General features: G+C 74.9%; 36 protein-coding genes and 1 tRNA gene. 18 read left to right on the top strand and 19 right to left on the bottom strand.

Features of this window, described 5'->3' with window-relative positions:
• Positions 1-199: 199 nt before the first annotated feature.
• The gene (locus AC07FY_RS31710) at positions 200-898 is read right to left on the bottom strand and encodes a 4'-phosphopantetheinyl transferase family protein (RefSeq protein ID WP_479013480.1); all 699 of its coding nucleotides are present in this window, start codon (positions 896-898) and stop codon (positions 200-202) included.
• Between the two features lie 240 nt (positions 899-1,138).
• On the opposite strand from AC07FY_RS31710, the gene AC07FY_RS31705 reads away from it, so the two are divergent.
• Positions 1,139-1,618 carry a phospholipase gene (locus tag AC07FY_RS31705; RefSeq protein ID WP_479013478.1) on the top strand — a complete coding sequence of 160 codons (480 nt, stop codon included), beginning with the start codon at positions 1,139-1,141 and terminating at the stop codon, positions 1,616-1,618.
• Between the two features lie 86 nt (positions 1,619-1,704).
• Positions 1,705-2,094, top strand: a complete 390-nt coding sequence (locus tag AC07FY_RS31700; protein ID WP_479013475.1) for an SHOCT domain-containing protein — start codon at positions 1,705-1,707, stop codon at positions 2,092-2,094.
• Positions 2,095-2,405: 311 nt separating this feature from the next.
• On the opposite strand, the gene AC07FY_RS31695 is transcribed toward AC07FY_RS31700, so the two are convergent.
• Positions 2,406-2,478 (bottom strand) — tRNA-Arg (locus AC07FY_RS31695).
• 333 nt (positions 2,479-2,811) lie between these two features.
• Between AC07FY_RS31695 and AC07FY_RS31690 the strand changes: the two genes are divergently transcribed.
• From AC07FY_RS31690 to AC07FY_RS31655, 8 genes are all read left to right on the top strand, one after another.
• Positions 2,812-4,416: a dynamin family protein gene (locus AC07FY_RS31690; protein WP_479013473.1), complete on the top strand. Its 1,605-nt coding sequence runs from the start codon at positions 2,812-2,814 to the stop codon at positions 4,414-4,416.
• A 4-nt stretch (positions 4,417-4,420) separates the two neighbouring features.
• Positions 4,421-6,271 carry a GTPase gene (locus AC07FY_RS31685; protein WP_479013471.1) on the top strand — a complete coding sequence of 617 codons (1,851 nt, stop codon included), beginning with the start codon at positions 4,421-4,423 and terminating at the stop codon, positions 6,269-6,271.
• A 98-nt stretch (positions 6,272-6,369) separates the two neighbouring features.
• Positions 6,370-6,777 (top strand): single-stranded DNA-binding protein, encoded by a 408-nt coding sequence (locus tag AC07FY_RS31680; RefSeq protein ID WP_479013468.1) that lies wholly within the window; start codon positions 6,370-6,372, stop codon positions 6,775-6,777.
• A gap of 215 nt (positions 6,778-6,992) precedes the next feature.
• Positions 6,993-8,141 (top strand): thioester domain-containing protein, encoded by a 1,149-nt coding sequence (locus AC07FY_RS31675; RefSeq protein WP_479013466.1) that lies wholly within the window; start codon positions 6,993-6,995, stop codon positions 8,139-8,141.
• A 176-nt stretch (positions 8,142-8,317) separates the two neighbouring features.
• Positions 8,318-9,823 carry a phosphatase PAP2 family protein gene (locus AC07FY_RS31670; protein WP_479013463.1) on the top strand — a complete coding sequence of 502 codons (1,506 nt, stop codon included), beginning with the start codon at positions 8,318-8,320 and terminating at the stop codon, positions 9,821-9,823.
• Between the two features lie 92 nt (positions 9,824-9,915).
• Positions 9,916-11,580, top strand: a complete 1,665-nt coding sequence (gene ettA, locus AC07FY_RS31665; RefSeq protein WP_479013461.1) for an energy-dependent translational throttle protein EttA — start codon at positions 9,916-9,918, stop codon at positions 11,578-11,580.
• A 10-nt stretch (positions 11,581-11,590) separates the two neighbouring features.
• A complete protein-coding gene (locus AC07FY_RS31660; RefSeq protein WP_479013458.1) occupies positions 11,591-12,058 on the top strand; it encodes an acyl-CoA thioesterase in 468 nt (155 codons plus the stop codon).
• Positions 12,055-12,798 (top strand): DUF8010 domain-containing protein, encoded by a 744-nt coding sequence (locus tag AC07FY_RS31655; protein WP_479013455.1) that lies wholly within the window; start codon positions 12,055-12,057, stop codon positions 12,796-12,798. Before AC07FY_RS31660 ends, AC07FY_RS31655 begins: the two co-directional genes overlap by 4 nt.
• A 26-nt stretch (positions 12,799-12,824) precedes the next feature.
• Here AC07FY_RS31655 and AC07FY_RS31650 read toward each other — a convergent pair whose 3' ends face one another.
• Positions 12,825-13,229: a globin gene (locus AC07FY_RS31650; RefSeq protein WP_479013452.1), complete on the bottom strand. Its 405-nt coding sequence runs from the start codon at positions 13,227-13,229 to the stop codon at positions 12,825-12,827.
• Between the two features lie 90 nt (positions 13,230-13,319).
• Between AC07FY_RS31650 and AC07FY_RS31645 the strand changes: the two genes are divergently transcribed.
• Complete coding sequence (locus tag AC07FY_RS31645) at positions 13,320-14,321, top strand: methyltransferase domain-containing protein (RefSeq protein ID WP_479013450.1); 1,002 nt, start codon at positions 13,320-13,322, stop codon at positions 14,319-14,321.
• A gap of 75 nt (positions 14,322-14,396) precedes the next feature.
• Here AC07FY_RS31645 and AC07FY_RS31640 read toward each other — a convergent pair whose 3' ends face one another.
• The 14 genes from AC07FY_RS31640 to AC07FY_RS31575 form a co-directional block, all read right to left on the bottom strand.
• Positions 14,397-15,440, bottom strand: coding sequence for an FHA domain-containing protein (locus AC07FY_RS31640; protein WP_479013448.1), 1,044 nt, complete (start codon positions 15,438-15,440; stop codon positions 14,397-14,399).
• A gap of 13 nt (positions 15,441-15,453) precedes the next feature.
• Positions 15,454-16,779, bottom strand: coding sequence for a vWA domain-containing protein (locus AC07FY_RS31635; RefSeq protein WP_479013446.1), 1,326 nt, complete (start codon positions 16,777-16,779; stop codon positions 15,454-15,456).
• A gap of 38 nt (positions 16,780-16,817) precedes the next feature.
• Positions 16,818-18,380 (bottom strand): PP2C family protein-serine/threonine phosphatase, encoded by a 1,563-nt coding sequence (locus AC07FY_RS31630; protein WP_479013443.1) that lies wholly within the window; start codon positions 18,378-18,380, stop codon positions 16,818-16,820.
• Positions 18,381-18,470: 90 nt separating this feature from the next.
• A complete protein-coding gene (locus AC07FY_RS31625) occupies positions 18,471-21,299 on the bottom strand; it encodes a serine/threonine-protein kinase (RefSeq protein WP_479013483.1) in 2,829 nt (942 codons plus the stop codon).
• Positions 21,300-21,304: 5 nt separating this feature from the next.
• Positions 21,305-22,555: a hypothetical protein gene (locus tag AC07FY_RS31620; protein WP_479013441.1), complete on the bottom strand. Its 1,251-nt coding sequence runs from the start codon at positions 22,553-22,555 to the stop codon at positions 21,305-21,307.
• 71 nt (positions 22,556-22,626) lie between these two features.
• Positions 22,627-23,697, bottom strand: coding sequence for a glutamate ABC transporter substrate-binding protein (locus AC07FY_RS31615; RefSeq protein ID WP_479013439.1), 1,071 nt, complete (start codon positions 23,695-23,697; stop codon positions 22,627-22,629).
• A gap of 5 nt (positions 23,698-23,702) precedes the next feature.
• Entirely contained in the window at positions 23,703-25,112 is a 1,410-nt protein-coding gene (locus AC07FY_RS31610) for a hypothetical protein (RefSeq protein ID WP_479013436.1), read from the bottom strand.
• Between the two features lie 174 nt (positions 25,113-25,286).
• Positions 25,287-26,285 (bottom strand): N-acetylglucosamine kinase, encoded by a 999-nt coding sequence (locus AC07FY_RS31605; RefSeq protein ID WP_479013433.1) that lies wholly within the window; start codon positions 26,283-26,285, stop codon positions 25,287-25,289.
• Positions 26,276-27,550, bottom strand: coding sequence for a 6-phospho-beta-glucosidase (locus tag AC07FY_RS31600; protein ID WP_479013431.1), 1,275 nt, complete (start codon positions 27,548-27,550; stop codon positions 26,276-26,278). The genes AC07FY_RS31605 and AC07FY_RS31600 overlap by 10 nt, the downstream gene beginning before the upstream one ends.
• 2 nt (positions 27,551-27,552) lie before the next feature.
• On the bottom strand, positions 27,553-28,395 hold the full coding sequence (locus AC07FY_RS31595) for a carbohydrate ABC transporter permease (protein ID WP_479013428.1): 843 nt from the start codon (positions 28,393-28,395) through the stop codon (positions 27,553-27,555).
• Positions 28,392-29,363, bottom strand: coding sequence for a carbohydrate ABC transporter permease (locus AC07FY_RS31590; protein ID WP_479013425.1), 972 nt, complete (start codon positions 29,361-29,363; stop codon positions 28,392-28,394). Before AC07FY_RS31590 ends, AC07FY_RS31595 begins: the two co-directional genes overlap by 4 nt.
• Before the next feature lie 5 nt (positions 29,364-29,368).
• On the bottom strand, positions 29,369-30,712 hold the full coding sequence (locus tag AC07FY_RS31585; protein ID WP_479013422.1) for an ABC transporter substrate-binding protein: 1,344 nt from the start codon (positions 30,710-30,712) through the stop codon (positions 29,369-29,371).
• Between the two features lie 243 nt (positions 30,713-30,955).
• Positions 30,956-32,173 carry an ROK family transcriptional regulator gene (locus tag AC07FY_RS31580; protein ID WP_479013419.1) on the bottom strand — a complete coding sequence of 406 codons (1,218 nt, stop codon included), beginning with the start codon at positions 32,171-32,173 and terminating at the stop codon, positions 30,956-30,958.
• A gap of 149 nt (positions 32,174-32,322) precedes the next feature.
• Entirely contained in the window at positions 32,323-33,402 is a 1,080-nt protein-coding gene (locus AC07FY_RS31575) for a mechanosensitive ion channel family protein (protein WP_479013416.1), read from the bottom strand.
• A 287-nt stretch (positions 33,403-33,689) separates the two neighbouring features.
• On the opposite strand from AC07FY_RS31575, the gene AC07FY_RS31570 reads away from it, so the two are divergent.
• On the top strand, positions 33,690-34,226 hold the full coding sequence (locus tag AC07FY_RS31570; protein WP_479013413.1) for an HNH endonuclease: 537 nt from the start codon (positions 33,690-33,692) through the stop codon (positions 34,224-34,226).
• 60 nt (positions 34,227-34,286) lie between these two features.
• On the opposite strand, the gene AC07FY_RS31565 is transcribed toward AC07FY_RS31570, so the two are convergent.
• On the bottom strand, positions 34,287-37,280 hold the full coding sequence (locus AC07FY_RS31565) for a beta-N-acetylglucosaminidase domain-containing protein (RefSeq protein WP_479013410.1): 2,994 nt from the start codon (positions 37,278-37,280) through the stop codon (positions 34,287-34,289).
• Between the two features lie 288 nt (positions 37,281-37,568).
• Between AC07FY_RS31565 and AC07FY_RS31560 the strand changes: the two genes are divergently transcribed.
• Both AC07FY_RS31560 and AC07FY_RS31555 read left to right on the top strand, forming a co-directional pair.
• Positions 37,569-39,578 (top strand): 4-alpha-glucanotransferase, encoded by a 2,010-nt coding sequence (locus tag AC07FY_RS31560; protein ID WP_479013408.1) that lies wholly within the window; start codon positions 37,569-37,571, stop codon positions 39,576-39,578.
• 56 nt (positions 39,579-39,634) lie between these two features.
• Positions 39,635-39,871: a hypothetical protein gene (locus AC07FY_RS31555; RefSeq protein ID WP_479013405.1), complete on the top strand. Its 237-nt coding sequence runs from the start codon at positions 39,635-39,637 to the stop codon at positions 39,869-39,871.
• A 109-nt stretch (positions 39,872-39,980) separates the two neighbouring features.
• Here AC07FY_RS31555 and AC07FY_RS31550 read toward each other — a convergent pair whose 3' ends face one another.
• Positions 39,981-40,481: a MarR family winged helix-turn-helix transcriptional regulator gene (locus AC07FY_RS31550; RefSeq protein WP_479013402.1), complete on the bottom strand. Its 501-nt coding sequence runs from the start codon at positions 40,479-40,481 to the stop codon at positions 39,981-39,983.
• A gap of 104 nt (positions 40,482-40,585) precedes the next feature.
• Here AC07FY_RS31550 and AC07FY_RS31545 point away from each other — a divergent pair, with 104 nt between their 5' ends.
• The 4 genes from AC07FY_RS31545 to AC07FY_RS31530 all read left to right on the top strand — a co-directional run bounded on the left by AC07FY_RS31545 (position 40,586) and on the right by AC07FY_RS31530 (position 44,762).
• Positions 40,586-41,899, top strand: coding sequence for an MFS transporter (locus tag AC07FY_RS31545; protein WP_479013399.1), 1,314 nt, complete (start codon positions 40,586-40,588; stop codon positions 41,897-41,899).
• 29 nt (positions 41,900-41,928) lie between these two features.
• Positions 41,929-42,864, top strand: a complete 936-nt coding sequence (locus AC07FY_RS31540) for an EamA family transporter (RefSeq protein ID WP_479013396.1) — start codon at positions 41,929-41,931, stop codon at positions 42,862-42,864.
• Positions 42,865-42,937: 73 nt separating this feature from the next.
• Positions 42,938-43,855: a DMT family transporter gene (locus tag AC07FY_RS31535; protein WP_479013393.1), complete on the top strand. Its 918-nt coding sequence runs from the start codon at positions 42,938-42,940 to the stop codon at positions 43,853-43,855.
• Positions 43,856-43,865: 10 nt separating this feature from the next.
• Positions 43,866-44,762: a LysR family transcriptional regulator gene (locus AC07FY_RS31530; RefSeq protein WP_479013390.1), complete on the top strand. Its 897-nt coding sequence runs from the start codon at positions 43,866-43,868 to the stop codon at positions 44,760-44,762.
• Positions 44,763-44,927: the final 165 nt, after the last annotated feature.

The raw sequence follows: 44,927 nt of genomic DNA, 5'->3' as shown, positions 1-44,927 counted from the left end.
CCCCCCCCCCCCCCCCCCCCCCCCCCCCCCCCCCCCCCCCCCCCCCCCCCCCCCCCCCCCCCCCCCCCCCCCCCCCCCCCCCCCCCCCCCCCACCTGCCGGCCGGGGGCTCCGTACGGGACTGGCTCGCCGGGATCCGGCCGGCCGTGACCGCGGCGGCGGCGGAGCGCGCCGGGCGCGCCTGACCGGGCCGGGCGGCCCTACGCCCGTACGGCCAGGGCCGCCGCGTAGGCCGCGGGGGCCCGCAGGTCCCGCAGGGTCCAGCCGGGAACGGAGGCCGGTGCGGGCGCGGAGCCGACGTACGGGTCGACCAGGCCGCGGGCCAGTCCCGTGCCCTCGGCCTTGAGGCACGCCTCCTTGCGGCACCAGACGCGGGCCAGCGCCGTCCGCCGGTCCGCGTCGGGCAGCGCGTTCAGCTCGGCGATCTCCGCCGGGTGCAGCAGCGGCAGTACGTCGGCCAGCGCCTCCGCGTCCGGTACCTCCTCCACGTCGATGCCGACCGGCACTCCGGCGAAGGCCAGGTAGGCCACGTCGCCGCTGTGCGACAGGGAGAAGTGCAGCGGAGCGCCGGCCACGGAGGGCCGGCCGTGCGGGCCGCCGCAGCACGGGCAGGTCTCCCGGACCAGGGCGACCTCCCGGGGAGGCAGCGCCAGGTAGCCGCCGAGCAGGACGCGCAGCGCGAGGTGCGCGGCGAGGTAGCGGTGGCGGTCGGCGGGCCGCAGGAACCGGGCGGCGCGCTCCTGCTCGGCCGCGTCGAGAACCGCTCCGGCCCCGGCGACCAGGTGTCCGGCGACGGACTCCCGCCGGGTGTCCAGGGTCCACACGGCCACGGCCGGGCCCTCGGGGGCGGGGCCGGTCCGGGGTGCGCCGTCGGCGAGCTCGTTCACGTGGTCGATCACCCGACCGAGGGTAGACGAGCCGGCCGCCGCGGCTCCGGGCCGGTGCGGGCGGGGCCCGGGCGCGGACAACGGCCTTGGCCCACTGGAGCGTTACCGCCTCACCGCGTCCCGCCGCCGCCGGTCCACATGCGGGGGCCCGGCCGCGCCGGGGAGGTGCCCGCGCAGTAACCATCCGGGAGCGGCGGGAGTTGGCCGGGCGCGACCAACCCCATCCGTCCACCCCCGGTCCCGAGGAATGCCATGCGCCGTCGTGCCGCCCGCCGTACCGTCCCCGCTCTCGCCTCGGCCGCCGCCGCCGTGCTCGCCCTCGCCTCGGCCGCCTCGGCCACTCCCTCGGCCCTCGCGGTCCCCGCCGACAAGCCGCAGGTGCTGAGCCGTTGGACCCAAGCGGACGCCGGCAGCTACGGGGCGTGGGCCGCCGCGCGCGAGAACCAGGCCCGCTGGGCCCCGTACGGCTTCGACTGGTCAACGGACTACTGCACGGGCTCCCCGGACAACCCCTTCGGCTTCGCCTTCCGGCCGGCCTGCGCGCGCCACGACTTCGGCTACCGCAACCACCGGGCGGCGGGCCTGTTCCCCGCCGCCAAGGCCCGCCTCGACGAGGCGTTCCACGCGGACCTCAAGCGCGCCTGCGCCGGGTACGCGGGGGCCCGCCGTGCATCCTGCGACAGCACGGCGTGGCTGTACTACCAGGCGGTTAGGATCCTGGAGATCTCCTAGCCGGGCGGCGGCCGTCCCTCCGACGTGCGGTCCCGGGGCACGCGGCGTAGTAATGAAAAGACCTACGCCGATGATCGGAGTCGGGCATGGACGACTATCCGCTGCTGAATCTGTTCTGGACGATGCTGTGGCTGTTCGTGTGGGTGATGTGGTTCTTCCTGCTCTTCAAGGTCATCACGGACATCTTCCGCGACCACAGCCTGAACGGCTGGGAGCGGGCCGCCTGGCTGGTCCTGGTGCTGCTGGTGCCCTACATCGGCGTGTTCATCTACCTCATCTTCCGGGGCCGCAGCATGGGCGAGCGCGAGGTGAGGCAGGTCAAGGAGCAGGAAGCGGCGTTCCAGAGCTACGTCCGCAAGGCGGCGGGCGGGGCGGCGAGTCCGGTCGACGAACTGCACAAGCTCTCGGCCCTGAAGGACAAGGGCGACATCAGCCAGGAGGAGTTCGACCGCGCGAAGCAGAAGCTCCTGGCCTGAGCCGGCAATCGGCTCCGCACTCCATGAAGGTCGACATGGCCGCACGCGACGCACATCCCAGTCCTGGCACGCGCCCACATCCGGTACCACCGTCCTGGCGGCCGCCCTGATGATGGTCGGCGAATGATGGCGATCTTCGAAGGGATCGCGTCGCCATCGCCGGCCTGGGCGCGATCGCCGACTTCCTGTGGCTGCCGTACTGCCCGCGGTGGTCTCCTCGGGCTTACGGCGGCGCTACGCCGACCGCGTTAAAGTTCCCCGATCTACACAAGAGCCCTTCCGGTGGGAGGGCTTGCGGTGTGGAGAAAAAGTGCCCCCGGCAGGACTCGAACCTGCGGCCAAGTGCTTAGAAGGCACCTGCTCTATCCACTGAGCTACGGGGGCCGGAAAGTGGCCCTGGCGGGCCTGGAGCCCCCGGTGGGGGTGGGACTGCGGTCCGTGCCGGGTCAAGGATAGGGCTCCGGTTGCCTTGTCCCGGTTGCTTCACTCGCGTGCCACGATGTGGAGGTTCGGTGAAGCGGTCCCGATAATCGCAGGCAGGTGCGATTCTCGCATCGCTTTTGCGCCGCGGCGCCCTGGGTGTTGTGCACTCGTTATGCCTGCGCCCCACTCGTCCGCCGTGTCCAAAAATGTCCCGCTGGAGTCGCGCTCGGCGCGCAGAGGACGTATAAGCTTCAAAAATGGTCCTAAATTGGGCATTCTTCACATGTGGTGACCTTGGATGTTCGGCCTCAGCTGCTCGATGCCCTGTCCGCCCTGCGCGACCGGGTCGCGTCCGTGCGTCTGCCGCTGCCCCTGCCCGGCGCTCCGCGCGCCCGCCAGACCAGAGCCGAGCTGCTCGCGCAGCTCGACGACTACCTCGTACCCCGGCTGAAGGCGCCCGAGGCGCCGATGCTCGCCGTCGTCGGCGGGTCCACCGGGGCCGGTAAGTCCACTCTGGTCAACTCCCTCGTCGGACGACAGGTCAGCGAGGCCGGGGTGCTGCGCCCCACGACGCGCACGCCGGTGCTCGTCTGCCATCCGGACGACCACCACTGGTTCGCCGGGATGCGGGTGCTGCCCGACCTGATGCGCGTCTGGGTGCCGCACGACGAGGACGAACCCGCCCCCAGGGGCCACGACCGCAGCCCCGGCCGCGGGCACACGACCCGCGAGATGCGGATCGAGACCGTCTCCACGCTGCCCCGCGGCCTCGCCCTCCTCGACGCCCCCGACATCGACTCCCTGGTGGTCGAGAACCGGACACTGGCCGCCGAACTCATCTGCGCCGCAGACGTGTGGGTGATGGTCACCACCGCCTCGCGCTACGCCGACGCCGTCCCCTGGCACCTGCTGCGCACCGCGAAGCAGTACAAGGCCACGCTCGTCACCGTCCTGGACCGGGTCCCGCACCAGGTGCTCGCCGAGGTCTCCCGCCAGTACGGCGCCCTGCTCACCCGGGCCGGGCTGGGCGACGTACCGCGCTTCACCGTGCCCGAACTCCCCGAGTCCGCGGGCGGCGGCGGGCTGCTGCCGGCCAGCGCCGTCGCACCGCTCCACGCCTGGCTCGCCCACCACGCGCAGGACCCGGCCGCCCGCCAGTACGCCGTCGGGCGCACCGCGCTCGGCGCGTTGGACTCACTCGGGCGCCGGATGCCCGAACTGGCCTCCGCCGTCTCCGCCCAGTACGCCGCCGCCGTACGCCTGACCTCGGCCGTCGAGGACGCGTTCCGGCAGGAGGGCAAGCGCGTGCGCAACCGCCTCGACCAGGGCGCCGTACTCGCCGGGGACGCGCTGACCCGCTGGCGCGGCTACCCCCTCGACACCAGCGCCGACGAACTCCTCGACTCGCTCGCCGAATCCCTCGCCGCCCTGCTCCAGTGCGCCGTCGCCGCCGCCGACGAGCGGATCGCCGCGGCCTGGCGGCGCGAGCCGGCCGCCGGCGCCGTGCCCCTGCCCACCCCCGACCGGGAGGCGGGCGAACGCATCGGGATGGCCGTGCGGCGCTGGCGGCGGGTACTGGAGGAACTCGCCGAGGAGGAGGTCGCCGCGCTCGACCGGCAGCCGGCACCCGACCCGGACGCGGTCGCGGCGCTGCTCGTCGCCGCCCTGCTCGGAGGCAGGCGGGCCCGCCCCGCCGGCGAGAAACTCGCCGAACGGATCGGGGCCCGGGCCGCACTGCGGCTGCGCGACCGGGGCGGGGAACTCGTCGGCGACCACCTCGACCAGGTGCTGCGCGCCGAACGCGACCGCCGGCTCGCCCCGTTGGAGGCCCTCGAAGTGACCCCCGAACCCCAGGCCGAACTCATCGCCGCGCTGTCCCTACTGCAGAAGGAGAGGTGACGCGGTGACTTCCCTGGCCGACCGCACCGACGACCGCTGGGACGACGGCTTCATCGCCCGCTCGCGCCCCGAGGCGGCCGAGGCCACGGCGGGTGACGGCGACGACGGCAGCGAGGGCGGCGAAGGCGACGAGGCGCTCGCCCGGGCCGTCTCCGGCGCCGGAAGCGACGGCGGCAAGTCGGCCGCGCCCCCGCTCAGCCCCGAGGGCCGGGCCCTGCGGGTGCGCCTGGACGCCCTGCGCCAGCTGGTCGGACTGTCCCGGACCCGCCTCGACGGCAAGACCCTCGCCGAGGCCGGCCGGGTGCTGGACGAGGCGGCCGCTCGGCGCGGACTGTCACCGCAGCACACGGTCGTCGCCATCGCCGGAGCCACCGGAAGCGGCAAGTCCACGCTCTTCAACTCCCTCGCCGGGGTGCAGATCTCGGAGACGGGACTGCGCCGCCCCACCACCGCCGCCCCCATCGCGTGCAGCTGGTCGGACGGCGCGGCCGGACTGCTGGACCGGCTGGAGATCCCCGGACGGCTGCGGCGCCGGCCCCGCGAGACCTCCGAGGCCGAGGCACTGCGGGGGATGGTGCTCGTCGACCTCCCCGACCTGGACTCGGCGGTCGGCGCGCACCGCGACCACGTGGACCGCGTACTGGCGCTGGTCGACGCGGTGGTGTGGGTGGTGGACCCGGAGAAGTACGCCGACGCGGTGCTGCACGAGCGCTACCTGCGCCCGCTGGCCGGCCACGCGGAGGTGACCTTCGTCGTGCTCAACCAGGTGGACCGGCTGCCCGGGGAGGCCGCCGACCTGGTCCTGGACGACCTGCGCCGGCTTCTCGACGAGGACGGCATCGCGCTCGGCGAGCACGACGAGCCCGGCGCCACCGTGCTGGGCCTGTCCGCCCTCACGGGCGAGGGCGTCGGTGAACTGCGCGAGCTGCTCGGGCAGTTCACCCAGGAGAGGGGCGCCGCGACCCGGCGGATCTCCGCCGACCTCGACCGCGCGGCCTCGCGCCTGCGCCCGCTGTACGTGGCCGACGGGCACCCGGGGCCGGAGATCGGGGAGGCGGCGCGGGCCGAGTTCGAGGACCGGCTGGCCGAGGCCGTCGGGGCGTACGCGGCCGGCCTCGCGGCCGAGCGGGCCTGGCGGCGCAACGCCGGCAAGGCGTGCGGAACCCCGTGGCTGCGGCTGTGGCGGTGGTACGAGGCGCGCCGCGCCCCGCGCACCCTGGCGGGGCTGGCCTCCCTCGGGGTGATCGGCGGCCGGGGTGCGGCGGTGCCCGAGACCCCCGTCGAAGAGGAGGTGACCGCGCGTCAGCGCGTGGAGCAGGCGGTGCGCGCGGTCGCCGACGAGGCGGTCGTCGGCCTGCCCGAGCCCTGGGCGCAGGCGGTACGGGAGACGGCCGTACGCGGCGCCGAACACCTCCCGGAGGCGCTGGACGAGATCGCGGTGACCCTCGGCGCGGCGGTCGCGGTGCCGGGGGCCAAGCCGCCGCGGCCCACCTGGTGGCCGGCGGCGGTGCTGGGGCAGGCGGCGATGACCCTGCTGCAGGTCTACGGCGGGCTGTGGCTGGTGGGGCAGATCGTCGGGGTCCTGGAGCCGCGGCTGACGCCGCCGGTGCTGCTCATGGTGGCGGGCATCATCGGCGGGCCGCTGGTGGAGTGGGCCTGCTCGATCGCGGCACGCGGCCCGGCGCGCCGGTACGGGCAGGACGCCGAGCGCAGGCTGCGGCAGGCGGCCGCCGGGTGCGGGCGGGCCCGGGTGCTGGAGCCGGTCGCGGCGGAACTGCTGCGCTACCGGGAGGTGCGCGAGCAGTACGCCGCCGTCGCCGCAGGGGGGACGAGGTTGTCCACAACCCGCCAGTAGTCCACAGGCTCCGGCGGGTGCCGGCGGCGGGCCCCAGCATGGTGCGTACCCCGTGCGGAGGGTCCGTACGGGCAGGCATCGCGGGAGAGGCGGCCGGGATGAACGACACCCAGGTGACGCTCGTGGGGTACGTGGCCACCCAGATCGACTACAAGGAGACGCCGAACGGGCCGTCGGCGAGGTTCCGCTTCGCCGTGACGCCGAGGTACTTCGACCGGCGCAAGGAGGCCTGGGCGGACGGGTCCACCAGCTTCTACACCGTGTGGGCGCGCCGGGCGCTTGCGGTGAACCTGGCGGGCTCCGTGGCGGTGGGCGAACCGCTGGTGGTGCACGGGCGGCTGCGGGTCCGGGAGGACCCGCCCGACGGGGAGGGGCGCCGGTGGGTGTCGGCGGAGATCGACGCGACGGCCATCGGGCACGACCTGAACCGCGGGACGGCCGCGTTCCGCCGGGTCGTCAAGATCGACGCGCCACTGATGACCACTCAGAAGGCGGCGGTGGTCTGAGTGTTCGAGGCGGTTAGGATTCCCCGGTACTCACGGGCACCTGGGTCTTTGGCCCGAAGGGGAAGACTGTGTCGATTGCCGTTCCCGCATCCTCCGCTCCCGATTCCACTCCTGCTCCTGCTCCTGCTCCTGCTGCTGCTGCCGCTGTCGCTGTCGCTGTCGCTGCCGCCGGGCTGTCCCCGGCCGTACGGGGCTCGGCGCGGCGCCCGCTGGCCGTGGCCCTGCTGGCGGCGGCCCTCACGGCCGCGCCCGGAGCGTCGGCGGCCGCCGACTCCGATCCGGCGGCGGCCCGGGCGTCGGAGGGCGCGAGCGCCGTGCTGGACGGGCTCAAGACGTACGGAGAGGCCGTCCTCCACTCCGGTGACGGAACGGTGCGGCACATCCCGGCCGGGCTCTACGAGATGCGGGTCGACGGGGGCGGGATGCTCCAGACGTACGGGGTCGGCGTCGAGGGCCACGCCCAGCCCCGGTCCCGCTACACGGAGAGCGGCTGGAGCGGCAGCCCTCTCGCCGGGAAGGGGGAGGCGGGCCGGATCCGCTGGGTCCTGGAGCACTCCTACCCGCAGCTGAACGACCTGGCGGGGCTCGCCGAGGCCGCCGGGGCCGGTTCGCTGACCGCGGAGAGCGCGGCGGCGGGCACCCAGGTGGCGATCTGGCGGCTGGCGGAAGGGGCGCGGGTGGAGGCCGCGGACCCGGCGGCGGAGAAGCTGGCCGACTACCTCCAGCGGGAGGCCGGGCAGCTGCCCGAGCCCCCGGCGTCGCTGGCGCTCGACCCGGGCGCGGTGCAGGGGGCCGTCGGCACCCGGCTGGGCCCGGTGACCGTGCGGACCGGGGCGCGCAGCGTGTCCGTCGTCCCGGACGCGGCGGCCGTCGCGATGGGAGTGCGGGTGGTGGACGCCGAGGGGCGGCCGCTGGACACCGCTGGCAACGGCACCCGGCTGTACTTCGAGGTGCCCCCGGGCACGCCCGACGGCACGGCCTCGGTCACCGTCCACGGCGCGACCAGGGTTCCCGTCGGGCGGGTCTTCACCAGCGGAGTGCCGGCGCAGGCACAGGTCGTGGCCGGGTCCAGCGAGTCCGCGGCGGCGGCCAGGGCGACGGCGCTCTGGCCGGAGCCGCCGGCGGTCCGGGCCGCCACCGCGGAGGGCGGCGGGCAGCCGGGTGCCATGCCCGCCGGCCAGAGCGGCCCGACCGTTCCCGGCACGCCGGACTCCCCGGCCGAGGAGCGGCTGGCCTCCAGCGGCAGTTCGGCGGCCACGCCGGTCATCGCCTCCCTGGCGGTGGGCCTGGTGGTCCTCGGCGGCGTGGTGGTCCTCCTCCTGCGCAAGCGCCCCCTGGACGAGGCGGACCACGGCCGCCACTGACCGCCCGGCGACACTGACCGTCCGGCGACACGTACAGCGGCCGACCGGACAGCCAGGCTCGTGCCAGCAGTCCGGTCGGGAGGGCCGGGCGGCGGCGGGCTGGTCCTTGCGGGCCGACCGGGGGGTGGCACCCGGTCGGGCGGGTTCCGGGGGCCCGCCCGGGGTATGCGCAGGCCATGGCCGATCAAGAGTTGACCTGGCGGGGCGCTGTCGTGCGGTGGGACCGGCAGTTGTTCGACGCCGTGGCCCGGCGGCACTGGCCGGGTGCCGACCGGGTGCTGCCCAGGCTCGGACGGACCGCCGACCACGGCGTGCTGTGGGGCGGGGTCGCCCTCGGGCTCGCCGCCTTCGGGTCGGCCCGCGCCCGCAAGGCCGCCGCCCGGGGGGCCGCCTCGCTGGCGCTCGCCTCGGCGACCATCAACACCGTCGGCAAATGGTCCGTGCGCCGACCGCGGCCGCTGCTCGACGGGGTGCCCGCCGTCCGGCAGCTGGCCACGCAGCCCCAGACCACCTCCTTCCCGTCCGGGCACTCCGCCTCGGCCTTCGCCTTCACCGCCGGCCTGGCGCTGGGGTCGCCGGGCTGGGGCGCCGTGCTGGCCCCCGTGGCCGCGTCCGTGGCCTTCTCCCGGGTGTACACGGGCGTCCACTACCCCTCCGACGTGGTCGCGGGCGCCGTGCTGGGCGTGGCCGCGGGCCTGGTCGTGGACCGGATCGCCCGCGGCGCCAAGGACGCCCGCGTCGTGCCGGGCGAGGAGCGGCGCGCCGCCGGCGCGCCCGCGCTGCCCGACGGCGCCGGGCTCGTCGTGGTGGTCAACACGGCGTCCGGCTCCGCCACGGCCGCCCGCCTCGGGGTACTGCGCGACCGGCTCCCCGAGGCCGAGGTGATCGAGTGCGCCGGCCCGGACGTCGCCGAGGCACTGGAGTCCGCGGCCTCCCGCGCCACCGTCCTCGGGGTCTGCGGCGGCGACGGCACCATCAACACGGCCGCCACCGCCGCCCTGCGCGCCGGGCTGCCGCTGGCCGTCTTCCCCGGCGGCAGCCTCAACCACTTCGCGATGGACCTCGGCCTCGCCGGGACGGAGGACACCTGCCGTGCGGTGGCCGAAGGCCATGCCGTCCACATCGGCGTCGGCCGCTTCACCCCCGGCCCGCAGGACGGCCGTCCCGGTTACTTCCTGAACAACTTCAGCATCGGCGCCTACCCGGAGCTGCTGCGCCACCGCCTGCGCTGGGCGCCGCGCATCGGCAGCGGCCCCGCGGCCCTGCTCGCGGCCTGGCGGGTGCTGAACGCCCAGCGCCCCGTGCCGCTGCGCCCGGCGGGACGGCCCGGGAGCGTCTGGCTGCTCTTCGCGGGCAACGGCACCTACCACGGGACCGGCCCCACCCCCCGCCGGCGCGACAACCTGGGCGAGGGGCTGCTCGATGTACGCCTCGTGCACGGCGGCGGCCGCCCCGGCCCCCGCCTGCTGGCCGCCGCCCTCGCCGGCCCGCTGACCCGCTCCCCGGTCCACGCCGCCACCCGGCTGCGCAGCCTGCGGATCGACGACATCCCGCCGGGCACCCCGTTCGCGTACGACGGGGAGTACGCGAAGGCGCCGTCCTCCCTGGTCCTGGACTCGCTCCCGGACGCCCTGACCGTCTACCGCCCGCACCCCGAGGAGCCCCTCGCGCCGGCCCCCTGACCCGATCTCCCACCTACCCGTTCGCCCCGGGGTATGGACGACTGGCAAGATGGGGTGTATCTGCCCACCATCGATCTGCCGGACGGTTTCTCTTGGCTGAGTTCATCTACACCATGCGCAAGACGCGCAAGGCGCACGGCGACAAGGTGATCCTCGACGACGTCTTCCTGAACTTCATGCCGGGGGCGAAGATCGGCGTGGTCGGCCCGAACGGCGCCGGCAAGTCGACCGTCCTGAAGATCATGGCGGGTATCGAGCAGCCGTCGAACGGCGATGCCTACCTGTCGCCCGGCTACTCCGTCGGCATCCTCATGCAGGAGCCGAAGCTCGACGAGTCCAAGACCGTCCTGGAGAACGTCGAGGACGGCGTCGGCCCGATCAAGCAGAAGCTCAACCGGTTCAACGCGATCGCCGAGGAAATGGCGACGAACTACACCGACGAGCTGATGGAGGAGATGGGCAAGCTCCAGGACGACCTGGACCACGCCAACGCGTGGGACCTCGACGCCCAGCTGGAGCAGGCCATGGACGCCCTGGGCTGCCCGCCCGGCGACTGGCCCGTCACCAACCTCTCCGGTGGCGAGAAGCGCCGCGTGGCCCTCTGCAAGCTGCTGCTCGAGGCCCCCGACCTGCTGCTCCTCGACGAGCCCACCAACCACCTCGACGCCGAGTCGGTGAACTGGCTGGAGCAGCACCTGGCCCAGTACAAGGGCGCCGTCGTGGCCGTCACCCACGACCGCTACTTCCTCGACAACGTCGCCGAGTGGATCCTCGAACTCGACCGCGGCCGCGCCCACCCCTACGAGGGCAACTACTCCACCTACCTGGAGAAGAAGGCCGAGCGCCTCAAGGTCGAGGGCAAGAAGGACGAGAAGCGCGCCAAGCGCCTCAAGGAAGAGCTGGAGTGGGTCCGCTCCAACGCCAAGGGCCGCCAGGTCAAGTCCAAGGCCCGCCTCGCCCGCTACGAGGAGATGGCGGCCGAGGCCGAGAAGATGCGCAAGCTCGACTTCGACGAGATCCAGATCCCGCCGGGCCCGCGTCTGGGCTCGATCGTGGTCGAGGTCAACAACCTCTCGAAGGCGTTCGGCGACAAGGTCCTCATCGACGACCTGTCCTTCACGCTGCCGCGCAACGGCATCGTCGGCATCATCGGCCCGAACGGCGCCGGCAAGACCACGCTCTTCAAGATGATCCAGGGCCTGGAGAAGCCGGACTCCGGCGAGATCAAGGTCGGCGAGACCGTCAAGATCTCCTACGTCGACCAGGGCCGCGCCAACATCGACCCCAAGAAGACCCTCTGGGCGGTCGTGTCGGACGAGCTGGACTACATCAACGTCGGCAACGTCGAGATGCCGTCGCGCGCCTACGTCAGCGCCTTCGGCTTCAAGGGCCCGGACCAGCAGAAGCCGGCCGGCGTGCTCTCCGGCGGTGAGCGCAACCGCCTGAACCTCGCGCTCACCCTCAAGCAGGGCGGCAACCTGCTCCTCCTCGACGAGCCCACCAACGACCTCGACGTCGAGACCCTGGGCTCGCTGGAGAACGCGCTGCTGGAGTTCCCCGGTGCGGCCGTGGTCGTCTCCCACGACCGCTGGTTCCTGGACCGCGTGGCCACGCACATCCTGGCCTACGAGGGCGACTCGAAGTGGTTCTGGTTCGAGGGCAACTTCGAGTCCTACGAGAAGAACAAGATCGAGCGGCTCGGCCCGGACGCCACGCGTCCGCACCGCGCCACCTACAAGAAGCTCACGCGAGGCTGAGACCGCCATCATGGCCAGACACCACTACCGGTGCCCCCTGCGCTGGTCGGACATGGATTCCTTCGGCCACGTGAACAACGTGGTCTTCCTCCGCTACCTGGAGGAGGCGAGGATCGACTTCATGTTCCGGCTGGCGCCGGGGGAGGGCAGCGAGTCCTTCACGGGGGGGTCCGTCGTGGCCCGCCACGAGATCGACTACAAGCTGCCGCTCGTGCACCGTCACGAGCCGGTGCTCATCGAGTCATGGGTCACCCGGATCGGCGCCGCGTCCCTGACCATCGGCTACGAGGTCAAGGACGAGGCGACCGAGGACGCGCCCGAGAAGGTCTACGTGCGCGCCTCGACCGTGGTCGTGCCCTACAACCTCGCCGAGGGGCGGCCCCGCCGCATCACGGCCGAGGAGAGGCACTTCCTGGAGAAGTACCTCGACGAGCCGGGCACCCCGGCGGCCCGTCCGGAAGGACGCCTCGCGGCATGAGCGAACGGCTGCACTTCGCCGACTCCGGGGAGGCGGCGGACCTCGCCGCCTTCCTGGGGCGGCTGGTGCACTACGACCGCGCCGCCGCCGTCCGGCTCCAGGCCGGCGGCGGCGCGCTCGCCGTGTTCGGCAGGCCGCCGTCCTTCGAGGTGCTGGCCGTGCGCACGGTGCGGCTCGCCGCGCCCCTCGCCGCACCGCTGGACCGGACGGTCTCCGCCGGGGAGTTGCTGGAGTCGGTGGAGGAGGCCGCGGCCGGGGCCACCGTGCCCGGGCCGGTCACCGGCCCGCCGTGGGCCGGCGTACTCCCGCCCCGCGGCGGCTGGCGGCAGCTGCCCGGGCTGCCCGGGCCCGAGGAGATGCGGGCGGCCGTGGCGGACGCCGTCGCCGAGTTCCGCGCCCGTGACGAGGCCCTGCCCGCGCATGCCCGGACCCGCTCCGAGCGCGACCGCATCGGCCGCGAGATCTGGTCGCGCACGCTGGGCGACACCGACCTCCCGCTGCGCGCCGTGCACGCCGCACAGTCGCTGGGTTTCCTGCGGCCCGTGCGGTCCACCGTGCCGGCGGCCGCTGCCGCCGCCCACGCCCCCGCGCCCCACGCCCCCGCGTCTCAGCACCCCGACCCGGTGGCCCTGCTCGCCGCCGGGAGCTGGCTGCGCCTGCGCACCCCGTACGGCTCGGTCGCCATGCGCCGCCCCGGAAACACCCCCGGTCTGGGCGCCCTCCAGGTCCGGCCGGTCTGACCCCCGCCGTCCGCCGACCCGTCCGCTTAGCCCGCCGTGTTGATCATCGACGCGGCGGCGTACGTCAGGTACTTCCACAGCTGGGCCTCGTGCTCGGGGGCCAGACCCAGCTCGTCCAACGCGACGCGCATGTGCCGCAGCCAGGCGTCGTGGGCCGCGGCGTCCACCTGGAACGGGGCGTGCCGCATCCGCAGGCGCGGGTGCCCGCGGTCCCGGCTGTACGTGGTGGGGCCGCCCCAGTACTGCATCAGGAACAGCGCGAACCGCTCCTCGGCCGGGCCCAGGTCCTCCTCCGGGTACATCGGGCGCAGCAGCGGGTCCTGCGCGACCCCCTGGTAGAAGCGCCGGACCAGGCGGCGGAAGGTCTCCTCGCCGCCCACCTGCTCGTAGAAGGTCTGCTCCTGAAGCGTGCCCCGCGGAATCTCATTCACCCGACCATCGTCTCAGACGCCCGGACGGAGGACCCGGGTCCTAGGACCTCCGCAGTCGCCCGGGGCGGCCGCGCGCAGGACAGTGGAGGCATGGGCGCACACACCGCACGCACCACCGGGGTCCGGGACCTGCGCGGGACCGCGCACGCCGCCCAGGTGCGGGAGCTGACGGCCGCCGGGGTACTGGACGACCCGGCCTGGCGGGCGGCCTTCGCCGCCGTGCCCCGGCACGTGTTCGTCCCGTACTTCTGGATCGGCCGCGGCGCCGGCCACGAGCGGCTCTGGGCGCAGGACCCCGACCCCGAGCAGCGGGCCCGCTGGCTGCGCGGGGTCTACACCGACACCCCCCTCGCGACCCGGCTGCGCGACGGCGAACTGGTCTCCTCCAGCAGCCAGCCCTCCCTGATGGCGAGGATGCTCCGGGCTTTGGAGGTGCGCGACGGCGACCACGTGCTGGAGATCGGCGCGGGCACCGGGTACAACGCGGCCCTGCTCTGCCACCGGCTCGGCGACGGCCACGTCACCACCGTGGACCTCGACGAGGAGATCACCGAGTCCGCGCGGGCGCACCTGGCCGAGCTCGGCTACCACCCGCTGGTGGTCACCGGCGACGGCGCGCGGGGCTGCCCCTCCCGGGCCCCGTTCGACCGGATCCTGGTGACCTGCACGCTGCCGAGGATTCCGCACGCCTGGACGGCACAGTGCCGGCCCGGGGCGCGGATCCTGGCCCCGCTGTCGACCGGGCTGATCGCCCTCACGGTCCGCGGACCCGACTTCGCCGAGGGCCGCTTCCTGCACACCCCGGCCTACTTCGTCCCGCTGCGCGGGGCCACGGCCGCTCCGCCGCGCGATCCGGCCGCGGGGGCGGCGCACGGGCTGCCCTACGAGCTGGTGGAGAACGAGCGCTTCCAGTTCATGCTCGTGCTGACCGAGGGCGTCCTGCACCCCCGCGAGGCCCTGGACCTGTGGCGCCGCGAGGACCGGCCGGCCCGCGAGCGCTTCGGGGTGACCGTCAGCGCCGAGGGGCAGTGGGCGTGGCTCGACGACCCCCAGGGCCCCTACGTGTGGCCGCTGGGGGAGACGGCCGGCTGACGACCCCGCCGGGCCGGCTGACGCCCCGACCCGAGCGGGGTCGGGTCTAGTGCTGTGACCGGAAAGGCCACAGCACTAGCCGCGCCGGATGGTGATGGTGGTCCAGGCGCCGACGTGCACGCGGTCGCCGTCGGAGAGCGGGACCGGCACGTAGGGCTGGATCGGCTCCTCGCCGCCGTTGATGGTGGTGCCGTTGGTGGAGTTCTGGTCCACCACCGCCCAGCTGCGGTCCGGCTGCTGGACGAGGACCGCGTGCTGGTGGGAGACGCCCGGGTCCTCCGGGGGCACCGACAGGTCGATGTCGGGGGACTCGCCCGTGGAGGCGCGGCGGCGGCCGATGGTGATCTGGCCGCCGGCGAGCGGCAGGTGCTGCTCGGGGGAGTAGGCGGGCAGGTTCAGCCCGGCCGCCTCGGGGCCACTGCGCTGCATCATCGCCATGAAGTACGAGCGGTCGGGACCGATCGTCGCGCTCCAGGACCCGCCCTGCGGAGGGAACGACTGCTGCTGCTGCGGCTGGTACTGGTGGGGCGTCTGGTGCTGCGGGGGCTGCTGAGGAGGCTGCTGCGAGGGCTGGTGCTGGTACTCCTGCTGGTACTCGCGCTGCGCCGGTGGCGGAGGCTGCTGCTGGTACTGCGGCTGCGGTTGCGGCTCGTGCGCGGGCGGCGGCAGCAGCCAGTCGTCCTCGCGCTGCAGCGGCTCGGCCGGCCGGTTGACCCGGGAGGGCCGGGAGCCCTGATACTCGAAGTGGTCCTGCGCGTACGTCACCGGCGGCGGAGGCGTGGAGGGGACGGAAGCGGCGGACGGCCCCGGCCTCTGGGCTCCGGCCTCGGACGCCGCCGGGGCGTACGGGGTCGCCGTGCGGCTGAGGAAGTGGTAGCGGCACTCCTCGCAGAACGGGGCCATGGCCTCGCGCGGGGTGCGGCACTGCGGGCAGAGCTCGGCCTGGGCGGTCGGCTCGCCGGTGGTCGGGGGGTAGCCGTAGCCGTAGGAGGGCGCCGCGGGGGAGCCTTCGGAGGCAGCCATGCGATGGCCGCAGACCTCGCACCAGTCGTCGGAGGCGGACTGGTGCCCGTTCGGGCAGGTCGGCATGGCGGCGCTTCCCCCTTCTGCCTGCGTCATCGCGTCAGGTCTCTCAGGACTTCTTCACTCGGACGGTCTGCGTCGACCGCGTCTCGAGGGTCATCTCGTCGGCGTCGGCGACCTTCGCCTTCAGCCGCACAGTACCCGCCGCCGCGTCCACGACATCCACCACCTTCGCCAGGAGCTTGGCTGTGTCGGCGTTTCCCGACGCGCTCGCCAGCTGCACGGCGCGGCCGAGCTTGGCCGTGGCCCCGTCCACATCGCCCAGTTTGCGGGCTTCGAGGCCCTGTTGGACAGCCTGCGCCAGTTCCGCCTGCCCGGTGTAGTGGGCGACCTGCGGGTTGATGGCCGTGGAGGCGGCCAGGTCGTCGGTCCACACGGCCCGTACCAGCCCCTGGGCGAGGACGGCGGCGGGCTCGCCCGCGGTTCCCGGCAGCACGAGCGAGGCGCGGGCGGCGAGCATCTCCTGGCCGACGCCCGCACTCGGCACCCGCACGCACACGTGGTACTCGCGGGACTCGTCGCCCCACGAGCCGGTCGGGTAGTCACCGGCCCGCGGGCCGGCCGCGGTGCGCCGGGCGGTCAGGTCCTGGACGGCGGGCGCCACCTGCTTGACGTAGCGGACCTCCGCGCCGACCGGGGTCCACAGGCGCAGCGCGACGTCCGCGACCTCCTTGCCCATGAGGTTCTCCATCATGCGCGTGAAGTCCTCGGCCAGGTGGGCGGGGTCGGCGACGATGTCGGCCGTGCCGAGCAGCGCGCTCGCGACGCCGGTGACCTCCTTGACCTCCCAGTCGGTGCCCACTCCCCGGGCGTCGCAGGTGAAGCGGCCGGCGCAGGCTTCCAGGGTGGCGCGCAGCTGGGCCGGTTCCTCGTGCTCGTTGCGGCCGTCGGTGAGCAGGATGCCGTGCCGTACGGCGGCCGCCGACTGCCGCAGCAGGCCGTCGGCCAGCCGCAGCCAGGTGCCGATGGCGGTGCCGCCCCCCGCGTCGAGCCCGCGCAGCGCCTCCTTGGCCTCGCGGCGGGTCACCGGGTCGGCGACGGCGAGGCGGCCCCGGCCGGGATACACCTCCTTGGCCACGTGCGTACCGGCGACCACGGCGAAGTGCGTGCCGTCGCGCAGGGTGTCGACGGCCGCGGCCGTGGCCTCGCGCGCGCCGCGCATCTTCTGCGGCGGGTACTCCATCGAACCCGAGCAGTCGACCATGATCACGACAGCGGCCGCGTCCCGGCCGGCGGCCGCGCGGGTGGCGGTGGCACCGCCGGTGGAGGTGACCGTGACGATGGCGTGGACGTCCTGCCCGCCCTGCGGGAGGAACTCGTTCTGGTACACCTCCACACGGAAGCGCGGGGCGCTGGGCTTGGCGAAGTTCGCCATCGGTGGGCTCCTTGGGCTCGGCGGGCGAGTCGGGCGGGTCAGGCCCGGGGAGGCGCTTCCGCTTGCGGCCGGGCTCCGGCGCGGGCACCCGGTTCCGGTTCGGCTTCCCGCCCGGTCCCCGGCCCCGGTTCCGCTTCGGGCCGCGCGGCGAACGGCACGACGGCGACGGTGACGTTGTCGTGGCCGCCGCCGTCCAAGGCGTGCCCCACCAGGACCTGGGCGCCGTGCAGGGGCCGGACCGCGGCGTCCGCGGGCAGCACCCGGGCCATGTCCCGGGCGGCCTCCGCGTAGTTCCACAGGCCGTCGGTGCAGACGACGACCACACCGGGGTGATCGGGCTTGAAGACGGCGGTGTGCGGTTCGAGGTCGTAGGCGTCGGCCCCGAGCCAGCCGGTGATGGCGTGGGCCCGGACGTCCGCGTAGGCCTCGGCCTCGCCCATCAGCCCGGCCGCGACCATCTGGGCGGCCCAGGAGTCGTCCTCGGTGAGCCGGCGGGCCAGGGCGGCCCGGTCGTCCGGGACCCAGTACACGCGGCTGTCGCCGACCCAGCCGATGGTGAGCAGGCCGCCGCTGACGACGGCCCCGACCAGGGTGCAGGCGGGCGCGTTCTGCGCGCCGGGAACCTCCGGGGCCAGGGCGTCGACCGCCGCGGCGGCGGCCAGGATCGCCTCGTGCATGGCCTCCTGGGGGTGGGCGCCGCGCGGGAGGGCGTCGAGCAGGGACTCGTTGGCGGCCGCCGCCGCGGCGGCCGACGCCTCGTCGGGCCGGCTCGCGGAGGAGACGCCGTCGCAGACGATGGCCACGGTGGCGGCGGAGCCGTCGGGCAGCGCGGTGGCCGCGACCGCGAAGGCGTCCTCGTTGCGGTGGTGGCGCAGCCCCCGGTCGCTGACGGCGGCCACGCTGCCGAGTTCCTCCTCCTGGTGGTCGCGCTCCCTGGGCTGGGCGTGCCCGCAGTGCTCGCAGTAGCCGTCGGTGTCCACGTTCCCGGCCCGGCAGGCGACGCAGGTCTTTCCGCCGCCGCTGCCGCCCTGCGGGGCCTCGGCGGGGGTGGCGGACGCCGGACCGGCGGCCTCGTACGGGGCTCCGGCCGTGCCCGGGCCGCCCGGCTCCGGCGGCGTTCCGGCGCCGCCGGGCGCGTCGTACCGGGCCGGCCGGTCGTCGGCCCCGGCGGTGTAGGGGTGCTCGGCCGCGCCCCAGGGGGTGCCCTCGGCGGGGGCGCCGGCGCCGTGCGGGTCGTCACCGGCCGCCGCCGCGTACGGGGCGGCGGGCGCCGGGCGCGCCGTGGGCTCGTGGGAGGGACGCGCCGGGGGCTCGTGCCCCGCCGGGTGGGTCTCGTGTCCGTTCCGCGGTTCCGGTGCGTTCCCCGGTTCCCGCTCCGGTTCCGGTTCCGCCGGGGTGAGCGCCCAGCCGCCCGGCTCGCCCACCAGCGTCGGCGCGGCCGAGGCGACGCTGCCCCAGCCGGGGGCGGGCTCGGGGGTGGCGGCGGCCGGGGCGCCGAAGCCGCCCCCGGCGGGCGGCGCGGGCGGCGCGCCCGGCGGCGACGGCGGAAGGGGGACGGTCGGATGGTCGGCGCCACGAGCCGCCGGGGGAGGGGCGGTCACGGCGTAGCCGCAGACACCGCAGAAACGGTCACCCTCCTCCAAGGGTTCCGCGCAACCGGGGCAGCCAGACGGCCGATGCATCGACATCACTCACACCCACGTCCGGGGACGGAAACGGTTTGCCCGCTCCACCAGTTCGATCCTCTCCTCGCCCCGCCGCGCCAGCCGTGCGAGGACGCGGTACGAGCGCTCCAGTCCGAAGCGCAGTCCCCGTTCGTCCAGTTGGCTGCCGAGCAGCGAGGTGCTTCCGGGAACGGAACCCCGGCTACCCGACAGTACCCAGTCGAGGGCCGCGCCCAGAACTTCCGTCGTGAGCCGCTCGTGGCGCTCCGGATCCAGCCCGAACCGCCGCAGCGCCTCCACCTGCCCGGCGGCGGCCGTCAGGTCGGCCAGCAGCGGCTCCTGCGGGGACCGCTCGCGCAGACGTGCCCGTACCGCGGCCACCCGCGCGGCGGTGTAGTGGATGGACGCCTCGGGCACGGACTCCAGCGCGTACACGGCTCCGGCCCGGTCGCCGGCGGCGAGCCGGACCCGCGCCAGCCCGAAGGCGGCGCTCACGAATCCCGGGTCGGTGGTCCAGACGAGGCGGTAGTACTCGGCGGCGTTGTCCAGCTGGCCGAGGACCTCCGCGCACAGCCCGAGCGCCAGCTTCGGCGCGGGCTCGCCGGGGAAGGCGTCGTAGATCGCGTCGAAGGACAGGGCCGCGATCTCGTCCTGCCCGCAGGCCAGGGAGGCGACGCCGCGAGCCCACACCACCCGCCAGTCGTCCGGGTACCGCTCCTCCAGCTCCCGGAGGGTGCCGGAGGCCGCGGCCGGTTCGCCCAGCTCCAGCCGGGCCCGCAGCTCCCGCAGCCGCAGCTCGGCCGAATCGGCCGGGGCCGAGCCGAGGGCGCCCAGGAGGTCCGCGGGCGCCGAAGCCAGCAGGCCGGTCAGGAAACCGGCGTTGGGGTCGGCCGGGTCCACCAGCGGCACCGGCAGCGCCAGCGCGAGGTCCCGCCGGGGCGCTCCCGCGGGAAAGGCCGGTGCCGGGGCGGGCGCCGGTCCTCCGCCGCCGGCGGGAGCCGCCGGCGGCGGAGGCGACGGGTGCCGGGGCGCGGGCACCGCGGCCACGTGCGTCGCGCTGCTCCCGATGCCCCCAGTGATCGGCGCGGCGCCGCCCGGTGGCGTCCCGGCCCCGAACGCCGCGGGACCGGGAGGGGTGCTTCCCGGCGGGGTGGGCGAGGGCATCGACGGCGCGGCCGTGCCGGCGGGCGAGAGCACCGGTCGGGGTGTCCGGGGCGGGGGGCCCGGGACGGCGGGAGCGGTTTCGGCGCGTCGGCGGCGCAGACCGCCCCGGGAGGCGGGCGGGCGCAGGCCGAGGCGGGAGACCACCGGGTCGGCCGTGTCCGTGAAGAGCCGGGTGTCCGGCACCCGCGTCTCCGGGCCGAACAGGGTGGACAGCTGCGGCCGCGGCCGGCCCGTCTGGAGGGCGACGACCTCCCGCAGCACGCCCGTCAGCTGGTCCGCCATCTCCTGCGCGGAGGCGAACCGCCGTCCGGGATCCGGATCGGTGGCACGGACGAGCAGCCGGTAGAAGGACTCGTACCGCCCGAACACCTCGATGTGCTCCGGGTCCGGCAGCGAGTCCGCGAAGACGTTGGTGTAGCCCTGGAAGTCGAAGGTCAGGACGGCCAGGGTGCGCGCCACCGTGTACAGGTCGGAGGCGACCGAGGGGCCCAGCTCGGCGACCTCGGGGGCCTGGTAGCCCACCGTGCCGTAGATGGCCGACTCCGCGTCGTCCATGCGCCGTACCGCACCCATGTCGATCAGCTTCAGCTGGTCCTGCTGCTGGATCGCGTTGTCGACCTTGAAGTCGCAGTAGAGGAGGTTCCGGCTGTGCAGGTGGCCGAGCGCCTCCAGCGCCTCGATCCCGTACGCGCAGGCCTGCTCCACCGGCAGCGGGTCCCGCCGGCCGTCCGGCCGGCGCCGGTCGTTCGCGATCTCCTTCAGCGATCTGCCGCCCACGTACTCCATGACGATGTAGCCGTCCAGCGAACCGGTCCGCTGGTCGAGGTGCTCCACGAAGTTGTAGATGCGCACGATGTTGGAGTGCTCGATCTCCGCGAGGAAGCGCCGCTCCGATATCGCGGCCGCCATCGCGTCCTCGTCGCCGGTGTCCAGCAGGCCCTTGAGCACCACCCAGCGGTCCGACACCGCCCGGTCCACCGCGAGGTACACCCAGCCGAGCCCGCCGTGCGCGAGGCAGCCCGCCACCTCGTACTGGCCGCGCACGACCTCGCCCGCGCGCAGCTTGGGCACGAAGGAGTAGGGGTGGCCGCACTTGGTGCAGAACCCTTCCGTCCTCCCGGGCCGCCCGCCCCGGGCCCGCCCCACCGGGGCGCCGCAGTCGGCGCGCGAGCAGAACCGCTTGCGCTCGGGCACCTCGGGGTTCTCCAGGACGGCCGCCGCGGGATCCGGACGGGGCACGGCCGGTACGTCGACCAGCCCGGCGCCGAGCCGCCCGCGCCCGGACGACGAGGGCGCCGAGCCCGAACTGCGCACCGACACCGACGGCACGGACCCGGGCCCGGACAGGGCGCGCGAGAGCCGCCCCGACACCGAGCGGCGGGACGCGGACGAACGCGCCGAGGCCGAGGAGCGCGCCGAACCGTGCGAGCCCCGCCCGCCCGCGGTCCCGGACCCGTCGGTTCCGTCGGAACCGGCGGACCAGGAGGAGCCGCCCGACCTGCCCGATCCGGCGGAGCCCCGCCCCGCGCCGCGCGCCGCGCTCGTCATCCCCGTCGGCGGCGACACCAGCTCCTGGGCCCCGGCCGCGACGGAGCCGGCCGGCGCCAGCCCGCAGGTGTCGCAGTACACCTCGCCGCCACCCATGTCCTCGTACGCCCCGGGGCAGCCGGGCCGCACGCAACGGGTTCCGATCAGGCTCACGCGCCCTCCATTCCCGGGGCCCCCGCGCCCCGCACCGCCTCGGCCGCCGCCTGCTGGTAGCGCAGGACGGCCTGCTCGGCGGCCCGCAGGTCGCAGGGCGCGCTCCACAGCATCCGCCGGGCCGCGTCATACCGCTCGATCAGCAGCGGGTCCTCCGCCAGCCCGTGCCGGGCCACCTTCGCCCGGTAGGCGTCGAGCCGCCCGCGCAGCTCGGCCCGCACCGCGAGGGGCGCCGTCACCGCCGTCAACGACTCCCGGGCGCGGCGCAGTTCCTCCCCGGCCCGCTCCTCCAGGGACTCCAGCAGCGGGGAGAGCCGGTGCCAGCGGGCCTGGCGACGGTGCTCGGCCGCCGCCGCGAGCTGCTCCTGCAGCGCGGTCGGCGGGCCGCTCACCGCGGGCACCTCCGACGCGGCGATCTTCGCCAGCACCTCGCCGCGGGCCGTCCGGGCCTCCGCCAAGGTCCGGTCGGCACGCGAGAGCACGTCCCGCAGGGCGATCAGCCGCTGCTCGGCGTCCTGCCGGACGTCCAGCACGGCCTCGACCTCCCGGCGCACGTCCTCCAGAGCGAGCGCGGCGCGGTCGTAGCGCCCGGTGTCCGGGCGGCCGCCGCCGGGCGCGGAACTCCCCGACGCGGCCGGCACCCAGAACGCCAGCGGATCCGCGATCACCGCGGCCCGCAGCTCCGCGAGTTCGGCCGTGATGGCCTCCAGCTCGTCACCCGCGGGGTGCTCGCCGGGCCGGACCCCCACCGAGTGGGCCAGCGAACGGGTGCGGTGCAACTCGGCGGCGAGCAGGTCGATGCGGGCGGGCAGCGCCGACCACACCGCGTCGGCGGCGACCACCACGTCCAGCGAGCTCGCGTACAGCGCGTTCATGCGGGCCACCAGCTCGGCGAGCGAGAACCGCTCGGCCAGCCCGGCGCCCTCCGCGGCGGCGCCCGCGATCAGCACCCCGGGCCCGCGCAGCCGCTCGGTCAGCTCGACCAGCTCCGCTCGGCCCGGCCAGCGGCGCCGCTCGCGGATCTCCCGGGCGGCGGCCAGGGCCCCGCTGTAGGCGTCGAAGTACGTCCACAGCCGGGTGATGTCGGCCTCGGCGGCCGCCCACCGCTCCTTGGTGACGCCGGTCAGCCCGGCGCCCTCCAGCAGCCGGCGCCCGGCGTGGTCCTGGAGGGCCAGCAGCGAGGTCTCCACCGCCTCGTGCTCCGCGACCAGCCGGTTCAGGGCGCGGTCGACCGCGTCCCGGTCCATCACTGCCGACGACCACGACTCCAACGACTGTGCCTCCGCTCCGGTGTCCCGCTCCGTGCCCGCCACCGGCCTCAGCCGTCCCGGTACTTGGGCTCGGGCGGTGCGGCGACGCCGGGCAGCACCGGTTGCAGGTGCTTGAGGTAGGACTTCATCCAGCGGCTCTCACCGCCGCCCGCACGGTACTCCTCCAGCACCTTGTTGACCCGGCGCACCAGGTCGGAGGCGTCCTTGTTCATCGCCACCCCGTAGAACTCGCGGGTGAAGGGCGAGCCGACCAGCCGCACCGACGGGTCCTGTGCGGCCTGGCCGGCGGCCAGCGCGTTGTCCGTGACGATGCCGTCCACCTCGCCCAGCTGGAGGCGGACCAGGCAGTCCAGCTGGCTGGGCACGGTGACCGGGACCGAGCCGTACGACCGGGCCGTCAAGGCGGCCTCGGCCGTGGAACCGGCGGCGAAGCAGATCCGCTTGTCCCGCAGGGAGGTGTCGTAGCCGGTGATCTGCGAGCCCCGCGGGGCCAGCACCTGCTGCCCCGCCTCGAAGTAGGCCGTCGAGAAGGCGACCTCCTCCAGCCGCTTGCAGTTGATGGTCATGGTCCGCACGACGATGTCGACCCGGCCCTCCTGGAGCGCCGGAATGCGCTGGCTGGTCGGGATGGCCCGGTAGATGACCGCGTTCGGATCGCCCAGGATGTCCTGGGCGATGGCCTTGACCAGGTCGATGTCGAAACCGTCGAGCCCGCCGCCGTCCTCGGCCTGGCTGCGGTAGCCCCAGCGGAAGCTGTTCTGGTCCACACCCGCGACGAGCTTGCCGGCCGCCTTGATCCGCGCGATCGCCGCACCGTCCAGACCCGACGGGCGCAGACTCGCCTCCGGGTCCTGGCAGGTGTCGAGGAGCCCCCCGGGCGCGGCCGGGGCCGCCGCCGTCGACGCGGGGCCCCGCACCGCCCGGCCGGCCGCGGTGTCCTGCGTCGCACTGGCCAGCGGCAGCAGCACGGTGGCGGCGGTCACCGCGCAGGCCACCGCCATCGCGCTCACCCCGCCCCAGCCGCGCAACCGGCCCGTCAGCCGCCGCCGGACGGCCCGCGTACCCCGGTCCGCACCGCCTCCCGGGCCGCCCGGGGCCCGCACCGCTCGTGTCCGCATCCCTCTCACCTGTACTCCGAAAGCCTGCGCCCGATGCCCAGCAGCGCCGCCGCCGCGCCGAGGGCGGCGAGGACGGCCGTCCCGATCGGCAGCCCGTCCAGCGCGCCCCGTGCGTCACGGGCCGCCCGGGTGAACTCCCGCTGCTCGTGGGCCACCGCCTGCTCCAGGGAGGCGTCCACCGTGTCGAACGCCGCCCCGCTGCTGTCCTGGTGGCCCTCGTCCCCGACGACCTGGACCAGCGCGGACTCGTAGTCCCCCGTCAAGTCCGCCTCCCGGGCCGCCTTGTGCCGCTGCTTCCACAGCTCCACGCCGTCCGCGGCGCGGGCCACGGGCGCCCGGCCGGCCTCGTCGTCGGCAAGCCGCCGCGCGAGCGCCAGTCCGGCGTCCAGCTCCGTCATGCTGGTCGTGAAGTCCACGTCGTACTTGTCGGACTTCCTGTCCGCCGCGAGCACGGCGCCGCGCGCGATCAGCGTCAGGTTCTCCCCGGCCCGGGCCCGCAGGGAGGCGATCCGCGCGTCGTTGAGCACCTTCAGCGACTCCTGCCCCTGCGTCCGGGCCTCGTTCAGTGACGCCCGGGCCACCGTGTGCCCTCCCGCCAGCCACAGCAGCAGCACCACGGAGGCGGCCGTCGCCGCCAGCAGCCCCTGGTTGAAGACCCGGTTCGTACGGCGGTAGGCGCGCCGCTGGGCCCACACCAGGGCGCCCAGCGCGACCAGGCCCGCGGCGAGGGAGGCCAGCGGCCAGGACCGGGAGTCGTCGTAGTCCGTGTAGAGCCGGGCGGTCTCCGCCTCGTACAGCCGCTGCGCGGCCGGCAGGAGCTGGGTGGTCATCTGCTCGTTGGCGTAGCGCAGGTAGGCGCCGCCCAGCGGAAGGCCCTGCCGGTTGGCCGCCCGGGCCTGCTCGACCAGGCCGGTGTAGCGCGGCAGCTGCTCGTTCAGCAGGGTGATCTGGGCGCGGGAGTCCTGGCTGCCGCCGGTGTTCGCGGCCGCGCTGACCAGCAGCCGCGAGGCGTTGGCGATGTCCTTCTCGTAGCGCAGGCGGACCTCGCGCTCCTCGGCGGCGCCCAGCAGGAAGCCGCTGGAGGAGGCCGTGTCGGCGTCGGCCAGCGAGCGGTAGAGGCTCGCCGCGTCCGCGCTCAGCGGCTGGCTGCGGCCCACGACGTCCTCGGCGGCGGCGCTGCGGCGGGTGACCTCCCACAGGCCGACCGAGCCGAACAGCACGATCAGCGCGGCCAGCACGGCGCCGATGATCCGCAGCCGGCCGGGCTCGGTGGTGGCCGCGCGGCGCAGCCGCTCCACCCCCTCGGCCCAGGCCGTCCTGCGCCCCGGCGGCGCACCGGACGGCGCCGCCGGCGCCCCCGGGGACGGCACGGCGGCGCCGCCCCCGGACGCGGGCGCGCGTGATGTGACGGCCACCGTGACCTCCCCCTTGGTCCTTGCTCCGCAGCAGTATGGCCGCATGCACGGCCCGTCACACCACCCGGTGCCGGATCTCGGGAGATCCGCCCCCCGGGGCGGCTCCCACCCCTGCACCGTGAATACGTGCCGGCGACCGCCACGGTTCCAGACCGACCGCCCTCCGGGGCCGGTTCACCCGAAATGGGCACGGAGTTTTCCGTGGGCGCCGTCCGGGGACCCGAGCGCGTCCAGCCCCAGCAGCCCGGCGCCCAGGACCGGGGGCGCCGTCACCACCGACACCCGGGCGCGCGGCGCCCGTTCGGCGAGGCCCGCCGCGATCCGCTCGTCGAGCTGCGGATGCCGGGCGGCCAGCACGCTGCCGCCGAGCACCACGGGCGCGTCCTCGTCGAGCAGGTCCAGCCGGGCCAGCGCCACCACCGCCATCGCGACGACCTCGTCCGCCTGCCGGTGCACCAGCGACACCGCCACCGGGTCCCCGGCCGCCGCCACCGCGAACAGCACCGGGGCCAGCTCGTGCCGCCGCCCGAGCGGAATCCGGCCCAGGTGCAGCGACTCGATCAGCGCGTACACGGAGGTGTGGCCGAAGTGCGCCGGCAACGCCCGGGCCAGGGCGGTGGGCTCCCCCCGGCCGTCCTCGGCCCGCGCCGCCCACCACAGCGCCTCCTCGGCGAGGCCGCCCCCGCCGCCCCAGTCGCCGGAGATCCGGCCGACGGCGGGGAAGCGGGCCGTCCGCCCGTCCGGGGCCATCCCGACGCAGTTGATGCCCGCCCCGCACACCACGGCGACACCGCACGCCGGGCCGCCCGCGGGCAGCCCGGCGCGCAGCAGTGCGAAGGTGTCGTTGTACACGGCCGTGGAGCCGGCCCAGTTCCGGCGGCGGATCTCGGCGGCCAGCTCCCGCTCCTCCGCCGGGAAGTCGGCATTGGCCAGGCAGGCGGACACGTGCGCGGCGTACGGGCCGCCCCGCGGCCCCGGGTCCAGGCCCGCCGCGGCCATGGCCCGCGCCAGGACGTCGACGGCCCCCGCCACGCCGGTCCGGGACGGCTGGAAGCCCCCGGCCCGACCCGAGCACAGCACCGAACCGTCCGCGGCGACGAGCGCCACGTCCGTCTTGCTGTTCCCGGCGTCCACGGCCAGCACCGCCGCCCGCCCGGCCCGGGTCACGCCCATGGCAGGTGCTCCTTGTTGTGCGCGAGGAGCCGGTCCGTCAGCCCCTCGGCCCGGTCGGTCTGCCCCACCAGGGGATGGGCCAGCAGCGCCCGGAAGACGCGCTCGCGGCCGCCGCGCAGCGCCGCGTCCAGGGCGAGGTCCTCGTACGCCGTCACGTGCGCGATCAGCCCGGTGTACAAGGGGTCCAGCGCGGGCACGGCCAGCGGGCGCGGCCCCGAGGCGTCCACCCGTGCCTGTACCTCGACCACCGCGTCGTCCGGCAGGAAGGGCAGCGTGCCGTTGTTGAGGGTGTTGACCACCTGCACGGCCGGGCCGCCGCCGGTCCCGTCGCCCAGCAGCGCGGCCGCCAGGTCCACGGCCGCCTCCGAGTAGAACGCCCCGCCGCGCCGGGCCAGCAGCGCGGGCTTCTCCTCCAGCGCGGGGTCCCCGTACAGGCCGAGCAGCTCCCGCTCCATCGCGGCGACCTCGGCCGCCCGCGCGGGCTTGTCCGCCAGTTCGCGCACCACCTCGTCGTGCGCGTAGAAGTACCGCAGGTAGTAGGACGGCACGACGCCCAGCCGGTCCAGGACGGCGCGCGGCAGCCGCAGGTCACCGGCGACGGCCTCCCCGTGCTCGGCGAGCAGCCGCGGCAGCAGGTCCTCGCCCGCCGGGCCGCCCCGGCGCACCCCCAGCTCCCAGGTGAGGTGGTTGAGCCCGACGTGGTCCAGGTGGATCTCGGCGGGTGCCAGGTCGAGCAGGGCGGCGAACCGGCGCTGGAAGCCGATCGCCACGTTGCACAGGCCGACGGCCCGGTGGCCGGCCCGCAGCAGGGCCCGGGTGACGATGCCGACCGGGTTGGTGAAGTCGATGATCCAGGCGTCCGGGCTGGCCCGCCGCACCCGTTCGGCGATGTCGAGGACCACCGGGACGGTGCGCAGTGCCTTGGCGAGCCCCCCGGCGCCCGTGGTCTCCTGCCCGACGCAGCCGCACTCCAGCGGCCAGGTCTCGTCCCCCAGCCGGGCGGCCTGGCCGCCGACGCGCAGCTGGAGCAGGACGGCGTCGGCGCCCTCCACCCCGGCGTCGAGGTCGGAGGTGGTGGTGATCAGGCCCGGGTGCCCCTGCCGGGCGAAGATGCGCCGGGCGAGGCCGCCGATCAGCTCCAGCCGTTCCGTGGCGGGGTCGATCAGCACCAGCTCGCTGACGGGCAGGGTGTCGCGCAGCCGCGCGAATCCGTCGATCAGCTCGGGGGTGTAGGTGGAACCGCCGCCCACCACTGCGAGTTTCATGCCTAGCCTTTCACTCCGGTCAGGGTGACTCCCTCGACGAACGCCTTCTGGGCGAAGAAGAAGAGGACGATCACCGGGGCCATGACCATCACGGTCGCGGCCATGGTCAGGTTCCAGTTGGTGTGGTGCGCCCCTTTGAAGGACTCCAGGCCGTAGCTGAGGGTCCACGCGGCCGGATTGTCGGAGGCGTAGATCTGGGGACCGAAGTAGTCGTTCCACAGGGAGAAGAACGAGAACAGCGCGACCGCGGCGATGCTCGGCCTCGCCATCGGCAGCACGATCCGCAGCAGCGCCCGCAGCTCGCCGCAGCCGTCGACGCGGGCCGCGTCCAGGTACTCGTCGGGAATGGTCAGCAGGAACTGGCGGAGCAGGAAGACGGAGAACGCGTCGCCGAAGGCCAGCGGAACGATCAGCGGCCACAGGGTGCCCGAGAGGTCCAGCTGCTTGGCCCAGAACAGGTACATGGGGATGATCACGACCTGGGGCGGCAGCATCATCACGGCGATGACCAGCAGCATCGAGATCCGCTGTCCGCGGAAGCGGAACTTGGCGAGCGCGTAGGCCACCGGGACGGAGGAGGCGACGGTCAGCACCGTGCCCAGCCCGGCGTACAGCAGGGTGTTGCGCCACCAGGTCAGGAAGCCCGGGGTGTCCCACACCCTGGCGTAGTTCTCCCAGACCCAGGTGTCCGGCACCAGGTCGCGGGTGAGCGCCTGCTGATCGGTCATCAGCGAGGTGAGGAGGACGAAGACGAACGGCAGGACGAAGAACAAGGCGGCGGCGATCGCGAGCGAGTGCACGGCGACCCACTGGAGCACGGCGGTGCGCCGGTGCGGGGGTGTCATCGGTGCCCACCTCCGATCAGGCCGCCGCGGCGGCGCATCAACAGGGCCGTGAACACCGTGCAGAGGGCGAACAGGACCAGGGCGAGCACGCAGGCGGTGCCGTAGTCGAACCGCTGGAAGCCGGTGGTGTAGACGATCTGCGGCAGGGTGAGCGTGGACTTGTCGGGATAGCCCGGCTCGAACTGCTGGCCGGAGCCGCCGATCACACCGGCCGCCACCTTCCCGGCGACCAGCGGCTGGGTGTAGTACTGCATCGCCTGGATCACCCCGGTCACCACGGCGAACAGGATGATCGGGGAGATGTTCGGCAGGGTGATGTGGCGGAAGCGCTGCCAGGCCCCGGCGCCGTCGAGCTCGGCCGCCTCGTACTGGTCCTTCGGCACGTCGAGGAGCGCGGCCATGAAGATCACCATCAGGTCGCCGACGCCCCACACCGCGAGCACGGTCAGGGCGGGTTTGGCCCAGTCCGCGTCGGTGAACCAGCCCGGCTGGGGCAGACCCACCGCCTGGAGCAGGGTGTTGACCGGGCCGGTGCCGGGGTTCAGCAGGAAGACGAACGACAGCGTGGCGGCCACCGGCGGGGCGAGGCAGGGCAGGTAGAACAGCGTGCGGAAGAGCCCGGCCCCGGTCCTGACCTTGGTGATGAGCATGCCGGCGCCGAGTCCGAAGACGACCCGGCAGGCCACCATCACCACGACCAGCCACAGCGTGTTGCGCATCGCCGGCCAGAACTGCGGGTACTGCGTGAACACGTACGTCCAGTTGTCCAGGCCGTTGAAGACGGGCGGCCGGAAGCCGTCGTACCGCGTGAAGGAGAAGTAGACGGTGGACAGCAGCGGGTAGGCGAAGAAGACCGCGAACCCGATCAGCCAGGGCGCCATGAAGGCGAGGGTGCGCAGGCCCGCCCTCCTGCGCCTGGCGGCGAGGGGCGAGCGGCGGCGCGTCGCCCGCGGGATGTGCGTGGCCATCGGGGCTACTTCGCCTTCGCGATGTCCGTGTCGATCTGCGCGTCCGTCCGGGCGAGGGCGGCCGGCAGGTCCGGGACCGCGCCCTTCTCGTGCTGGTAGGCCAGGTCGGTGAAGGTCAGCTGGTAGGTGCCGCCGTCCGCCTGCGGCGGGGTGGTGGTCGACTTCGGATGCCGGGCGATGTCGAGGAACGTCTTGAAGTTCTCGTCCACCCGGAGGTCCGGCGAGGCCAGCGCCTCGATGGTGGAGGGCACGTTGTGTATGCCGTTGGCGAAGGCCACCACCGCCTCGGTGTCGGTGGTCATGTACTTCACCAGCTCCCAGGCCGCGTTCTGCTTCCTGCTGCCCGCGGCGATCCCCATGATCGTGCCGGACACGTAGCCCTTGCCGTAGTCGCCGAGCTGGTCGTCGGGGACGGGCAGCGGGGCGGTGCCGATGGTGAAGGCGACGCCCGCCTCCCTGGCCATGTCCGGCCGCCACTCGCCGTCGATCTGCATGGCGACCTGCCCCTTGTGGAAGGGGTGTTCGGCGCCCCACTCGTCACCGAAGGAGGACCGGAACCTCTCCAGCTTCTCGTAGCCGCCGAGTTCTTCGACCAGGTCCTTCTGGGCGGTCAGCATCCTGGTGAACGCCGGATCCCCGGCCAGGTTGGAGGTGCCGTCGGCCGCGAAGTACGTCGCGCCCCACTGCGCCGCCAGCCGCATGGGGGTGGTCTCGTAGCCGTGGAAGGTGGGCATGATGCCGACCCGTTCGTACGAGTCGCCCTTGGTCTTGGTGAGCTTCCGCGCGACCTCGGTGAACTCGCTCCAGGTCTTCGGCGGGGCGGTGACGCCGGCCGCCTCGAAGGCGTCCTTGTTGTAGACCAGGCCGTAGGCGTCGTGCAGCAGGGGCAGCGTGCACTGGTTGCCGCGGTACGCGGTGTAGTTCAGCAGCGGCTGGGGGAAGACCTTCGCCTTGTCGATTCCGGACTTCGCCAGGAAGGGGTTCAGGTCGGCGAAGGCGCCCGAGTTGCAGAACTTGCCGACGCTGTCGGTGGTGAAGGAGGACACCACGTCCGGGGCCTTGTCGCCGCCCGCCCGCAGCGACTGGTTGATCTTGTCGTCGGTCATGTTGCCGGTGACCTTGACCTCGATGTTCGGGTGCGCCGCCTCGAACCGCCGGATGTTGTCCTCGATGGCCTTGACCTCGGCGGGCGCGGACCAGCCGTGCCAGAAGGTGATCGTGACGTCCTGGGCGGGGTCGTCGCCCGCCGCGCTGCCGGTGGAGCCGGTACACGCGGTGGCGAGCAGGGATATCGCGGTGAGGGCGGCGGCCGTGGCGGTCGCGGAGGTCAGGCGGGAGCTTCGGGGCATGTCGGTGTCACTCTCTGCGCGGGGGACTTCCTGGGAGGTGTGCAGCAGGGGCGAACGGAGGAGCGGGGAAGCGGTGGAGAACGGGAGCGGTGGAGAAGGGGAGCGGTGGAGAAGGGGAGCGGTGGGGAAGGGGAGCGGGTAACGGGAGCGGGACGGTGCCGGGGGGGGGTCCGGCCGCGCCGTCCCGGCGCGCGGCGGTTCGGCACCGTGGCGGTTCGGCCCGTGGCGGTGTGGCGGACCGGCTCAGCGGGAGGTGTCGAAGACCTCGTCGCGGGTGGTGGCCAGCGCGCTCTCCAGCGCGCCGCGCAGCACCGGGCGCTCCCGCACCTCTCCGGAGACCAGCCGGGGCCGGGAGGGCGCCAGTTCGGCCAGCTCGGCCTCCAGCAGGCCGCGCAGCGGATCGCCGCCGGCGGCGATCACCGCTCCGGAGAGCACCACGATCTCCGGGTCCAGTACGGCGACCAGCGAGGCGAGACCGGTGGCCAGCAGGGTGGCGTAGGACTGCAGGAAGCGCAGGTTCGCCCCCTCGGGCGCCGCGGCGGCCCGCGCGAGCAGCGCCACGGCGGCGGCCACCTCCGCGCTGTGCGGGCGGGCGGAGAGCGGCAGGGGCTCCGCTTCGACGCCCAGGTCCGCGGCGAGGCCGGGGACCACCTGCGAGCCGGCCAGCTCCTGGTAGCCGCCGGTGTTGGCGCGGGTGACCTGCCGGACCAGCGGATGGCCGGGAACGGGCAGGAAGCCCACCTCGCCGGCGCCGCCGGTCCAGCCGCGGTGCAGCCGGCCGCCGAGCACCAGGGCGGCGCCGAGGCCGTCCTCGTTCCACAGCAGGACGAAGTCCTGGTGGCCGCGCGCCGCGCCGAGGCGCTGCTCGGCGACGGCGGCGAGGTTGACGTCGTTCTCGTACTCGACCGGCATGGGCAGGGCCGCCGCCAGTTCTTCGAGGAGGGTGGGGGAGTGCCAGCCGGGCAGGTGGCTGGCGTAGCGCAGCCGGCCGGTCTGCGGGTCGAAGGCCCCGGGCGTGGCGATGACCACCCGGTGCAGGTCGGAGCGGTGCAGTCCGGCGGCCTTGACGGCTCCGCCGAGGGCCTCGGAGACCTGGTCGATGACGTCCTTGTCCGGGGAGTACGGAACCTCGTGCGTCCCGGTGACGGTGCCGGTGAGGTCGGCGACCGCCGCCAGCACCCGGTCGGGGGTGACGTCGAGGCCGCCGACGTGCGCGGCCCGCGGGTTGACCTCGTAGAGCTGGGCGTTCGGGCCGGGGCGGCCGCCGTCGGTGCCGGTGGCGACGACGAGTCCGGCGTTCTCCAGGCGGGCCAGGAGCTGGGAGGCGGTGGGCTTGGACAGCCCCGTCAGATGCCCGATCCGGGTCCGGGACAGCGGTCCGTGCGTCAGCAGCAGCTCGAGCGCGGCGCGGTCGTTCATGGCGCGCAGGAGGCTGGGTGTTCCGGGCGTGGCGGCGGGCATGATGCTGGCTCTCTTCCCTCACCGGGTGAACTGTTAGGGAAGTTTCCTATCGCTGTCCGACCCGTGTCAATGCCGCTGCCCCGCGGGCCGTGCCGTGCGACGGCGGCCCGCGGGGCAGCGGTGGGGGAGGCGGCGCGGCGGCCGGCGCCTTACTTGGTGATGCGGGGCCCGGCCGGCGGCGGGATCGGCGCGGTGGCCAGGGACTGCGGGGAGGTCGGGTTGGCCAGCGCGGACGGCGCGGCGACCGCCGCGGAGGGGTCCGCCGCCGACTGGTCCTCCTCCTCCGCCGGCACGCCGCCGACGATCCGGATGCCCGCGGCGTCGAAGGCCTCCTTGATCCGCCAGCGCAGCTCACGCTCCACGGCGAACTGCTTGCCGGGCATCGTCTTCGCGGACACCTTCACCGTCATGGAGGCGAGCAGCACCTCGTCCAGGCCGAGCACCTCCACCGGACCCCACAGGCGCTCGTCCCACGGGCTCTCCTTCGCCAGGGCGTCGGCGACCTCCTGGACCACCTCGCGGATCCGCGAGAGGCTCTCCGACGGCTTGACCTGCACGTCCACCGTCGCGGTCGCCCAGCCCTGGCTGAGGTTGCCGATCCGCTTGATCTCGCCGTTGCGCACGTACCAGATCTCGCCGCTGTCCCCGCGCAGCTTGGTCACGCGCAGGCCGACCTCGATGACCTCGCCCGACGCGACCCCCGCGTCGATCTGGTCCCCGACGCCGTACTGGTCCTCCATGATCATGAAGACGCCCGACAGGAAGTCGGTCACCAGGTTGCGGGCGCCGAAGCCGATCGCCACACCCGCCACACCGGCACTCGCCAGCAGCGGGGCCAGGTTGATCTTCAGTGCGGCCAGCACCATCAGCGCGGCCGTGCCGAGGATCAGGAACGAGGCCACCGAGCGCAGCACCGAGCCGATCGCCTCCGAACGCTGACGGCGGCGCTCGGCGTTGACCAGCAGTCCGCCGAGCGCGGTGCCCTCGACCGCTTCGGCGCTGGTGTTCATCCGGCGGATCAGCTTGGTCAGAGCCTTGCGGACCACCGAGCGCAGCGCAGCCGCGATCACGACGATCAGCAGGATGCGCAGGCCCACACCCAGCCAGGCGGCCCAGTTCTCCTCGATGAAGCTCGCGGCCCCGGTGACGCTCTCGTGCGTCTCCTTGAGCGTCGCGGTCGCGTCCGGGGTGGCGGATGCCAGGGGCAGCAGGGCGGCGGGCCAGGGCACGGCGGGAAACCTCCAGGTCTAGCGGTCTGTCCGCTGGGGTCCCCCCCGGGCCGGGCCCGGGGGGCGGGTATACGGACAGACCAACCACACTAACGGGGCATTACCTTCACCCCGTCGCTCTGTTCGAGGGAGAGACCAGGCTCACCTGGGGATGACGTGGATGTGGTGGAAAACACCTCGGACCCGTTACGGGCGCGTGGTGGCGTTCCCACCAGCCCTGAGGAGAGACTGGAGAGCAGATCGTCCCGGCGCGAGCCACGCGCCGCCGGCGTACAAGGAGGCAGTCCGTGCCGCACGTCCTGGTCCTCAACGCGTCGTACGAGCCTCTCGGCGTCGTACCGCTCCGCCGCGCGCTCGTCCTCGTCCTGGAGAACAAAGCGGTCTCCCTGGAGGAATCCGGCGCCTACCTGCACAGCGCGACCAGAGTCGTCCCCGCGCCCAGCGTGGTCCGGCTCAAGCGTTTCGTGCGGGTCCCCTACCGGGGGCCCGTTCCGCTCACCCGGCGCGCCCTGTTCGCACGGGACGGCGGCCGCTGCATGTACTGCGGGGCCGTCGCCACCAGCGTCGACCACGTCGTCCCGCGCAGCCGGGGCGGCCAGCACGTGTGGGACAACGTCGTCGCCGCCTGCCGCCGGTGCAACCACGTCAAGGCCGACCGGCACCTGGTGGACCTCGGCTGGCGCCTGCGCCACCAGCCGGCTCCGCCGTCCGGGCTGGCCTGGCGCATCATCGGGACGGGACACCGCGATCCGCGGTGGATGCCGTACCTCCAGCCGTACGGGGCCGAGGACGCCCTGGAGCGCATCGGCGTCGCGGCCTCCTGACGCGGGCGGACCGCGGCCCGAGCGGACCGGGCCACGGCCGGTGCGGCTGCGGGGCCACCGCTACGGCGTCACCGCGTACGCCTCCGCCGACCACAGGGAGCAGCCGTAGCGCGTCGCGCGGCGCTCGCAGGTCACGCGCAGGAAGCGGGTGTCGGGCGCGTCCAGGCGCACGGTCTCCGCGCCGCCCGTCGAGGACGGGACGGCGGCGGCCGGGCGCCAGGTCGTCCCGTCGGCGGAGGTCTCCACGCGGTAGGCCGACGGGTACGCCTCCTGCCAGTGCAGCTCCAGCCGCCCGACGCGGACCGGGGAGGCGAACTCCGCCTGCCACCAGGCGCCGTCCACCGCCGGCGAGGACCAGCGCGTCGCCGGTGAGCCGTCCACCACCGCCGAGGCGGGGAACGCCGGCGTCTCGTCCGCCGAGGAGCCCGCCCGCGCCCCGCGCAGCAGGTCCGGCCCGCCGGTGCGCGGCACCGCCCGCACCGTCAGGGTGCGCACCTCGCCCTCGAAGGCCACCGGGACCTGGTGGGTGCCCGGCGCGACGGACGGGCCGACCACGACCTCGAAGGGGATCGAGGCCCGGCCGCCGCGCGGGGCCACGGCCACCGCCGGCAGCCGGACCTCGATGCCCTGCGGTGGCCGCGCCGACAGCGGCCCGCGGACCTCGCCGGGGCCGAGGGCCGTCAGGTCCGCCGAGAGCCGCCGCGGCGCGCCGCCGATCTCGGCGTCGGCCCGGCCCCCGGCCGCCAGTTCGAAGCGGGCCCGGGGGCCGTCCCCGAACCACGGCACCACCCGGTGCACGGCCGGCGCCGCCCCGCCGCCCGCCCAGGACAGCCGTACCGCGTCCGCGCGCAGCCCCGCGGTGTTCACCTGGGTCCAGCCCGACGGCGCGGCCTCGCCCACCGTGCGCCAGCCCTCGCCCGGCACGTGCGCCTCCACCGCAGCGGCCGGTGCTCCCGCCGGCAGCGGTTCCGTCATCACCGTCACCGTGTCCACCGGGCGCACCGCGTCCAGCCGCACCGTCCAGCTCTGCGCGTCCTTGGTGACCTCGCCGGTCGGACGGGCGGCCCCGGTCCAGGCGTCCGCCTCCTCCACCGCCTTGGCGAGGAACGGGTCCAGGACGGCTCCGTCCACCCGGACCGCGCCGGGCTCCGCCAGCGCCGCGCGGGCGCGGGACAGCGCCTGCGACGCCTGCCAGGCCGCCGCCCCGTCCCCGCGGGCCTGGGCCCGCAGGACATCGACGGCCAGCTCGCCCGCCGTCCCGTAGCGCGAGAGCCGCTCCAGCCACGGCCCCGCCTCACCCGCCAGGGCCGGCAGCCGGGCGGGCGCCTCCCGCAGCACGGTGAACGCCGCGCGCAGCTCGGTCCCCGCAGCCGGGTCACCCGCCGCCCGCGCCTTCCAGAACTGCTCGACCAGCGGCGCCAGGTAGGCGGACTCGGGCTGCTTCAGGCCCGAGGACGCCGTGTTCCCGGCCAGTGCCGCCACCGCCTCCCGGGCACGCGCGTCGGGACCCGCCAGGGCCCGCACGGCCGCCGCCCAGGACTCCCCGGGCCGGTAACCGCGCGGGTTCCAGGCGAAGTCCGCCGCCGTGAAGAGCGGGACGCGCGAGAGCGTGCCCTGGGGCATGGCGTTGGCCAGCAGGGCCGCCGAGCCGCCCGCGACCGCCGGCTCGCGGCCCGCGTACGGGCCGAGGAAGATCCGGCCCGGATCCCAGTCGTTCACCGGGTAGTTGTCCATCAGCACCAGCGGATGGCCCAGCGCCGAGCGCGCCCCGGCCAGCTCCCGTCCGGTGATGGTGCGCGGCACCACGCCCACGCCCGTCCAGGCCACCTCCACCCGTGCGTCCAGCGCGCCCGCCAGGGCCGTGCGGTAGGCGGTGGCGCCCTCCTGGTAGAACTCCGTCGGCAGCAGCGACAGCGGGGCCGCCCCGGGATACCGCGCGGCCAGGTGCGCCGCCAGATGCCCGGCGACCTCGGCGTGCGCCCGTGCGGCCGCCTTCGGGCCCTTCCCGAACCGCTCCCGGTCCTCCTCGCAGCCCCACTCGGTGTAGCTGACGTCCTGGAACTGCACCTGGAAGGCCCGGAAGCCCAGCTCCCACATCGCGTCCAGCTTGCGGGCGAGCGCCGCCCGGTCGGCCGCCGAGGACAGGCACATCGACTGGCCGGGGGTCACCGCCCAGCCCAGGACGACCCGGTTGGCGCGGGCGCGTTCGGCCACCACCCGGAAGTCCTGCTGCTGCTCGCGCGGGTACTCCCGGCGCCAGGCCGTCGTCCGGTACGGGTCGTCGCCGGGGGCCAGCAGCAGCCGGTTCTGCTTGGTGCGGCCCATGAAGTCCAGCTGCTCCAGCCGCTGTTCGCGCGTCCACGGCTGCCCGTAGAACGCCTCCGCGATGCCCCGTACGGGCGCGGCCGGCCAGTCCCGCACCAGCACGCCGGGCACCTTCGCCCCACCCCCGGCGAGGACCGCGCGCAGCGTCTGCGCCGCGTGGAACAGTCCGTCCTCCCCGACACCGGCCAGCGCGATGGTGTCGCGGCCGCCGGACCGCCCCACGGCCAGCCGGTAGCCCCCGTCCGGCAGGTCGCCGGCCTCGGCCGCGCCCAGCGCCCGCAGCGCCTCCTGCGCGTCCGGGCCCTGGAGCCGTACGACGGGGCCCCGGCCGGGCGGCCGGGCACCGTCGGCCCGTTCGTGCACGGTCCGCACCCCCGCCGCGCGCAGCGCGTCGCGGACCACCCGGACCGCGTACGGGTCGGCGTCGGACGGCGCCACGAGTACGGCCTCCGTCCCCAGCGCCACATCGCGGGCCGGGTCGGCGGCCATCGACTGCGGCCGGGGCCACACGGCGGGGCCCTCCCCGGCCCCGCGCGGAGGCTCCACGCGGGGATCGAGCACCGGTCCGCCGGGGCCGGCGGCCGGATCCGTGGCCCCGGTGCCCGGCGCGGCGGGTGGCGAGGACACCGTGGCAGCCCCGCGCGGACTGGCCGCCACCGCCCCGCCGAGCAGCGCTCCGATCACCGCGACGGCGGCCGCCGCCGCTCGCTTCCTGCCCCTGAGCTGCACAGAGCCTCCCCGTCTCGGGACGTCCCCGCTCGTACGAATGATCCCGAGCCCACCATTCGTGCGGCTGGAGTGTCAACGCGGGCGGGCGGTCTGACCGGTATACGCCAGGAATGCGACGCCTCCGAGTGGGTAAGGCTGCGGTGTTCCCCCGCGGTCGTTCCCCTGCGGCCGCTCCCGCCGTTGTCTCCTGCGGGTGTTCCCCCGTGGTCGCCGCGCGGCGTACCGCCTTTCGGCGCCCCGTTTCTGATTGCCTCTCATGTCCCGGCCCGCCCTAAGGAGTGCCCGTCGATGGACGACCTGGCCCGGCTCGCGGCCCTGCACGGCATCGCCACCGCCTACCAGCCCGCCGCGGACGTCACCGTCCGGGTGCCGCAGGGCACGGTCGCCGCCGTGCTCGACGTCCTCGGCGTGCCCGCCGGGACCCCGGAGGACGTCCGCCGGTGCCTGGCCGCCGCCGAAGGCGAGGAGGCGGCCCGCGTGCTGCCGCCCGTGCTCGTGTGCTGGCGGGGTGAACCACCGCCCGCCGCGCTGGCCGCGCTGCCGGCCGGGACCCGGCTCCGCCTGGAGCCCGAGGAAATCCCCGGGCAGCCCCCCGTGCCGGCCACCGCCTGGGAGGCCGGACCCGGCGGACCGCTGCCCGGCGCACTGCCGCTGGGCGTCCACCGGATCAGCGCCGACCTGCCCGACGGGCGGACCGCCGCCGCCACCCTGATCGTCGCCCCGGACCGGGCACCCGCCGCGCCCGAACGGACCCACGGCCTGCTCGTCCAGCTCTACTCCCTGCTCTCGGAGCGCTCCTGGGGCATGGGCGACCTCGGGGACCTCGCCGACCTCGCCCGCTGGGCCGGACGGACCCACGGCGTCGGCTTCATCCAGGTCAACCCCCTGCACGCGGCGGTACCGGGCACCCCCACCGACCCCTCCCCCTACCGCCCCTCCTCGCGCCGCTTCCCGGACCCGGTCCACCTGCGCGTCGAGGACCTGCCGGAGTACGCCCGCTGCCCCGCGCCGGACGCCCTCGCCGAACTCGCCGCCCGGGGCGCCGAGCTGCGCCGCGAGGTGCTGGAGAAGGGAGCGCTGATCGACCGGGACGCCGTCTGGGACCTCAAGCGCCAGGCCCTGGAGCTGCTGTACGCCGTCCCGCGCACGCCGGAAAGGGAAGCCGCCTACGGGGAGTTCCGCGCCGGGCAGGGTCCGGCCCTGGACCGGCACGCCGCCTGGTGCGCGGCCGCGGCCGGGGAGGAGCCCGCCGAGCGGCTCGACTTCCACCGGTGGCTGGTCTGGCTGACCGACACGCAACTCGCCGCCGCCCAGCGGGCCGCCCGCGAGGCCGGGATGGCCGTGGGCATCGTGCACGACCTGGCCGTCGGAGTGCACCCCGACGGCTCGGACGCCCGTACCGGCCCCTTCCACGCCACCGGCATCTCCGTCGGGGCCCCGCCGGACGCCTTCAACGCGCGCGGGCAGGACTGGGGCCTGCCGCCGTGGCGTCCGGACCGGCTGGCGGCCGCCGGCTACGCCCCCTTCCGCGCCCTGCTGCGCGGGGTGTTCGCGTACGCCGGGGCCTTGCGCATCGACCACGTGATGGGCCTGTTCCGCCTGTGGTGGATCCCGGAGGGCAGCCCGCCCGCCGAGGGCACGTACGTCGGCTACGACGGCGAGGCCATGCTGGCGATCCTGGTGCTGGAGGCCCACCGCGCCGGCTCCCTCGTCATCGGCGAGGACCTCGGGACGGTCGAGCCGCGGGTCCGCGAGGCCCTGGCCCGGCGCGGGGTGCTCGGGACCTCGGTGCTGTGGTTCGAGCGGGACTGGGCGGGCGGCGGAAGCCCGCTGCCGCCGGAGGGCTGGCGGGCCGACTGCCTGGCCACGGCCACCACCCACGACCTGCCGCCGACGGCCGCCAAGCTGTCGGGCGGGCACGTGGACCTGCGCGACCGGCTGGGCCTGCTGACCCGCCCGGTGGAGCGGGAACGGGAGGAGGACGCCGCCGACACCGCCGAGTGGCTGGCCGTGCTGGACGCGCTCGGCCTGGACGCCAAGGGCGAGGAGGCGGCCGTGCGGTCCCTGTACGCCTTCCTGCTGCGCACCCCGGCCCGGCTGGTGGGCGTCTGGCTGCCGGACGCGGTGGGGGACCGGCGGCCGCAGAACCTGCCGGGCACGTGGGACCAGTACCCCAACTGGCGCCTGCCGGTCGCCGACGGCTCGGGGCGGCCGGTGACTCTGGAGGAGCTGACCGCCTCCCCGCGGGCGAACGCGCTGCTGGCCGCGGTGCGGGAGGGGCTCGCCCACGGCGGGTGACCCCGTACGGCACCCCCGGGCGCGCGGGGCCCGCGGGCGTTCGCTACGTTTGCACCGTGGACAAGAAGAACGCTCTGCGCGCCGGCGCCGTCACGGCCGGAACGACGCTGATGATGCTGCTGATGACGTCTCCCGCCCTGGCGCTGACCCGCGACGACGGCGACGACCCGGGCCCGGGCCTGAGCATCGGCGAGACGCTCGGCCTGTACGTGGCCGCGCCGATCGTCCTGTTCCTGGTCATCACGGGTCTGGTGATGGTCGGCGACAAGTCGCGCAAGCAGCAGAAGAGCTGATCCGGGCCGGTCCCCTCGGGACCGGTACCGCAGGACTTCCCGGGCGCCGGGGGTCCCTCCGGCCGTCGCAGACGGGCCCGGTGGCGACCCTCGGCGCTCTGCCGTGTCCTCAGATCCCGGCCAGCAGCTTGCGGAGCAGACCGGTCAGGACCGCCGTCTCCTCCTCGCTCAGGCCCCGCAGCGCGGCGCGCTGGACCTCGAGCCCGGCGCCGACGGCCTCGTCGATGAGCGCGAGGCCCCGGTCGGTGATCGTGACCTGGAGGCCGCGCCGGTCGTGCGGGTCGGGGCTGCGCCGCAGCAGACCGGCCTTCTCCAGCTTGTCCAGCCGCCCCGTCATCCCCCCGGTGGTGAGCATGAGCGTGGCCGAGAGCTGGCGCGGCGAGAGCGTGTACGGGGCGCCCGAGCGGCGCAGGGTCGCGACGACGTCGAACTCCCCGCGCGAGACGCCGAAGCGTGCGTAGGTGCGCTCCATCGCGTCACCCATGGCCCTGGCGATCCGGTAGATGCGTCCGAAGACGGCCATTGGGGCCGTGTCGAGTTCGGGGCGCACGGCGTACCACTGGTCGGTGATGGCGTCGACGGCGTCCTTCTCGACCTGTTCTTCCTTCATGGCTGGAGTATCCGGTCCGCCTCGGTCGTTCGCAAGAAAGTGGCTTGACGCTAAGTAGCTTACCGATAAGCTACTTCCCATCAAGCGACTTCTCGGGGGGAACCATGGCGGAAGCACGGGTGGAGGGGGAGCGGTCCCTGCTCCTCGGCATCGGCATCAGCGCGGTCGGGATCGGGATGTACGTCCCGTTCTCGCTCGTCTTCTTCCACCACGTCACGGGCCTCTCCTTTCCCCTGGTCGGGCTGGTGCTGACCGTCACCGGAGTCACCGGGCTGGTCTTCATGCCGCTGGCGGGTACGGCCGTGGACCGCTACGGAGCCAAGCGGGTCACCCTGGTGCTCTACGGGATACGGGCGGCGGGTTTCGCCCTCTACCCGTTCGCCGGCTCCCTGCCCGCCTTCGCCGCGGTCGCCCTCGTCACCGCCCTGGCCGACCGCTCCTTCGGCGTCGTCCAGCAGTCCCTGATCGGGGAGGTCGCGCGGGGCTCCGCCCGGGACCGGCTCCAGGCGTCCACCCGCGCCCTGCAGAACGCCGGGATGGGCGCGGGCGCCCTGCTCGTCTCCGGGGTGCTGGGGCTGTGGGGGCCCGGTGGGTTCACCTTCACCGCGTGGGGCAACGCCCTGGCCTTCGCCCTCGCGGGACTGCTCGTCAGCCGGGTCCGCCCGCTCACGGCCGCCGCCCGCGCGGTCCCGCCCGCTGCGGTTGCCGTCGGGGCCGTCCCGCTCGCCGCCGGGGCCGTCCCCGCGGCGCCCGCCGGGTACCGGGACGTGCTGCGGGACCGGCCCTTCCTCGGGCTGACCGCCGCCAACTTCCTCACCGCGCTCGGCTACGCCGCCCTCTCCGTCCTCTTCCCCCTCTACCTCTCCACCTGGCTCGCCGCCCCCGACTCCCTGACCGGCGCCGCCTTCACGCTGAACACCGCCCTGTGCGCGGGCACCGGCGTCCTGGTCGCGGCCCGGGTCCGCCGCTCCGGGGCCCGCCGCACCCGCTCCGCCGCTCTCGGCGCGCTGCTCTTCGCCGCCGCGTTCACCGGGCAGATCGTGCTCGGCACGGTGCGCCCCGGACAGAGCGCCACCCTCGTCGCACTGCTGGCCATCGTCGTCGTCTACACCCTCGGCGAACTCGTGCACAGCCCTTCCGGCGGCGCCCTGTCGGTCTCGGCCGCGCCCGAAGCCGTCCGCGGCCGCTACCTCGCCACCTACCAGCTGTCGTACTCACTGGCCACGGCGCTGGCCCCGGCCCTGTTCACCACCCTGCTGTCGATCGACGGCCGACTGCCCTGGGCCGTGCTGACCGCCGCCGCACTCGGCGCCGCCCTCGCGCTGCTGCGGCTGGAGAGGCACCTGCCCGTCCACGCCGTGCACGCCGAGCCGCCGGCCCCCGCGCCGCGCCACCCGCTCGCGCCGACCACCGCCTGAGCCCTCCCCCTCCAGAGGAGCCACCTGCCATGAAGCGCCTCGCCACCCTCGCCCTGACCGCCCTCGCCCCCGTCTCCTGGGGTTCGACCTACGCCGTCGCCACCGAACTGCTGCCGCCGGACCGGCCCCTGTTCACCGGGGTGATGCGGGCGCTGCCCGCGGGACTGCTCCTGACCGCGCTGGCCCGCAGACTCCCCCGGGGCGAGTGGTGGTGGAAGTCCGCCGTCCTCGGCACCCTCAACATCGGCGCCTTCTTCCCGCTGCTGTTCCTGTCCGCCTACCGTCTGCCGGGCGGTGTCGCGGCCGTACTGGGCTCCGCCGGACCTCTGTTCGTCGTCGGGCTCGCCGCCCTCGTCCTCGGCGAGCGGGCGAGCCTGCGCACGGTGCTCGCCGCCGTCGTGGCCGCGTTCGGCGTGAGCATGGTGGTCCTCACCGCGGAGGCGGGTCTGGACCCCATGGGCATCGCCGCCGGAGTGGTCTCCTCCGCCTCCATGGCCGCGGGGACCGTGATGACCAAGCGGTGGGGCCGCCCGGCCGGGGTCGGCCCGCTGGCCGTGACCGGCTGGCAGCTCACCGCCGGCGGGCTCGTCGTCATCCCCGTCGCCGCGCTGCTGGAAGGGGCGCCGCCGGCCCTCGACGGCCGTGCCCTGCTCGGCTACGGCTACATGATGCTGATCAACACCGGTGTCGCGTACTGGCTGTGGTTCCGCGGGATCGGCCGGCTCTCCGCCACCTCCGTGACCCTGCTCGGCCCGCTCTCCCCGCTCACCGCGGCCGTCATCGGCTGGGCCGCGCTCGGCCAGGCGCTGACGCCCGTGCAGCTGGCGGGCATGGGGATCGCCTTCGGAGCCACCGTCGCGGGCCAGTTCGCGGTCGCCCGGACCACCCCCCGACCGTTCAGTTCTACTGAAAAGAACGATCGAAACTTTTCGATGGACCTGGGGGATGGGCGGGTGCGACGGTAGTCCCCACGACGCCGCTGCCGACACCGGTGCCGACACCGATTCCGACCCCAGGGGGAGACACACAGTGGCCGTCATGGACCGCGTCCGCACCGCTTCGCACGGCAAGCCCGCAGCCGCGGGCAGGAAGGGCGCCGCCGGGTTCGGCGTACTCCTCGCCCTGCTCGCGACGGTCGTCTGGTCCGGCAGCTTCGTCGCCACCCGGGACATGGCCGACAGCGTCCCGCCCGTCCAGGCCGTCTTCTGGCGCTGGATCATCGCCGCGCTCGCCGTCGCCCCCTTCGCCGCCCGCCAGGCATGGCAGCAGCGCGCCCTGATCCGCGAGCACCTCGGCTTCGTCTCCCTCGCCACGCTGTTCGGCGTCGCCCTCTACAACACCCTCGTCCACCAGGCCGGACTGACCACCTCCGCCTCCAACATGGGCATGATCATGGCCGCTTCGCCGGTCGTCATGGCGCTGTACGCGCGGCTGGGCGGCGAACGGCTCGGTATCCGGCGGACCTTCGGGCTGCTGCTGGCCGCCTTCGGCGTCCTGCTGCTCGTCGGCGACGGCTCCGTCGGATTCGACTTCGGCGCGGGCGATCTGTGGATGTTCGGCGCGGCCCTCTCCTTCGCCACCTACAGCGCCCTGCTCCGGCGCAAGCCCGCCGAACTCGGCGGCCTGGCCTTCCTGATCACCACCTTCGTGCTGGGCGCGCTGATGCTGGTCCCCGCCTACGCGGTCTCCGTCGCCGTCCAGGGCGGCTTCGAGGTCGACGCCGGTACGGCAGGACCGCTGCTCTACGTCGGGGTGTTCTCCTCCGCCGTCGCCTTCTTCGCCTGGAACAAGGCGATCTCGATCATCGGAGCGGCCCGCGCCGGAGTCGTCTACTACCTCCAGCCGGTCTGCGTGGCGGTCCTCGGCTTCCTGCTCCTCGGCGAACGGACCGGACCGGCGCAGCTGCTCTGCATGGCGCTGATCCTGGGCGGCGTCGCACTCGGAGCCCGGCGGTAGGTTCGGCCCCATGACCGAGTGGGACATCAAGAAGCTGCGGATCCTGCGGACCCTCGCCGATCGGGAGACCGTGACCGCGACGGCCGAGGCGCTGCACATGACGCCCTCGGCCGTCTCGCAGCAGCTGACGAACCTCGCCCGGCAGCTGGGGGTGACCCTCCTGGAGGCGCAGGGCCGCCGGGTCCGGCTCACGGACGCCGCACACCTCGTCCTGCGGCACGCCGAGGCGGTGTTCGCGGACCTGGAGCGGGCCGACGCCGAGCTCGCCGGATACCTGGCCGGAGACGCGGGAGAGGTGCGGATCGGGGCGTTCTCCACCGCCGTGCCCGCCCTCGTCGTCCCGGCGGTGGCCGCGCTGCGGCGCACCCGCCCCCGGGTGGAGGTCCGCGTACGGGAGACCGAGGCGGCCGAGTCCTACGAGCTGCTGTCCGACGGGGTCGTGGACCTCGCGCTGTCCCTGGCCGCCCACGCACCCACCGCCCGCGACCCCCGGCTCACCCGGGTGACGCTGCTGGAGGACCCGCTGGACGTGGCGCTCCCCCCGGACCACCCGCTGGCCGCCGCGCCGGACCTGCGGCTCGCCGACCTGTCCGGCGACCGGTGGATCTACGGCGGCAGCGGCCCCTGGTCGCAGATCGCGCGCGGCGCGTGCGAGGCGGCCGGCTTCGTCCCCGAACAGGCCCACTCGGCATCCGGCTGGACCGCGATCCTGGCCATGGTCGAGGCGGGGATGGGCGTGGCGCTGGTCCCGCGCATGGTCTCGAGCCGTGCCTCCGGCGTCGCGGTCCGGGTCCTGGCCCGCGACCGGCCCACCCGGCACGTGATCGCGGCGGTCCGCCGCGGCTCGCAGTCCGCCCCGGCCCTGGCCCATGTGCTGGACGCCCTGCGGGCGGTGTCCGCCGGATGAACCGTCCGGCGCGAGGAGTGGGGGGGGGGGGGGGGGGGGGGGGGGGGGGGGGGGGGGGGGGGGTTTGTGGGGGGGGGGGGGGGGGGGGCAGACGGTGGCCGGTGGCAATCAGCACGGCCTCGCCCTGGTCGAAGCCGAAGCGGTGGATCTTCCGGTAGGTGGCGG

This window comes from Streptomyces sp. NPDC045967 (assembly GCF_056430495.1).
This window is presented reverse-complemented; position numbering and strand designations above follow the sequence as displayed.

Excerpts from the sequence above, each read along its gene's own strand:
- AC07FY_RS31590 (WP_479013425.1), bottom strand. The coding sequence starts at position 29,363 with ATGGCCACGCACATCCCGCGGGCGACGCGCCGCCGCTCGCCCCTCGCC.
- AC07FY_RS31705 (WP_479013478.1), top strand. The coding sequence starts at position 1,139 with ATGCGCCGTCGTGCCGCCCGCCGTACCGTCCCCGCTCTCGCCTCGGCC.
- AC07FY_RS31670 (WP_479013463.1), top strand. The coding sequence starts at position 8,318 with ATGGCCGATCAAGAGTTGACCTGGCGGGGCGCTGTCGTGCGGTGGGAC.
- AC07FY_RS31530 (WP_479013390.1), top strand. The coding sequence starts at position 43,866 with ATGACCGAGTGGGACATCAAGAAGCTGCGGATCCTGCGGACCCTCGCC.
- AC07FY_RS31655 (WP_479013455.1), top strand. The coding sequence starts at position 12,055 with ATGAGCGAACGGCTGCACTTCGCCGACTCCGGGGAGGCGGCGGACCTC.
- AC07FY_RS31680 (WP_479013468.1), top strand. The coding sequence starts at position 6,370 with ATGAACGACACCCAGGTGACGCTCGTGGGGTACGTGGCCACCCAGATC.
- AC07FY_RS31585 (WP_479013422.1), bottom strand. The coding sequence starts at position 30,712 with ATGCCCCGAAGCTCCCGCCTGACCTCCGCGACCGCCACGGCCGCCGCC.
- AC07FY_RS31615 (WP_479013439.1), bottom strand. The coding sequence starts at position 23,697 with ATGCGGACACGAGCGGTGCGGGCCCCGGGCGGCCCGGGAGGCGGTGCG.
- AC07FY_RS31580 (WP_479013419.1), bottom strand. The coding sequence starts at position 32,173 with ATGCCCGCCGCCACGCCCGGAACACCCAGCCTCCTGCGCGCCATGAAC.
- AC07FY_RS31595 (WP_479013428.1), bottom strand. The coding sequence starts at position 28,395 with ATGACACCCCCGCACCGGCGCACCGCCGTGCTCCAGTGGGTCGCCGTG.
- AC07FY_RS31700 (WP_479013475.1), top strand. The coding sequence starts at position 1,705 with ATGGACGACTATCCGCTGCTGAATCTGTTCTGGACGATGCTGTGGCTG.
- AC07FY_RS31640 (WP_479013448.1), bottom strand. The coding sequence starts at position 15,440 with ATGACGCAGGCAGAAGGGGGAAGCGCCGCCATGCCGACCTGCCCGAAC.
- AC07FY_RS31550 (WP_479013402.1), bottom strand. The coding sequence starts at position 40,481 with ATGAAGGAAGAACAGGTCGAGAAGGACGCCGTCGACGCCATCACCGAC.
- AC07FY_RS31605 (WP_479013433.1), bottom strand. The coding sequence starts at position 26,285 with ATGGGCGTGACCCGGGCCGGGCGGGCGGCGGTGCTGGCCGTGGACGCC.
- AC07FY_RS31600 (WP_479013431.1), bottom strand. The coding sequence starts at position 27,550 with ATGAAACTCGCAGTGGTGGGCGGCGGTTCCACCTACACCCCCGAGCTG.
- AC07FY_RS31645 (WP_479013450.1), top strand. The coding sequence starts at position 13,320 with ATGGGCGCACACACCGCACGCACCACCGGGGTCCGGGACCTGCGCGGG.
- AC07FY_RS31660 (WP_479013458.1), top strand. The coding sequence starts at position 11,591 with ATGGCCAGACACCACTACCGGTGCCCCCTGCGCTGGTCGGACATGGAT.
- AC07FY_RS31635 (WP_479013446.1), bottom strand. The coding sequence starts at position 16,779 with ATGGCGAACTTCGCCAAGCCCAGCGCCCCGCGCTTCCGTGTGGAGGTG.
- AC07FY_RS31540 (WP_479013396.1), top strand. The coding sequence starts at position 41,929 with ATGAAGCGCCTCGCCACCCTCGCCCTGACCGCCCTCGCCCCCGTCTCC.
- AC07FY_RS31535 (WP_479013393.1), top strand. The coding sequence starts at position 42,938 with ATGGACCGCGTCCGCACCGCTTCGCACGGCAAGCCCGCAGCCGCGGGC.
- AC07FY_RS31545 (WP_479013399.1), top strand. The coding sequence starts at position 40,586 with ATGGCGGAAGCACGGGTGGAGGGGGAGCGGTCCCTGCTCCTCGGCATC.
- AC07FY_RS31560 (WP_479013408.1), top strand. The coding sequence starts at position 37,569 with ATGGACGACCTGGCCCGGCTCGCGGCCCTGCACGGCATCGCCACCGCC.
- AC07FY_RS31620 (WP_479013441.1), bottom strand. The coding sequence starts at position 22,555 with ATGGACCGGGACGCGGTCGACCGCGCCCTGAACCGGCTGGTCGCGGAG.